Here is a 57,671-nt window from a genome sequence, read left to right as displayed (position 1 = left end):
TTGTGGGCAGCGGCGCTGTTGAACCAGACGTTGTCACCGTTGAAGTAGCCGCCGGTACCGGAGTCGAGAGCTAGGGGCACGTTTTTACCCCACAGGGAGAATCCTGACCGGTCATCGTGGTTATGTCCAAGGGGACGCGGCGTGTTGGACATGATGAGGTAGTTCTCATCGGCCGTGCCGACCTTGTCGCGCAGAATGTCGTAACCGACGCTGGCGACCGTGGACGAGGAGAGTTGAGGGTCCTTGGCGAGTAGCCCGGGATCAGTGTTCAGCAGCGGGGGCAGCGCCCACGGATTGGCTCCGGTATCGGCGACGGGTGAACCTGCCCTTTGCCACGTCCATTGCATCTGTGCGGAAAGCTCCGGGTCGGTTTCCTTGTAGAGGGAGGCGTTCCACCCAAGAATCCGGTAGGGCTTTTCGTTGTAGTCGGCGTCACCGATCGCTGGCATAAGCACCGTTCCGGGCGCTTTCGTATTGGTTGAGTCGACGGGGGTCTGGATGTTCACTAGGAATGAGAACATCTTCTTCAACTTTGGATCGTTGACCAGGTCGGTCCCGCCGGCCCGCTGGAGTGCCTGCGCGAACGGTACGAGCCGGACCAACGGTGCGGCGTGGTAGCGGATGGTTTCGGGGAACGCGCCGTCGTCACCAACGACGGTGTCCAGTGTCCACCTCACCTCGCCCTGGGCATGTGCCCGGTATGTGGCGGACGAGGTCAGGTTGGGCAGTGCCATGCTGACCATCCCGACGCCGATGGCCCGGTCGAGGTTCCAGTTCGAGATCCGTCCGGCTTCGGTGGACCTGTTGTAGTACGTCTGGTTCATCTGGGTGTCTTGCATCCAGCCCAGTCGGTCCGTGAGCCATGCCCGGTCAGCGGCGCTCATGGCCTTGGAGTCGAGCACCAGATCCAACGCCTGCGCGAATCCACCCATGGCACGGCCGAAGTGCACCGCGCCGTAGCCGTCCTCGCCATTGGGTTTGCCTCCGGAGGTGAGGGCGTAGTTCATTCCCCAGATGGATTCGCCGATGAGGTACTTCAGTCCGAGGATGGCTTTTTGTGCTGCGGTTTCGTCACCGGTGACCAGGTAGACGTTGGCACTTGCCTGGGTGGCTTCAAACAGCGGGGAGTCCCATCGGGTGTGGGTGTCCCAGTTGTAGGCAGGTGCCTTGTAGGCGGTACCTACTGGCACGCCGGAGTCGTTGGTGAAGGTTACTGTCCACGTCAGTCCGGCGCCGTCGATGAGTCCTCGCTGGCTGATGGTGGCACCCAGCGAGTAGCGCCCACCGGCCGTTGCGGGAAGGTCCGCATTCAAGGTCGCGGTGATCTTGTCGGCCGGGGCTGCCCCTGTGTATTTAAGAGAAGCGGTGCCAGCAACAGCCCAGTCTGTGGACTTGGTAAGTTGGGCGCCTGCCGTGGCTCCGCTGGCTGCCCAGGCACTCTCCGACGAGTCGAAAGTCTCGAAGCTGTTATCGGGGATGGACAGCGGCTGGCTGTTGGCCAGGGAGATGAGGCTGATTCCGTCCACCATACTGGAGCCTTTGCCGCTGAATTCGGCGGCAAGGCGCATCTTGGTCGCACCGGCGGGAACTGTGTAGATATTGCTTTGTCCCCGGTGTGGGTTGACCAGGTAGGCAGGGTCTGAAAGCTGCTCGGCGCTCCACTTCTCCGACAGAGCGACTTGTCGCCGGTATTCTTCACCGACAGCGCCATTCTTGACGCGTTCCCTGAGCGCGCTGACGTCGCCTTTGCCCAACAGCAAGGAGGGCCTCGCATTTTTGCTTGCATCTTTTGCCGGATCGATGACCGTGCTCCGGATCAGCGAAAGATCGTCAAACCAGGCCTGGCCTTTGCCTGCGACACGCACGAACGCCTTCGCCTCCGTGGCGGCGGCAGGGGGGAACCCTTGAAGGCCGGAGGCATGCCATTCGCTGGCACCTTCCACCGGTTCGACCACCTGCTCGCTGAGAGTGGTGCCGTTCGCGTCCAGGTATTTCAGACCGGCCGTTGCCCTACCGGATTGAAGAGCGGTTTTCACCGCCGCTGAGAAGTCGTATCCGGCGAGCCGCTCAACGGGGAACGGCGAAGACTCCAGCACGGACTGGTCGGCATCGGACTGGTTTTTGATCGTCAGAGAGTTTGAACCGGTTTTCGCTGTCCCTGCGTCCGGACCGGCCACATTACCTTCAGTCACGCCGGGAACGGTCACCTGACGGGAGATGGAAACATCGTCAAACCAGGCTGTTCCGGCGTTATACAGCCGGTAGTCTATCCGGACTGAAACAGCACCTGCCGGGGCCTCCAGCACCGACTCAACATAGGTCCAATCTCCGGTGGAAACGGAGTTCTGTACAACCTTGTCACCGCCAACGGTCTGACCATTGGCATTGCGGAAGATCACCAGGGGGCGAATATCGCCAGACGCGGCATTCTGTCCTTTAACCCAGAAGCCAAACCTATAGATTCCCGGCGTAACAGGCACGTAGTTGATCTGCTGCCAGTCACCGATCCCGCCAGGTACCCCGTCGATCCGCAAGGATTTCGAGCCGGAATGGGCAACCGCCGAGTCCCACACCATCGTTGCTTTGGGTGCCGCGTAGTTGTACGTCTTCCAGTTGGCCGGGGAGGTCGTTCCTTCTTCCGCAGAAGGATTAGGGACCGGGACCGGTTCCCACTGAGTGGACGCCGCGGACCACCCGTTCGCAGCTGATGGCGCCGGGGTCGCAAGGGCTTCGGCTCCTCCGTTGGGAACAAGCTCGCGCTGCTGACGTACGTCCGGTGACACGTCATCCACATCGATGGAACCTGAGCCCTGAACTTGCAGAATAACTTGAACATTCTTTGCATCAGCGGGTGTCACCGCTGTCAGACTTACTGCTGACCATGACCCGGACTTCAGGTCAGCGGCTGCGGACTGTTGGCCCACTTCCTTACCGCCGGCGTCTGTAAAGCGGACCCGCAGCTCAGCCTTTGGAGAGCCCTCCGCCAACCTGACCATCAGCCGGTAAAAAACAACCTCAGTGCTCTTCTTGAGCTTCACTTCCGGAGAGCTGAGAATCGTCGGGGCCTCGGAGGAGGAGGCCACCCGCACGCCCCTGGCCCCGGCGCGGGCTGAGGAAGTGCCAGTCGTTGCCGTTCCTGGGCCACTGGAGGTCCAGCCACCGGGAAGTCCCGGCGCTGATGCATCCTCAAATGAGCCTCCCGGTATATCGAACCCGGCCGCAATGTCATTAGCAGGAGCCTGGGGGAGTGCCGCCACGGCCCCCGTCGCCAAGGCGGTGCTGACAAGCAGGGAGAGCGTTAGAGCGCCGCCCAGCGGGCGGCAGAGAGTTTGGTGCTTCACAAGGTGAACCCCTTCGTTCCGGTGCAGGTGAGCGACATCAGACGTCCGTGCACGAGGCATAGGAGGCCGCATATGATGCGGATCACTGATATCGATATCACCCTAAGGGTCGAGGGTTGCGAATGGCAATAGCGGTCTCACGTCGGTCCCACCCTTGCAAGCGGTTGAACGTTATGATGAAATCGATATCACGCAGCGAAGAAGAGCAGCTGTACAGGGCGCTGAAGCGCAGATCTGACTACTCCACCGACAGGGAAAGTTGGAAGCAGCGGCATCCCGTGTCCTCGGCAAGCGAGTTCCTGATTGGGCCGATGGCCACAGCTACAACAATGAACGCCTGTGGCAGCAAACGCCGCGGCGAATTGATCCGCCGGATGAAGAAACGCGGGCGGCCGCCGCACTACGCCGCCGGCGACGATGCCGAACGCGCCAGGCAGCGTGGGTGTCTGCCCACCGTAAGCATGCCCAGCATGGCAGGCATCCCGAGCGGATCAAGGAGCTCGCCACCAAAGTCCCGGGATGGAGCCGTTTCGCTTTACCCAGGTAGAGAAAACAGAAACGGCGCAACACTACGAACTCTGTTTAGCGACATGGTCTGGGGAATTTCGAACATCTCCGCCACACCTCTTGAACGCCGATAATGGACGTTTCGTCGTCTTGGCCTAAGCCAGCTCATCCTGGTGTTGCCTTAGTGCAGTCACCCTTCGAGGCTGTCGTTGTCCGTGGCGAACCAGCGGCCCGGGGGAGGGCAAAAGGAGAGAACGCGCGGGACAAGTGCTGGATCAACGGTCTGGCCGGCTATATGGGGCAGGTAAGTGGGCAAAAGGGGTGTGCACATTGTGCACACTCTGGGCTTCGGACTCGGTCGTACTGGGGCTGGATCGGGCCGTACTCGGAATGTTTCCGCGGGAGCCCAGTGTTGGCAAGGGCTGGAATGCAGTTCGAGTCCCACCTCGGGCACGCATAACCCCTCGTCAGAGGGGTTTTTGCTTTAATGTGTGGACATTGACCCTCCACGGGTCCCTCTGACGTTGTCCGCGGGCTTGTGCCTGGCGCCGCGGTCGCCTATTCGGTTGTGTGGGTGGCGGGATCAAGGCCCCTGGCCTCTGGGCCCTCCGCCTGCTGGAATCTGGGGTATGTGCCGTCCTATCTGGCTGTTCCGGTGGCCAGTTGTTGGCCCTCACTCATTCATGGCCAAGAGTTGTGGTGACGACGTGACTAAGCGGAATTGTCTTCGAGGATCTTCCGCGGATAGCTGCTTGCTACGAGCCAGGCAGACGACGCTCATCGCGTGTTTGTCCGGCCAAAGGGGGGTGTGCACATTGTGCACACTTTTGTGCACGGGCGGCTTTTCGACCCGCATTTCGGTACCTTCCTCCTGATTCCTGCTGACACCACTTCATGCAGGCCTCTGTTCCAGGCGACATGACTTTGCGGCCCGGATCGTAGGTTTCGTTGGACGTTTCCAGGTTCAGCGGGAACGTCTCCGGGGTTATCTGTGGCTGGGGTACGATCCGTCCCCAGAGCGGAGGTGTGTGGGATCCGGACTCTTCTTCCGGGCAGCCCTGGTTTGGTTGATCCGCCTGACTTTGGCGCCCCGGACTGGCAACGCTGCTCACTTCCCCTGCGTGGAGCATGCGCAGGAGTGGAATTCCGACCCGGGCGGATGGGACAGAGCGGTGGAGAACTGGCTCGGAAACGTCCCGCCGTCGTCGTCCGCATCCCTATACCTGCGGGCCTATGAGGCTTCGAGGGCGAGTTGGAGGAATTGGTGGGCTTTGCTGCCTCGGCCTTCCCACCAGTTGACGAAGGCGATGGCGGTGAGGATGGGGGCGGAGTGTTTGGTGTTGCTGTGCGTGTAGGCGTGGAGCAGCAGCTGTTGTGCCCATTCGACCCGGGACCATTGGGGCCCGCCGTGGGTTTGGCCGAGGAGAACCCGGTCCATCGGTTCGTCGATTCCAGCGCCCTGCAGCGCTTCCCTGACCATCGAGGACTTCTCTGTGTGGGAGCTGTTGATCCGTTCCCTGGATGTGAGCGCCGGCGGGTTCTGCGCTGTGAACTGCCATTCGGGCTCGGCGTCGCCCAGCCAGACGTAGGCCTTGGCCAGCAGTTTTTTGATCCCGGAGGACGTGCAGCTGGTAGCGCGCTGGTTCACTGGCGCCGGGGGGAAGGGGGAGATCTCTGGCGGCGTAGGACGGGAGGCAGCCGACTTTCTCACCATCCACGAGCACAGCCACAGCCTGCGGATCTACCGGGTTCTCGGGTTCGCGCTGAAGCTGCGCCTGGCCCTCGTAATAGCCGCGCTCACCGAGGCCTTTGCGGTTCGCGAGGGAGGTAACGGCATCCTTGGCGAAAGTGGTGGTGCTCCAACCTCCAGACAGGCGTTGAGGTGCATGGAGATGCGAAGCGTGACGGGTGGCTGGTCTGGTTCTTGTTTGACCTGCGCCTTCGGTTCGGCCACCGAGACTGAACTACTGCAGATTACCTGCCGCAGCCAATTGCCGAGCCCCATGCTTCCCCCTGAACGTCAACGGCAAAGGTGCCACGGGGCTGACTCTACCAATCGGAAACCAGCTGGAGTTGCAGCAGGTTCCGTCACTGCACAAGATATGGCCGACGGCCGTCTTTACTCCAGGTCCCAGGGAAGGGTCCAGTCGAAGTCGCGCGGACGAAGGTCCTTGGTGTCGGGACCGAAAGGAAGGATCCTGAAGGTCCCCGCCTCGGGGTCCACAGTTCCGTCCGGCCTGAACGTCATGCCGGACCATACGCCCATCATGCAGAGCCCCGGATGCTGGCGGGCGTGGTCGACCTCGTTGCGCGTCACGATGACCGAGTCACCGTTGCTCCGTGTGCCTTTCGCTTCAAGATAGATCCGCTCGCCACCCCTATCCACTACAGCGTCATAGGGGCGATTCTGCCGGGTGTCTGTGACAGTCCAGCCATCGTCCCGGTAGTAGCCCATCAAACGATCCTGTGCAGCGTCCTCAATTGCTCTGCGGATCTCGGCGTCCATTTGCAGGGCCCTGCCCGTTTGCAGCGAGCTGATCCAATACCTCACGCAGGTCCGGGTCTGCCACGTCGGCAGTCTCAGGGTCCGGGCCATTCAGAATTGCGGTCCTGCTTCTGCCACAGCACCCCAAGCTACGGACGCGAATGGGCGCGGATGTACTGTCGAGTGCTCGATCCATGATTGAAGCCAAAACTTCGGCCTCGCCTTGGACTCAACAGCAGCAGGACCTGGTTTTGGAGGCGCGAAAATTCCGTTGCCCACTTGGGACTGCTTAGGAAGGACGGAGCAGACTTCATGGCAGCAGGAACCGTGTTTATCGAGGCACTGCTGCCTCATACGGAGCAATGCGACGTGGAATATTGGGCCCACGGGGCCCCGTAGAGCGGCGCGGCGAGGACGCTCACGCCACGCAGTTACTCGACTAAGTCAGTTGTTTTGGTGAGTGAGGAGCCGTGGCAAGCCTCGTTACCTTTTTCGCGGGCAGAGGAACGTTAGTCGTCCTGCTCGGGCTGGTAATCCTGACGCTGACTGAACTGGGCGGTCGACCTTCCATCGACATTCTTACCTCCGGCGGCCTTGCGCTTGGCCCACGCAGTCGACGTCTTGGCTACGTTTATCGGGTTGAGCTTCTCAGCCCTCTCCAGTTTTGCAGCGTCTCCTTTGGCCATGTAACGCACAACCAGCCAGACTTCGGTGAGAACGACGGCCGCCAGTACAGGAACGCTAATGATGCCCGGCCAGCCATTCACAATCTGCAGAGCGACACCGAACGGCACATACAGCAGGATGATGATGCCCAGCCATTTGAACATTTTCAGGTCATTGGTCGAAAATCCCTCGAACCGCCACGGCTCCCGGCGTTTAGGCTCAGGAGGACGAAGCTCTGGCGGCAGTGGAAGATCCGGGACCTGCTCGGGGCTCCACAGCCTTGGCGGGCGATTCTCCCGCTTTGCCTCCTGCTTTTCCATCTCGAACGCAGCCATCTTGTGCTTCTGATTGCGGTCGTTATACTGCTTGAGACGCGTCCGCTTCCATTCAACATCGCTCATACGAGCCTGGTGTTCGCGGTTCTGCTGCCCTTCCCGCGCGCGTGTGTCAGCAGCACGTTCGCCGCCGGTGGAGCTGAACCAGCCCATAATTTCCCCCAATATTTGATGAGTCGCTTCGCGCTGACCTATGAGTATTCGTCACGCTAACCATACGCCGTGCAAAAGTGACAAATGGGGCACCGATCAGGACGGCCAACTTTTGTGTCCTGCTCTCCAGCAGCTCATGAGCTGTACGCCTGGCGACGATGGGGAATTGCATATTCGTAGCGGAAACACCTCGAATATGTTGGGGAATCCAATAGGCCTTGAAGCGATCATTCGGGACTCACGGTTTACTGGGCCGATGACGGGGAGGCCGAGTAGAACCCAAAAAATCGATAGCGCTTTCATTGAGCCGGCGCCTGGGTGAGCGGCGAGTAACTCCGCGGCCCCAGGAAGCCATCATCAATCCTTCAGTAGCGGGCCAACCCGCGTGGGCCCACGACGACGTCCATGCCCTCTAAGGGCACTCGTTGAAAGTCGAAGACTGGGCGATGCTCGCTCACGGTCCGGCGCCGGTTGCGAAAGGGCCCCGGACCTGGTCGGAGCTACTTCCGACAGGTGACCGTCTGTCCCTGGTTGAGGGCCTTATGCCCGTCAACATACTGTGCGACCTTCATGGTCATGCTGTCGGGGCCAAACGTCAGTTCCGCCTTGGCGTCGGTGTCTGAGCTTTTCGCGGGATCATCGCCCAGGCCAAGGAACGCTCCTGTCGTCCCTGGAACCTGAATGATTTCAGGCATCTTGACGTATGACTGCCCAAGGAGTAGCGCGCCGTCCTTGTACTCCCACTCGTCTGTCCTGGACACGGATGCTTTCTTGCCGGGGCCGTCGTAAGAGGTCATGATGCCGCTGGACTCGAACTCCACGTCAGGGCTGATTGCTACGACCAGGTTGGTATCAACGCCGAAGAACTGGACGTCGCTATCCCACTCACTGCTGGAATCACCTTTGCAGTGCCATCTGCCGACGAGAAAGTCCGCGAGCAAGACTTCATTGGCCGCCGGACTGGAAATGGCTGTGGGCGTGTCTGCCTGGTTTGCTTGAGCCGGCGCGGTGGCTGCTGGAGCGCACCCTGTCAGAGCCATTGCCGTGAGCGCCGCAAAGGCACCAGCCAAAACGATCTTTTTCATGTGTCCCCCAAATTGATTGATTAATGCCGCGCCAACTCTAACCGAATTGGTCTCGGCAGTTGACGTGGTCGGAATTGAATAAGGCGGTCGACACCAAAGGCATAGGCGCATCCACCGAGGATCTCTCCACAATTCATATCCATTAGCCAGATCGCAGGGGCTTATGCGAAGGCAGTTGAACCATCTATCTGGGGAGTCAGACCATGCCAGCGTACCCGTCAACCGGATGACGAGATTCCAGAAGTGGAACGCGAAGGGCCGTCCACCGTAGGAGGCCTTCAAGTGGGGGAAGAAGAGCTGGCAAAAGTACCTCGGCAAAAGCAGCATTTTGGAAACACTTCCGAACCCCATTGACCGCGCTGGCGTTTCTGGAGACTTTCAAGCTCGTCCGTAATCCGAACTCGGCTCTCGACGCACCTAGGACGTCAATGTGGTCAACGCGGGCGGTGGCACGTCGACGCACCTGTCCTTGAATTCTGCGCTCGTCACGACACTATGCGGCCAGAAGACTGGATCCGTGGCCTGGTTCCTCCCGGGCGGCTGCAGGAAATGTTCAAAGGCAGCCAACAAACGGGGTATCGCGACCAACACCGACACGGATTCAACGCTCATCGACCTCGCCACCGTCCTGAACTCCGCGACAAGTACCTGACTTTATTGCCCTAGATCAATTTCAGACTTATACGTAGAGCATCTCGGCCGACGCTAAATCCGACGCTCTCGGTAGTCGAATATGGCGATCGGCTTAGCCGTCACGGATCTGACACAAACCGCCAAGCAATTGAGTCGTGAACTAGTTTGAGGTCAATGGATTGAATCCGTAAATGGTGCGGTGAGGAGGCGGTAAGTGGAATTCGACGTACAGAACGCCGTAGGGATACCGGTGCGGCACGAGGATCCTGGTGATCTGTCCGGAATTGTCACTAACCTGGCGCGGGTCACAGCCAAAGGCCGGCAGAAACTGGCCAACGATCCATTGACTAAGGCATTCCTGGCTTCTGCTCTGAAACTAACCGAAGAACTCTTCTTGGGAACCCCCAACGACGCTGAAGAGGTCCGCCCCACGATGTCGTACCTGTCGCGCCCCAAAGTTCTCGCGCAGACTCTCGCAGACTCCCCAGACCTGATACCGACCCCTGGTAAATTCCGGGACCGCTGGACTGCACATCAGCATTTTCTTGCGGATTTCATCTCCTACGCGCTGACCGCCCGCCATTGGAGCCTGCATATCGCACTGTCCCGGAGTGCCGAGGAGATGTTGAGCTCAGCCGAAGAGTTCTCAGATTCTGTGCATCGAATTGCATACGAAGACCTAAAACTTGTTCTTGAGCTCCCTGCCTACAGATTCCAACTCCTTGCCGTCGCATCCGCCGGCGCAGACTCGGTTGCATCTGAAGCATTGTCGAGAATGTATGCCACGCTTTCCGAGGCCTGGACGGCTCTCTACACGCAGATCTTCAAGGCACACGGTGTGCAATTCCGGCCCGGCATTTCCCTGGAAACCTTCAACATCATCCTGCAAGCCACCGCCGAAGGTCTCGGCATGCGCCTGCTCGCCGGCGTAGATGAACCCATCCTCGATCACGAAACAAGATCGACAATTCTGGGAACAGCAGCCCTGGGCCTTTACCTCGGTTTCGTCGACCCTGGAGACGGGCTCACGGTAGAGGAAGCGGCACAAAAACGCATTCTCGAATAGGCGCTTACAAACACCTCCCAAGTGGGAGGACCGCATGCAGCACTCCCAACAAAGTGCCCATGAACGGCATCTAGATAGTCGATCGGCGTCCTGATCAAATATCAGTACTCGCACCCCTTGCTCAGAAGGAGCCATTCGATGATACACAAGATAGCCTCTACAGCTTCGGCAGTCGCCGTCGCCATAACCCTAGCTTTGGCCGGTGTTGTATCCGCTGCACCGGCGAATGCGGCGGGGGCAACTATATCCGTGACCTTTGGAGACTGGCGATGCGCTGCCACAGGCGGAGGCTCTGTAGTAGCAGTCCAAATGGGGTCGCAGTATGGTTCTGCCCCTTATACCCGAGGACGCACGATCAATATCGGCGCAAGGCTTTACGCTGGGAACCATCTGACGGGAGTGATTTGGTGCAAGCGTCCGTGGTGGAGGCTTGGCGTTGTAACTCCCGTTTACAACATCTCTCAAGGTGTTTGGGTCTCCTACCGGGGTCAACATTTCAACGTCTGAGAAGCAGTAGGTCAGATCGCCCAAGCGCTAGTGACCCAAGCGCTAGTGAGGGGTGCAGGATTCCTTGGAGTCCTGCACCCCTCAGTGCTGGGTGGGTTGTAACGCAGCCCACTTCGGGCACAACGGAGGGAGGTTGGGCGCTGGAGTCGGCCAGGCGGAACTACAGGGCGAGGGCCCGGTGATGGCTATCCACGGGCCTCTTCGCGACGAAACAGCTATTACGTGGTGACCTTGAACCGCGGTATGTACGCACCAAGACCGGAGCGGATCCGGGCAAGAGCCGCTCACGAGCCTCGCCGGTGCCCGGTCCACGCCCCCGCGGATGCACTCGATTAGCCGTCACTCGACGTCTCAACACCGCGGCTCTTGATTTCGTCAGCACGGCGAGCCAGAACTTCGCTCCTGCCCCGCCGTCCCCGGCCACAGCCCCAGGATGTGCAGTTCGCCGTTGGAGTGACGTGCGGAACCTGCGCGTGAAACATGAGGATGGGCAACGTGGCGGTGTTCCTGGCCGCGGCGCTGCTCCGCGCCGGAGCTGCTGCGGGCACCTTCGCGTTGACCTCACCGCAGGTAGTTTGCCAGAGTCACACCACCGACGGGCAAGTGTAACCAGAGCTTGAGATCTCACCCGGGCTGTCGCATGGAGTTTGACGCGCAACTTCTTAGTTGCGGCATTCCTTCCGGGGTGCTGATCAGGTACAGGCGGAATCCCCAGAAGAAGCGTGAGTGCGAGGCGCAGTAGCCGTAGCCGGCGTGCGCGGCCAGATCGGACCGTTTGACGGTTTCCCGCGACATCCCGCAGGGCAGCGGGGTGGAATCGACCAGCCGGAGCACGTCATGCCAGGACGGTGTGTCCTTGGCCAGGGCCGTGATGGTCGCGGAGATCAGCGTCCCGGCGGCCCGGATCCGTTTGTTGTAGCCGGACTGCTGCGGAATTCCGGGGAACATCCCGGTCAGGTGCGTCCCGGCGTAACGGATCCACCTGGTTTCGGACGAGTATCCGAGCAGTTGCTGCGCCACCACCAGGCAGAGCCGCTCAGCATCGGACAGCCCGGGCGTGCGCCCGGGCCGCGCCACCTCCCGCGCTTCTATCGGGCTCACCGACACGTATCCCTGCTTGACCGCCCACGAGTACAGGCGGCCCAACGCCGCAAGGCCCCGGTTCCAGCGGGCACCGCCGACCCGCCGCGGGTTGCTCAGCGACCTGGTGCGCCAGTCCTCGAAATCCCACAGGTCATCGGGGCCTGCCTCATCCCAGTCCTCGTCTCGACGCCACAGGAAGTCGAAGAAGACGCAGTAGTCCGTCGCATAGTTCCGCTTCGTCTCCTGCTCCAGCCGAGCGAAGGACGAACGGACCAGGAAACGGCCCAATCGTCCATCGATCTGGCAGTCCGGCGGCAGCCGGCTCCCGCTGATTACCATCGGCTGGACGGTCTACGGGCTCTGCTACCTGGGCTTCGCTGTGGCCAACTCCGCGTGGCAGGTCTGGCCCCTGTTCGCCTTCTACGGCGTCTTCTACGCCGTCACCGAAGGTGTGTCCCGGGCGTTGATCGCCGACTTCGTCGGCCAGGACGGGCGGGGCAGGGCCTACGGCGTCTGCGACGCCGTTGTGGGCGTCGCTGCATTGCCTGCCGGCGCCCGGTGTGGAGCCGGCCGCGGACGTTCTCGCCCGTGCCCGCCCGGCCCTTGATGCACTCCTTGCCGACTCCCCGGGTGTATCCGTGATCGTTGTGACCCATGACGCGGTGATCCGGCCGTTGATCGCCTCGACAGACCCGACCAAAACGGTCCTTGCCGTGCCGACGGGGAGCTGGAACGGTCTCTGAGGCCGCGCAGTGTTTTATCTGTCTGCTCGGCGGACAGTAGTCTGATCATCGGTGGTATGACCAGATTTAGGATCATAGGGCGGCGTCGAGGGTGACGAAGCCGTAGCCTGCCGCCCGGAGCTGGGAGATCACCTGTGAGAGGGCCGCGGCGTCGAGCGTTGAGCCGTCGTCGGGGTTCGAGCCGAGGTGCATCAGGACGATCTCCCCGGGCTGCGCGGAAGCCATGACGCGCTGGACGATGAAGCTCGGACCGCGCGTTCCGTTCATGGTCCCTTGCCAGCCCAGGGTGTCAACGGTCCACCGGATCGCCGCGTAACCGGCGGCGTTGACGTCTGCGATCGTGCGGGAATCGCGGGCGCCGAAGGGGAAGCGGAAGAACGGGAGCGGGTCGCCTCCAGCGGCCCTGACGGTCCTCTGCGCGCTGCTGATCTCGGTCGCGATCTGGGCGTCGGCCAGGGTCGTGAAGTCTGGGTGGGTCATGGAGTGATTGCCGATCCGATTCCCCGCGTTGTAGATCAGCGCCGGGTCGGAGGGGAACTGGTTGACCCAGTCTCCAGTGAGGAAGAATGTGCCTGGGACGCCGTTGGCTGCGAGGGTGGCGAGGATCGATCGGAGGCCGGCGTCGTTGGCGCCGGCGTCGAACGTGAGCGCGACAACCTTCTGCGTGGTCGGAATGCGCTCGAGGTCCACGCCCAGGAGCGTCGACGGGACGCTGGTGTAGATGACCTCGGTCCTGCCGCTGGCCGCGTGCCACAGGATCGAACCGTGCTGGAAGTCGCTGCGGCGTCCGCCCGTGATGCCGTACTCGCCGCTGGTCGGGTAGCCGAGCCGGCTGCGCTCCCAACCGAGGGCCACCCACTGGGCCCGGATGGCTCCGTACACCTCGTGGGCTCCCGTGGCGGGCGACCAGTAGATCGACGAGCCGGCGTTCATGCCGCTGAGGTGGTTGTACCGGCCGACCCCGTCGGGGGTGGCGGTCTCGTCCGTGAGCGGGAAACGCAGTAAGCCGGCGGGCCCGCCGAACTCCAGATAGCGTCCGCGGATCGCCCCGTGCACCTCGTGCGCTCCGGTGCCGGGGCTCCAGTAGACCGACCCTCCGGCGAAGTCGTTGTACCGACCAGCGGCGCCCGGAGTGGCGGTCTCGTCCGTGAGCGGGAAACCCAGTAAGCCGGCCGGTCCGCCGAATGCGAGATAGCGTCCGCGGATCGCCCCGTGCACCTCGTGCGCTCCGGTGCCGGGGCTCCAGTAGACCGACCCTCCGGCGAAGTCGTTGTACCGACCAGCGGCGCCCGGAGTGGCGGTCTCGTCCGTGAGCGGGAAACCCAGTAAGCCGGCCGGTCCGCCGAATGCGAGATAGCGTCCGCGGATCGCCCCGTGCACCTCGTGCGCTCCGGTGCCGGGGCTCCAGTAGATCGTGCCGGCGGTGTAGTCCTGGGCGCGACCCCCAGCGATGTCGTAAGCACTGCCGACTGGCGTGCCGAGGAACGATGCGCTGCCGCCGAGCTGATCATAGTGCTGGACGATCGCGTCGTCGCCGGCCTGCTCGACCGCCATCGACGCCGGAACGCTCCACTGCGCAGCCACCGCTGATGCGGCGGCCGCGGGCGGCCCCAGAGCCGTGCCCCCGAGGCCGCCGCCGAGGGCGAGGGCCAAGGCCATTCCGAGGACGGCGGGTCGAGACCGGCGCATTGTGACCCCTTCGTGCTGATCGAGCCATGCGAGCTTTGGTCAAGACGCTACGCCCCAGGTGCGTGCCCGGGTAGGACCATAAGTCCCGAAGCGCAACCCGACCACCAGCGCCACCGTCCGCGGCGCTGCCGCAGTCGCCGCGTGTTGGGGTCCGCTCGAAGAGCAGCCGGGTGCCAAGGGTGCCGCCGAACGAGAACTTCCGCAGCGAGTATGTTGCCCGACGGATCTCAGTACTGCCACCGACAGTTTGTGGGGTCGCCCGGGCTTCGCACGATGCGATGGCAAATATCCATCAGAGACTGTTCGGGGCATTTGGTTCCAACAAACGAACCGGCGCCTCCTTTGCCGGAGACTTTCCCTCCGGAGGAACACGCCGGTACAGTGCCCATCTTTCATGCAGTGAACATATCCGGGCGGCTTGTCGACCAAGCCGACGGGCCCCATTTTCCGCAAACGACGCGCCGAACGTCAGGCTGCGAATGTTGTAACGGTGCACCCCGGGACAGTGGGGGAGGGGACTGGCAGAAGACACTCCTTAGGCTGTCAAAGCCGGCCGGGGACCGGCCGGGGATACGTTCCCTGGCATCCAAATAGGCCGTCAGCGCGCTCCCTGTTGCGTTCGGCGGCGGCGGTTCACGGTGTCGGAAACTGCTACGCCTATGAGGGGAAGGACGGCCCCCATAGCGGCAACGAAGGCCGGGAAGAGAAAGCTCAAATTTGCCAGCACCACCAAGGCTCCGATGCCGGCGAGATCAGATGGTTGGCGTTGGCCCAGTACCTGTCGAATAAAGAAGCCCCGGCCGGCAAGGAAGAGAGCCGGCCCACCAAAAAGAAGTAGAACGGTGGCCAGATCGGGGCGGGCGGCCGGATCGCTGATCACGAGCTGATCACCAACCGCCACTAGGATCAGGCCTGCCAGCAACATGACCAAGGTGTTGCCCGCCAAAATGCCGGGCCGGAACTGATCATCGACAGAAGCAAGCTTTTCCAGAATGTCCTGTTCGAGGCCATGGAAGTAGCACCACCAGATCGCGACGCTTCCGGCCAAACTTACGGTCCCGGTCAGAAATATCAAGGGGTCCTCCAGATTGCCTGAAATCGCCAGGCCGGTTGAAAGGATCGTCTCGCCGAGCGCGATCAGGTAGAACAGCCCGAACCGCTCAAAGATCCTCTCTCCCGGGAGCGGGACACGGCTGCCTTCGGTTTTCCGGCCCGGCAACCGGTGGGCCACCATATGGCCACTCAGATCGATCGCGGCAGCGACACTCCAGAACATCAAACGCGGCCCCGGAGCGAAGAAGACGCCGGCAATCCAAAAAGGCGCGCTCATGCACCCCCAGATCAGCGTGCGCACGAAGTGGTCGTGGGTGGTCCGGTCAAGTCCGGCAGTGAGCATCCACGCACCTCGGCCCAGCTGGACCAGGAGGTAGCTCGCAGCAAAGAGCCAGCCGAAGTCACCAAACGCTGAGCCGACTGAGGCGTTCATGAACAGTGTGACAAGCATGATGATCAGCAGCATCCACTGCACCTCAAGCCGCGAAGTGTCCAGCAACGTCACCGACCAGGTCGTATACACCCACACCTTATAGACCGCAAGAAGAAGCACAAATGTCTCACCGGCCCCCACCCATGAAGGATGCTCCAGCAAATGATGGGACAGTTGCGATAGCGCGAAGACAAATACAAGGTCGAAGAATAACTCAAGGCGCGTGACCCGGTCTCCGGAGGTTGCGTAACGCATTAGCGACCTGTCACGGAACATCAGTAGCCTCCATTGGGCCAGGAGCGGGCGGACACCCCCTCCTCTTGTCGAAAAGACTGACAACGGTCAGCGGAGAAGTCAAGGGCGCCAACTCGCGGCGATCCGCTGACTCGACGTGGACGTAGCCCCGCTTCCTGACCTGCCAGACGACTGTCTCCCGCCCCGGTACCGGTAGACGGCCGATGTTAGCGAACTAGGTTCAGCGCCGCGTTGACGATGGACGCTTCGTCGATGCCGTGGATCCGGTAGGCGTCCTGGAGATCAGAGGACTGGCCGAAGTCCTTTACTCCCAGGGAGACTGTGCGGTCGCCTCGGGCACCGGCCAAGAAGGACAAGGTAACGGGGTGTCCGTTCTGGACGGTGACGAGGGGCGCGGGGGCGTGTCGTGGAAGGAGTGCGTCGATGATGTCGGGCCCACTGCTGTCCGTGGCGGCGTTCAGTGAGTTGCGCCGCTGGAGGGATTCGAAGACCAGGTCCGGGCTGGTGAGGCAGACGACGCCGGCCATGATGCCAAGTGCCTTCAGCCGGGCGGCGGACGCTATGACTTTGGGCATCATTGCGCCGACACCGACCAGAGTGACCCTGTCCTCGACTGGGTCGTGGTCGGTCAGCCGGTAACCGCCGGCCACCGCGTGCCTGCGGCGCCGCTCCAGCAGCACCGCATCCGTCGGCATGGCCGCGTGAGCCTGGTCCAGTGGACGGGTCGTGAGCCGGAAGTAGGCCGAGCGTCCTCCGGGAATGCCTATGGGGCTCATGGTTTCGAGCATGCACCATTCCAGGTCCTGCGCGAAGGCTGGCTCCCAGGCCGTGCACTCGGGCTGTTCCAAGCCGATGGATGGAGTGGTAATGGACTGTTGCGCGCCGCCCTCCGGTGCCAGAGTCACCCCTGACGGCGTCCCAACCCGGATTGACTGGCCGCCGGCGTACATGCCGAAGGACCACGGTTCGAGGGCGCTGGCCACGAACGGGTCGTACATGGTGGCGATAGGAATCAGCGGCCGGCCCCACCGCTCCAGGTTGTTCCGAGTTCCGAGACCAGGCCCACGAGGTTGGTTTCGGGTATGCCGAGTTCGATATGCCGACCCTCCGAGTTTTCAATCCAGCGGAGGATCCGTTCGAGGTCTTCCGCGAACCAGTCCCGGCGTTCACCGACGGACCACACTCCGGTTTTGTTGATCCAGCCGCCAAGGTTGGTTGAGGACGCGACGTCGGGACTGCACGTGACAACACGGTGGGCCACCTCCGGCGCTGCCCGTTTCAGGTCGGACAGGAACCGTCCCAGGGCGGCTTGGGTGGAAATTCTGTCGCCGTAGCCCCATGGCAGGGAAGCCGGATCTGGACGGACGAGGCCAGTGCGGGTTGCCGGCGCTTGAGCCGGAGGGATGTCCGGGCGCAGGCCCGTTCTTCCACGGTGCCCGGTGGAATTTGCGCCAGGGATTACCAAGGTCCATTCCGGAGGTCTCCGCGAGTGTTTCCATCTGATCTTTGGTCAGGAGCGCTGAGTGGTTGTTGGGGTGTCCTTCGGTGGCAAGGCCGCGGCCCTTGATCGTGTAGGCAAAGATGACGGTAGGCCGGGTGGATCGACCTGGTTGTATGAGACAGCTGAGGCTCAGGGTGAGGAGACTCCTGCACGAAATGAGCGGTCCGGGATCGAAGAATGCACACTTTGGAACACTTATCCGCTTCCTTGCGCGACCATCAACCGTAGGATTTTGAAAGCGGCCGGGGCGCTTTCGACCGGGCAACTCTTGGTGGAAGGTTTCGGCCGTTTGTGACGCCATGGCGCGGCGCCGCGATTCCTAGAGACCATTCCCTGCCGCCACTTGGTGGTTCCTTCCAGGGATACCGGCCGTGAAATCGAACTGCCTATGAGCACTACTAGAACAGGAACGACCCCATGATCACCGCCATCATCACGCCTACTTATCACGTCACGGCCGACCAGCCCCAGTTGATCGCCGAACGCCTTGACGCCGCGGAGAAATCGGCTCAGGAACGGGCTCTGAGGGAGGGACGTCACGGAATTCTTGTGACGCGCTATGGGCCGACCTCGTTCGCAGTAACTCTGAGCACAGACGTTCCCTACGGCATCACTCTGGAACGCGATCTCTCGCCTAGGACCGATCCAGTGCCGGGAAAAACGATGTGCGGCCAGCCCGATCCCGGGCATTCCCTGCCGCGTTATGGCGTGCGGTAGGCGGACATCTAGCGATGCTTACCTAATTCCGAATCGAGCACGGAAGAAGACTCGCATGTCACCAGACGCGATACACCAACGCGGTGCCCCACGACTGTTGCGGCAGCATAACGCGCTCTTGGAATCATCACTTTCTCGGCGCCCGGAGTTCACATCTCCGGCGTGGACTGACAACGGCCAACCTTGGACAACCCCTGACGGTCGACGGTTGCTGGCCGTTCTATCCCTCGAGTTGGTATCGGTGTTGTCATTACTCCTTCCTTTGCTATCTGGTCTTGAGCCGTGGAACGGCCTCGAGGTCCCCACCAGAGTGTCGGCCCTCGCCTCGATCCTGCTCCTTCCGGCCGTCCTTCATGCCGCTTGGCGCCTTATTCGGCAACAGCGCCGCGACCGGTTGGAGGCGTCAATTACAGCCAGCCTTATGGAACCAGTACTGAGCACGACCCGTGAATGGCTGTGGGCCGTGGGAGCAGACGGTAGGTTCACCTTCTCAAGCCGGGCGAGTCGGGAACTACTTGGTTTTGAGCCCTCCGAGTTGGTGGGACGCCCGTGCAGTCTCGTCATCGACCTCGCTGACCTCAAGACCGCGCGGAAACCAGATGCACGCGCGGGCCGGGAAGGACTTTTGCTTGCGGCCCGCCACCGCGGTGGTCGGAGCCTGAGCATCGAGGTCTTCTGCCGGCGCCGATTCGACAGGGAGGGCCGAGGATCAGGATTTGAGGGAATCGCGCGACCGCTGGATGTCTCCATGGCAGAGAGCCCTGCAGATCTGGAAATCCAGGCGCGCCTCGATCGCCTGTTCGCCACTCGGACACTGATCACGGCGTTTCAGCCCATCTGTAATTTGGGAACCGGCGAGGTTGTCGGCGCCGAAGCGCTCACTCGCTTCGTCAGCTCTCCGTTCAGGTCGCCCGATCAGTGGTTCGTCGAAGCGGATTCAATCGGACGTGGCCGCGAACTCGAATTCCTTGCCCTGGAAACGGCGATGCAGGCCGCAGCGGATCTTCCCGGCCACATTTATGCCGCCGTCAATCTCTCCCCGTCGGCATGCCTTGACCCGAGGCTGAGCGACATCGTGAGGAATTCCGGTCTGAACCCCGGGCGGATCGTCGTAGAGTTGACCGAGCGCTCAGCCGTGGCTGACTATGCACGTCTCGCGGCAGCATTGGCCCCTCTCAGAAGCGCTGGCGTGCGCGTAGCTATCGACGACGTCGGAGCCGGGTTCTCATCCATGCGCCACATCCTTAGGCTCAGCCCGGAAGTGATCAAACTTGACCGGACTATCGTTGCGGGAATCGACAGCGACCCCAACCAGAGAGCCCTGTGCGTGGCGATGGTCAGCTTCGCGTCACAAATCGGGGCAAGCCTGGTCGCCGAGGGAATCCAAACCAATGCAGAACTAACCGCCGTTGCCGAGATGGGCGTGAACATCGGGCAAGGCTACCTCTTGGGTAGACCATCCGTGCTTCCGTCGGACTGGTCCCGTTGGAGGCAGCGGAACCGGTCGTCAGCGAAGGGAGATGCGGATAGCCTTGACACCTAAGGGCCAATCCGCCGGAGCCGGCCGGGCTCCCATCAATGGCAGCGGATACATCGTCCTTCGACGCGGCCCCGCCTCGTCGTCGTAGCGTCCGGCCTCGGACCACAAATAGCCCTCGAGGCTCCGCACGGATCCATGGAAGCTCTTTCGCTGGGTAGGAGAATCACCCGGGAGACCCTCCGGGTCAAAGAAAAGAAGGAGCGGACCCGCGTCGTACCCTCTTTGGGGCACATTTGGTCCCGGGTCCAGAAATCCATGACAGCGTCGGCACCTTCGAAGCGGACGAGTCGTGTGGGACCCATCAGATATCGAGGCAGGCGGGGAGTCCGGCGAAAGCGTGGAACGGACTATATGCCAGGCGGGATTCTGTCCGGCCGATTCACAGCCCGGTCAATTTTCTTAGTTCGGCGGCTCGAGTCCGCAGGAGTTCCGGTTTCTCCTGCGCGTCCACAAGCGAGAGCCCTGTTAGTTCCCTGACGGCACGCCGCATGGCTTGCAGGCTTGTGAACCCGCTGGCACCCGCTATGTCCGTCAGAGAGCGTTTCCACGAGGTTGCTTCGGCGAGGAGTTCAAGGGCTTCCAAGGTCCGCAGAGCGCGGATGTGTCCGCTGACCTGGAGCCCTTCGTCTTCGAAGAGGTAGTAGAGGGCACGGCGTGAAAGAAATGAGTAGGCCACGACCTCGTCAACTGTGAGGGCAGGGTTTCTGAAGTTCCTGCGCACGAATTTCTTGATCGCTGCGATGCGGGCCAGTTTTATTTCGCCGGGATCGGCCGTGGTTTCGAGCAAAGAGCTGACCAAGGCCGTCATCATCGACCGGACGACCGGTTGAAGACGCGGCATCTCCTGGGCTATGACCGACTGCTGCCAGCCGGACAAGGCTGGAAGAATCAGCCCACGCATAATGGGGTTTTCTCTGATGTCGGCCAATCCCTGCAGCCGTTTTACGGATCTGTCGTCCAAGCCGAGCAGCCTCCGGTCGAAATGGACCCGCACAGCGCTTAAGCCGGCGGGCGCATGGAAGTTTCCCGGCAAAGAAAGATCAAAGAACCTGACTGTTCCGGGAGAGACGGCCTCGGAGCGTCCTGAGAAGCTGAACTTGTCACATGAAGTCCTGAAATACACGAGCCAGTCGCTGGGATTCGTGTCCCCGTTCCAGTAGCAACTGGCGGGTTCATTCGTGACGTCAACAAGACTGAAGCCCGGGCTCTCGAGGCTCAGGGCGGTTGGATTGAAGCCGGATCGCACTAACTTGTCGGTTTTTTCCAACCGAACCGGAGCGTCAATCGCGCTGCCGTACCAGCTCCGCCAATGTTCGAATTTTTCGTCGGGGTTCAGCCCGGCCGGAACACTATAGCGTCTGATCTGATCGTGCGGTGACCTGTCCGGATCGCCGGCGACGTCGTCGTCGCGAAATACTTCATCCATGGGCTTGGGACCTTCCAGCTGAACCGAGATCCAATGAGCCCAGTGTGCAGCAGCAAGTGATCGTGTTGTATGGGTTGTCGATCGCCAGTAGATTCTACCCGCGGCCGGTCAGCTGGCGTGCCGATGACGGTCGGTCGACTTGGGCGGTGCTGGCCAAGAGATCCGCTGTTCGCTGAGGTTGGGTGGAGCTGACAGCAATTGGTCCACTGGATCCACCGCCAGTCCGGCGTCCAGGGCTCGAAGTGCAATCCCGGTGGCGGGAGACCCGGTCCTTGAACTCGCCAACACCAGCTTCTCCGTCACAGCGGGGGCGCCGCTTTCGTATACTGCCTCCCTAAGGCCGGCCAGCAAAAAGTCGGCGGCACCCGGCCACCGGGTTCTGACAGTGACGAACTCAGGTCGAAGGAGGTGGATGCTCCCTAACAGGGTTTCTCCTATGTACCGACCTGCCTGTTGCAGAGCACTGACTGCAGCCGCATCGCTCCGCCGGACAGCATCGCTGATCGCGTCCGGTTCGTCTCTAAAGTCTGACGAGAGGCCCGCAATTATTGCCTCTTCCCCTGCGATACCCTGCAGGCAATTCATGATGCCGCAAGCACAGGCCCGCATCGACGTGCCCTTCACCGGCGTGTGCCCGAACGCCCCCTTGGAAGTCCTAAGAACCCCCAGCGTCCTACCGTGAACCAGCACGGCACAGTCAATGGTCTTTCCCACGTCCAGGAAGAACATGTTCTGCAGACGAGGGGTTCGCGACAGGGCCTCCGCCGTTGCCATGGCCCCCAGCGCGGAGTCGACGACGACCGGGCGGCCAGCAAAATATTCAGGCCATTCCAGATCCGGCGCACCTTCATCCAGAACAACGCCCGTTGCTACGAGCTGGACAGGAAGGTGGCCCATGGAATTCAGGAGCGAATACGCCGAAGCCAGGCAGGAATCCAAGATAGCGGCAGACCCGCCACGTACGGTTGCCACCGGCTTCGTAGCAGATAACGGCTGTCCGGAAAGGTCGAATGCCTGTACCTTTGCCTCGCTGGCACCCAGCAGGACGCTCATAACCGCTCCGCCGTTCGGCATGAGTCGATACTGAGCGGATCGCCGGCCACCCGTCGAGGGCGCCTCGTTGGCGGGACCAATGAGTCCCCGCGACTCTAAGGTTCTCATCCTGTCTGTCGTTGCGGCCCGCGAAAGGCCAGTCAGTTCTGAAAGCCGGGCACGGGTCAACGGTGACGAGCCACGAAAATGCTGGAAGACCTCTCCCGCCGAAACGCGAGGGGGAACGGTCATAACTTCAGTCCTTGCTGCTGAAGGCGGCGTCGAAGCTGGTCTGGGAGGCGGGGAAGTCGAATTTCTTCAGGGCGGCGAGGGCTTCGGGGGCGCCGTGGAGGCGGTCCATGCCGGCGTCTTCCCATTCGACGGAGATGGGGCCGTTGTAGCCGATCGCGGTGAGGGCCCGGAAGGACGATTCCCAGGGCACGTCCCCGCGGCCTGCGGAGACGAAGTCCCAGCCGCGGCGCGGGTCGCCCCAGGGCAGGTGGGAGCCCATGACGGTGTTCCGGCCGGTGGGGCGGAGCTTGGTGTCCTTGCAGTCCACGTGGTAGATCCGGTCCTTGAAGTCCCAGATGAAGGAGACGGGATCGATGCCCTGCCACATGAAGTGGGACGGATCCCAGTTCAGCCCGAACGCGGGCCGGTGGCCGATCGCTTCGAGGGCGCGGACGGTGGTCCAGTAGTCGTAGGCGATCTCGGAGGGGTGGACTTCGTGGGCGAAGCGGACGCCGCATTCGTCGAAGACGTCCAGGATGGGGTTCCACCTGTCCGCGAAGTCCTGGTAGCCGGCCTCGATGACCTTTTCGGGGACCGGCGGGAACATCGCGACGTACTGCCAGATGGAGGAGCCGGTGAATCCGACGACCGTGTCCACACCGAGGGCTTTGGCGAGCCGGGCGGTGTGTTTCATTTCTTCGGCGGCGCGGGTGCGGACGCCTTCGGGGTCGCCGTCGCCCCAGACCTTGGATCCGACGATCGCTTCGTGGCGGAAGTCGATGGGGTCATCGCAAACGGCCTGGCCCTTGAGGTGGTTGGAGATGGCCCAGACCTTCAGGTTGTACTTCTCCAGGACGGCGAGCTTGGACTCGACGTAGCCGGGTTCGTCCCAGCGCCAGGCGTCGAGGTGGTCCCCGGAGACGGCGATTTCGAGGCCGTCGTAGCCCCAGCCGGAGGCCAGGCGGGCGACTTCCTCGAAGGGGAGGTCGGCCCACTGGCCGGTGAACAGGGTGTACGGGCGGGGCATGTCAGTCCTTTAGGTGAGTTGGAATGTTAGGTGAGAGGCGTTAGCGGAGTCACGGCGAAAGGAACAGCTAACAGCGGTTCCGCTCCTGTCAAGAATTCCTTTACATGGACTTCTTCGTTGTGAGCTTCGAGATCCTCGTTACGAGCCCAGCCTTCGAAGAGGATAAAGGTGCCGGGCCGCTGCCCGTCCGAGAATACGGTGTACTCCAGGCATCCTGGGTCGTTTCGGCTTAGCGTCTGGAGAGAGTGAAGGGCGTTTCGAAGGTCTACTTCGTGCCCCGCTTTGGCGACGAAAACCGGCATTAGCCAGACTCCTGCCGTCTCTTGGCGGGCCGGGAGGGAATTAAGCATCTGTCTTCCTTAGTGATGGTCGGTGAGTTTGGGAGGGACGGTTCTTGGCCGTCCCTCCCAAGAAGATCAATCGGTGATCAGTGGAACCGCGACCCATGACTCTTTTTGAGCGGATTCGACGATGGCGTCGTCGATGAGCGCGGTCTGGTAGCCGTCGGCGAAATTGGGGCTTACTGATCCGCCTTCTGCGATGGCCTTGAAGAAGTCGTACGCTTCGATGATCTTCGTTTCCCCATAGCCGATGCCTAGAGCTGGAATGGGCCAGAGGCCTTCTCCGTATGGGTGAGCCGGCCCCGTGTACACGGTCCGGAATCCCCGCCGGTCGGCCTGGTCCGAAGCGAAGCACACCTGCAGCTCGTCGCGTCGTTCGTAGTTGAAGACGATGCTGCCTTCCGTTCCATGGATTTCGAAGGTGATGTAGTTGTTCCTCCCATGCGCATTACGTGTCGCCTCGACGGATCCCACGGCTCCATTTGCGAAGCGGATCATCGTCATGACTTCGTCGTCGACGTCAACCTGGCCACGCGGGCCTTCACCGCCGCGAACGGTGCCAAGTGCATCGGCACCGCCTGTTTGGAGGGGGCGCTCCGGGATCCAGGTCGACAGGACGGCATTGACGGCGCTGAACTCTCCGACAAGATACCTGGCCATGTCAATGACGTGTGTTGCGATGTCGCCAAGGGCGCCGGAACCGGCGACCGACTTCTGGAAACGCCAGGACAAGGGGGAGTTGGGGTCGGCGCTCCAGTCCTGCAGGTAGGTTCCGCGGAAGCTGAGGATGCGGCCTATGGATCCTTCCTCAATGTATTTCTTCGCCAGCGCGACTGCGGGGGTCCGCCGGTAGTTGAATGCGACCATGTGGACGATATTGGCGTCTTTGACCGCATCGTACATAGCCTTGGCTTCTTCGCCTGTGCGTGCAAGCGGCTTTTCGCAGATGATGTGCTTGCCTGCTTCGGCGGCGGCTATGGCGATTTCGGCGTGGAGGTGGTTGGGCGTGGCGATGTCTACGACGTCGATGTCCGGATCGTCGATGATGCTGCGCCAGTCCGAAGTGGAGTTCTCGAAGCCGAAGCGGCGGGCCGCTTCAGCAGCCAGTTCCGTGTTGGCTTCAGCGATGACTTTGCGGACCGGGAGCGCCGGTGCTGGCCAAAAGAACATGGGCATGGCGGCGTAAGCGAGGGAGTGGGCCTTGCCCATGAAGCCGCCTCCGATGAGGCCGACGTTGAGGTTTTGCATCTGGATCTTGTTCCTTCCGGAAGAAAGCGGGAGGTGCCGATTGTGGCTTTCCCTTGCGGTCAAAGTGGTGGATGGTTAGAGGAGCTTCTCGAGGTACTTCATACTCAGTTCGGCAGCTTCCCGGGGGTCCCCGTCGTAGTTGTCGAGTTCGACCATGAGCCAGCTGTCGTATCCGCTCTCTCGGATTGCGGCGAGGATGTCCGGGAAGTCGAGTTCGCCCTGGCCCAGGGGGAGGAAAGTAAACGGGTCTTGCCGGAAGTCCTTGAGGTGGACATGTCGGATTCTGTCGGGGTACTTCCGGATGACCGCGGCCGGGTCCGCTCCGCCGGCCGCGAGATGGGCGGTGTCCGGGCAGAAGCCGATTCGGGTCAGCGGCATCAGCTTGTCCAGCTCGTCCGGGCTTTCGACGATCGTGGTCAGGTGCGGGTGGTAGCTTGCTGACAGCCCGAAACTTTCCGCGATGTCCGTCACACTGTCCAGCGCCCGGCCGAGGCGGTGGTAGTCCTCGTCTGTGGTACCTGCTGCGCGCCGTGCTCCACCTCCGACTACCAGTCGGTCAGCTCCGAAGTTCGCTGCTAGTTCGGCAGAGCGGTGGATTCTGTGCAGTTCATCGGGAAGGATGTCGGCATAGATGAAATTGGCGCCGGTATACACGCTAGTCAGGGAGACCCCGGAGCTGTTCAGGAGCTCTTTAAGCACCTCGGGCTTGTCTGCGTATTCCGCAAGGTTGCCGTCGAACATCTCGACGCCTTCGTATCCGACGGATGCGATGTCGTGGATGGCGTCCTTCATGGATCCGTGGGTTAGGTAGAAGAGGTCTTTGACGCTTGTCACGCCTCCGGGATGGCCGACAACGCCGCCCCAAGTGATGGAACAGTAACCAAGTTTCATTGCTTTTGCCTTTCAACTTCCGAAGGAAGGTTGGAAATATTAGAGGGGGATGTAGGTCCGGGGACGTTGACCCACACCTGCCGGGCGGCGGAGGTAACCAGTGCCTCAGTGAGGCGGGCTGCCCGGAGTCCGTCCCGAAAGGTGGGCAGCCCTTCGGGTTCTTGACCCTGGACGGCCGCGTATGCGTCCGCGACAAAGGCATTGAAGCTGTCCTGGTATCCCTGCGGATGACCCGGGGGGAGCCTGTTGTAGCGGCGTCCGCCAGAGGTGGTGAGGGTTTGCGGTCCGACGGCGATTTGGGCACTGGAGTCCGTGCGGCCGATGTGAAGTGTGTCCGGCCGCTCCTGGTTGAAGCTGAACGAAGCTTCGGTCCCGTCGAACGAGAACCACAGGCGGTTTTTTCGGCCCGGGCTCACCTGGCTGACTACCAGGGAGCCTGTGGCTCCGTGGTCGGTCTCGAATAGGAGCGCGGCCCCGTCCTCGGTAGCCACGGAGGACAACTGTCCTCCGGTTTCGCGTTGGTCGTAAGCCCGGCTGGTCTTGGCCACTAGTCTGGTGATTCTGTGCCCTGTGGTGAATTCCATCAGGTCGCACCAGTGCACGCCGATGTCACCGAATGCCCTGGAGGCTCCTCCGAGCGTCGAATCGACCCGCCAGTTTGTGGCGTCTGCGCCGGCCAGCCAATCCTGAAGGTACGAGCCGTGGAGCAGCCAAAGCTGGCCGGCGTCACCGCGGAGGATACGATCGCGTGCTTCGCGAACGGCCGGATAGAACCGGTAGACGAAGGGCACAGCCGTGACGACGCTTGCCCTGTCCGCGAGGTCGGTCAGTTCGAGGGCGTCCTCAACACTGGTCGCGAGGGGCTTCTCACAAACCACGGCTTTCCCGGCTGCGATGGCCTTGCGTGCGAGGTCGGCGTGAGTGGTGTTGGGGGTGCAGATGTGTACGACATCCACGTCGTCTCTTGCGATCAGCGCCTCGGGGGACTCTGCCGCGGTTCGGGCGCCGAGTCCGGCTGCGGCTGCCTCAGCGGCAGCCGGACTGCGCCCGGCGACTGCACTGACTTCGCCCCCCGCTGCGCGCACTGCGTGCGCGTGGACGGAGCCCATGAATCCTGTACCGATAATTCCGGCTCGTAGTTTTAAGGTCACGGGTGCTATTTCTTCCGGGCGAGGGCGACGGCCAGGATGATGATGGCGCCGCGGACCACCTGTTGCTGGCTGCTGTCGAGGCCGGCCAGGATCAGTCCGTTGTTGATCAAGCCAATCAGGAGGGCGCCGAAGAGCGTTCCCATGATGGAGCCAAATCCGCCGAACAGGCTTGTCCCGCCGAGGATGACGGCGGCGATGGCGGAGAGTTCATCGCCCGATCCCCACTGGAAGCGGCCGGACTGGAGGCGGCCGGCGTACAGCATGCCGGCAACGCTCGCGACCATGCCGGAGATGAGGAGCACCTGGAATTTGATTCGTTTGGTGTTGATGCCCGTGAATTCCGCGGCGTTGCGGTTACCGCCGGTAGCTAGGACCTGTCGGCCGAACTTGGTGCGGTTCAATACGACGGCGCCGATGGCAACGAAGATAGCGCTCCAGACAACCAGGCCCGGTACGGGGCCGAAGTCTCCGGATCCGAACAGCATGTTGAAGGTGTCATTCAGGATCGGCTGGGGGGCTGAGGCCGTGATCCACTGGGCGACTCCGACGGCGATACCCAGCATGCCGAGCGTCACCAGGAAGGAGGGGATGCCAAGGAGACTGACCAGTGCGCCATTTATTGACCCGACCACGAGGCCGACGGCAAGGCCGGCGAGGATTCCGGGGATCAGGCCCCACTGGGACAACGCCATGGCCGTGCAGACGCTGGACAACCCGGCCACCGATCCGACGCTTAGGTCGATTTCTGCACAAGAGATGACGTATGTCATACCTACGGCGATGACGGTGATTGTGGCAGTTTGCCGGAAAATGTTCAGCAGGTTGTTCGGCGACAGGAAGCCCTGATCGCGGAGCAGAATGGCGAAGAAGAGGAAGACGACGACAAAGCCGATGTAGATGACGTAACGTCGCCAGTCGAGTTCTTTCAGGATGGTGCCGAAATTGCGTGGTGCCGCGGTGTCCCGGGGCGCGATGGTGTTTGCCTTGCTCACTGTTCAGACTCCCTGGACTGCAAGTTGGAGATATTCCTCGTCAGCGATCTCGCTGCGGGGGATGTCGCGGATAATGGAGCCGTCCTTAAGGACGAGGACGCGGTCGCTGACCGCGAGTAGTTCGGGGTACTCGGAAGAGATGACGATGACGGCTTTGCCGGCGCTTGCCAACTCGCGGATCATGTCCAAAATTTCGCTTTTGGTGCCGATGTCAACGCCGGCCGTTGGCTCGTCCAGAATCAGGATGTCCGGATCAGTGCCCAGCCACTTGGCGATGACCACTTTCTGCTGGTTGCCGCCCGAGAGCAGCCGCACCGGTCGGTGGGGGTGAGCGACTTTTACTGCGAACCTCTTGATCAGCGAAGAGGACAACTCCTTGCCCCTGGCACCGTCAAGAAAGGGTCCTCGCTGGATCTGGCCAAGCAGCGGCAGCAGCAGGTTGTCTTGGACTGAGTGCTCCAAGACGAGACCTTGGGCCCTGCGGTCCTCCGGGATGAGGGCGACACCCGCAGTGATGGCCTGCTGCGGCGAGGTCAGATTGATTCGCTCCCCCCGGATGAAGATCTCACCGCTGTCCCGCCGGTCGATGCCGAAGAGTGCGCGGGCCAGTTCTGTGCGACCGCTACCCATAAGACCGGCCAGGCCCAGAATCTCACCGGGTCGAAGCGAGAAGGAGATGTCCCTTACCCGCGGCCCGGCGTTCAGCCCCCGGACCTCCAGCAGCGGGGCGCTGTCATGAGCCACCTGGTCCCGCTCGCGGTAGGCAAGTTGGCCCTCGATCTTCTTGCCGACGATGCCTTCCACGATCTGTTCGGGTGTCACGCCGGTCAGCGGCTCGGTGAGGAGTCGACGACCGTCGCGCAGGATGGTGATCCGGTCAGCCAGACGGTATACCTCGTCCATGCGGTGGGAGATGTAGATGATGGAGATGCCGCGCTGCTTGAGACGGTCTATCAGTTCGAAGAGCGCTTCGGACTCGTGCCGGGCAAGGCTGGCGGTGGGTTCGTCCATGATGAGCACCTGGGCGTTTTGCGAGAGTGCCTTGGCGATCTCGGTCAACTGCCAGTAGGCCGTGCCGAGCCGGGAGACTTCGGCACGGGGGTCGACCTTTACCTCCATCTCGGCGAAGATCTCCTTGGCCCGCCGCTCCGAGGCGCGGTCGTCGATGAGTCCGCCCGCCCCGAGCGGCTCAGCAGCAAGGAAGATGTTCTGAGCGACAGTCAGGCTCGGTACGAGGCTGAATTCCTGGAAAACCATCCCGATGCCGGCGGACTTCGCGTCCTGGATCGAGTTGATGGCGACCGGTTTGCCTCCAATGAGGATCTCGCCGGCGTCTGCTTGATAGACGCCTTGGAGGATTTTCATAAGGGTGGACTTCCCGGCCCCGTTGCCTCCTGCGAGGGCGTGGACCTCGCCCTTCCGGACGTCGAAGCTGACATCCTTCAGGACTGAAACCCCGTTGAAGCCCTTGGAAATCGAGCGCATCTCGACGACATTGTCTGCGGTGTTCATTGTTGCCCTTTCGGGACAGTGGGGGAGGGTGGGTGCCCCGCCCTCGGGTCTGGCTACTTTTTGTAGGACTCTTGAATGTCCTTGGGAGCGTCCTCGTGGTAAACCTGCTTCCAGGCTTCGAGGACGTTGGAATGGTCAACGGGGAGTGCACTCAGCGCCACATATGCCGGCGCTTTTTTCCCGATGAGCGCTCCTGCGGCCAGCCGGGCCTCCGTAACGCCTTGGTCGAACGGAACCTGGGCCCCGAGGCCGACGATGAGTTGGTCTTTGGCCAAGGCGATGGCGACGTTCTTGCCAAGGTCCTCAGTGGCGATCTTCAAATCCTGTCGGCCTGCAGCACGGGCTGCGGCCATGACACCTTCTGCGGGGACGTCCCAGACCGCCCAGATGCCCGACAGGTCGGCGTATTTGCTCAGCATGGCGTTCGCAGCGGCCTGGGCGTCTCCTGCGAAGTCCGGCCCGGCGATGCCCTTTTCCTCGACGATCTTGATGTCGGGGTACTCCTTGGTGATCGTTTCCTTGAATCCCTGATAGCGCTGCTTGGTCACGAAGAAGTCGGCTTGGTGGAAGACGAGTCCGATCTTTCCCTTGCCACCGATGGCCTTGGCCATTTGGTGGGCGGAAACGACGCCGTTGCCGTAATTGTCGGCGGAGACGACAGAGACGTAGTCCTTGCCGGCAGTCAGCCCCTGGGGAATGTTGTCCATGAAGACGAGCTTGGTTCCGGCGGCCGCGACTTTCTTGTAGGCGGAGGCCGTTGCCACGGGGTCCGTGGGGATGGAGACGATGACGTCCGGGTTCTGCGTCATGACAGTCTCGATGTCCGAAACCTGCTTGTCCGGCTTGAAGTTCGCATCGGTTGTGGCGATGACCTTGATACCGAGCTTTTCGAATTCGCTCTTAAGCCCGTTGGTTTGGGCGGTTGCCCAGTCGTTGCCGCCGTAGTGCATCACGATTGCGGCCTTGGCGTTGAGTGCCTTGACCTTCTCGATCTCGTCGGGCGTCAGATCCGCAACGGATGACGGGGAGGGCGTCTCGCCGTTGGGCCCCTTGCTCAGGACCTGTCCCTTGATCTTGTCAAGGGCCTGCTGGGCTTTCTCGGACACCCCTGCATCGGGAGCGTTTGAGGTGCCCGTTGTCGAACTGCTGCAGGAAGCGACGGAAAGGGACAGGGCTGCGGCCAAGGCCACAATGGGAAGCCTGCGGATCATCATTGTTCTCCAGTGCTTGTGAGTGTATGGATAGGTGGGATGGTGGTGTTGGGTCAGGCCAGGGCTATGGCGAGGGCCGGGGGAACCGGCGAGAGGACGAGCCCGCCGGCGGCGGCGGCCGTGCGGATAGCAGCGGCCTTGTCTGACGACGTCAGGACCGCCTCTGCCCGCACTTTGTCGACGAAGAGGCCCAGGGAACACGGTCCGTGATGGGCTTGAACCCACCGGACCGCTTCGCCTGCCGCTTTGGTCATTTCAGCGCCGGCTGTCTCGGTGACCGAGCCGTCAATGGTTGACAGTGACGTCGGCGCGCCTGATTGGTCGACGGAGACCACCAGGCTCGCCCAAAGGAGGTTGTCATCGAAGATGCCGACGACGCCCGAGGAGCCTGCGGAGACGAAGGTGCGGACAGCGGCTGCGAGATCATCACGTGCTGCGTCCGTCAGGAGCACTTCCAAATTGGCCCACTGGGCAGGGTCAATATTTCGTAGCCCAACGCTGGGATCGAGTAAAAGTGCATCGACGATGGTGTTGCTCATACCGTTCCCTCTTCGTTGAAGTCTGACTCCGTCAACGTTTACGCCGATACCGTAAACGTTTACGCTCCAAATCGTAAACGTTTACGGACGTGTGTGTCAACCATCACGCTCCGGGCCGGTTTGAGTTTCGGGAAGCCCGCGGCGACGTAAGATTAAGACGCACGCAACGACCGCGGACTCGGCCCGGCCAGTGCAGGACAGGAGAGCACGTGAGAGGAACAGCGATCCCCCGCGAGGCGAATGAGCGACTTCCGGACACTTCCTTGCGGCGGAAGCCGACTATCAACGATGTGGCACAAATCGCTGGCGTCTCATTCGGGACTGTTTCGCGAGTCCTCAACAACGCGCCGGACGTCAGTGCTTCAACTCGCGAACGAGTTCTGCAGATCGTTAAAGACATCGGGTACCGGCGGAATCGGGCCGCGACCGCGCTGGTCACCAGCCGGTCAACTTCCATCGGCATACTCTCGGACGGCTCGCCACGATTCGGCCCTGTCGGGACGCTCATGGCCCTTGAGAACATTGCGCGTAAGAAGGGCTACGCCACAACCGTTATCAGTGTCGAAAAACCCTATGAAGAGTCTGTGCAAGCCGCCCTCGACACCCTGGACGATACCGGCGTCGGGGGGATCATAGTCATCGCACCTCTCGTCGACATGGCAGCAGCTGTCTGGAACGCCTCATGCCGTGTACCAGTGGAGATGATTGCGGCCGGAGCATCATCAACTCCAAACGTCTTCACATACTCAGAAAACCAGGAGCTCGGAGCGAGGCTGGCCACCCAGCACCTCATAGACCTGGGCCACACCGACATCGCCCACTTCGCCGGCTCCATGGACTGGTTCGACGGACGCGTACGCAAGCGCGGCTGGGAGGCCGCGCTCCGTGATGCCGGACTTGCACCAGGACTGTGCATCGAGGGCGACTGGAGCCCCAAATGGGCCTACGAGACGGGCCTCCAGCTCGTCCGGGAGGGAAGGATCCCTCAGGCGATCTTCGCAGCCAGCGACCATACCGCCCTTGGGCTTATTCGCGCTCTCGCCGAAAACGGCATCCGCGTCCCGGACGACGTCAGTGTCGTCGGATTCGACGACATCGAAGGGTCAGACTATTTCCTGCCGCCCCTGACCACCGTGCGCCAGGACTTTACCGCGCTGGCACTTATGAGCACGGAGGTGCTCCTCGGCGCCATGGAGGGCCGGGACGTCGACCGTACGCCAATCACGCCGACGCTTGTAGTGCGCAGCAGCGCCACTCGTGCCACCCCCAAAGCACCTCACCAAAACACACCTGGAACGCCTCCAAACAAAACGTGAGCGGCAGCATGCATCCGGTTAGTCCCGTCTGACGACCGTTCGCGTTGTCGGAGTATGTGCTGCGTCCTTCGGTCGTATGGTTGATGAAATGCCTCGCACAGCAAGAGAACGCATTGATGGCGGCCGGAATTCTTCCACCGTATACGGTTCGCTTCTGGACAAGATATCTGCGCTGGCGGGGGTGTGAGCTGTAGGAGAACGTGTCGTCGTTCCACGCAGTCCACGGGCGTGCGTTTCTTGGTATCCATCCGCGTCGTGGTGCGATTCTGGTCAGCACTGTCCTGACTAGGGAACTCGAATAGGCACGGATTCACAGAGCCGAGCCTGCGTCGGCCTACTGGTGGCACAATGAATTCACCGTGAAGGACCCCTCACGGATCGACGCCTAACGGCTTGCCTGGATCCGCGAAAGATACGCCCACACCGCCTGAGGCGGCCACGTTCCCCATGTCGCTCGGGTTGCTGCCGGAGCGAGCCTCGCCTCCCGTATTTGGGCGCAACCCCTCCTTCCGGCAGCTCCCCTAGAGGGCTTGAATTAGCGGTAACTCAACAATGCTACGGCTAAATTGAGTACCAGACAATGAGTAAAATCCCTTTGCTTGCGCTTATCTTGATCCCTAGCCAGCGAGATTCGAAGTCCTTAACATATTTCTTGAAAGCTCTTGATAGTGCGCTAACTCACGGTGTAACTTAGCTCACGAAGCCCCAAACTGGGGCACTCACGAACACAAGGAAGTGTTGTTCATGCAAAGAACCAAAACTGGAACCCGTCGGAGCAGTAGGCTGGCCGCGGCGGCCCTTTGCGCTTCAATCCTGACTGTCGCAACGCTCGGACTCGCTGGCTGCAAGAGTGGGGCGGCTGCCGCCGCCGATGAGGAGGCGAAGGCAACAGGCAAGGGACTGGTCATCGGCTGGAGCCAGCGAGGCATCAGCGGCAGTGACTGGTGGAAGACCCTTGTCGAGGGCGGTCAGGCCGAGGCAAGCAAGGTCGGGGCGCGACTCGAGTTGCTTGATGCTAATGGTGACACCGTCCGGCAGAACGCTGACGTGCAGACCCTCATCACCAAGGGCGTGGACGTCGTCGTCATGAACCCGAACGACCCGATCGGCGTCGGCCCCTCAGTTCAAGCGCTTAAGGATGCAGGCATACCTGTCGTCACCGTCAACTCAAGTCTGGATAAGTCGCTGGTCCCAGACATGTTCTGCTACGTTGCGGAGGACCAGGAACATACCGGTTCACTCGCCGGGGAAGTCGCTGCCCAGAAGGCGCTCGAGAAGTACGGTGACAACGGCCAGATCAAGCTTGTCGGTATCGGAGGCTTCCCGGGTGACGTGCTGAGCGACCTGCGGTTTAACGGCTTTATGGCTGGCTGGAACCGCGTGATGGAAAAGCACCCGGGCGTCACCACGGTGAAGCTCGAAACGAAGTACGGGGAGTGGAAGCCGGACAAGGCGCTCGCCCCGATACGGGACGTTGCCACCGCCAACCCGGACCTCAAGGTCATTTACAGCATGAGCGACGTCATGCACGGCGGCATTGTCCAGGGGCTTCAGCAGGCCGGGCTCTGGGGCGACGGGATCATCATGGCCAGCTACGACGGCGGCATGGGAGCCATTAAGGAAATGGTGGACGACCCCAAGGGTCCGTTGCAGGCCGACGCGTCCAACCAGCCGTGGGACCAGGGAGTTGCCGCCGTACGGATGGCACTTGCCGCCTTCAATGGCGACCAGTCCCAGTGCCCGGACAAGACGAACTACATCGACACGACGGTGATCACGCCCGTCGAGGCGCCAGAGTACTACGTCCCCTCGGACACCTACGTCCGCGCAAAAAACTGAGCTCCCTGACCGGCGCCGCCCCGCGGCCGGCCGATCCATCCAGAGCCCTATATAAGGAGCATGATGCTCGCCCATAACCCGGTCTCGCCTTCCACCGCAGCGGCGGAGACGGCACGAGACACCCACGACGGCGCTTCGGAGCTGCGGCTCGATGGCGTCACCAAGTCCTATCCTGGCGTCCAGGCGCTGAAGGGAGTCAGCTTCAGCGTCGCCCGTGGATCCATTCATGCACTTGCCGGGCAGAACGGCGCAGGCAAGTCGACACTCGTCAAGATTCTCTCCGGAGCGGAGTCCCCGGACAGCGGAAGCATACGCCTTGGCGGCGAGTTTCAGCGCTTCCGTGATCCGATGGACGCCCAGCGCGCCGGGATCCACACCATTTACCAGGAACTCTCGCTCGTGCCGTCCCTTTCGGTGGCGGAGAATATCTTCCTTGGCCAGCTGCCTCGACGGGCGGGGGCCTCCGTCGACTGGCAGCGCATGCAGGCCGAAGCCCGGACCGCGCTGGACCGCGTAGGTTTCCATCTCGATGTCCGCCGCCCCGTGGGAAGTTACTCCACAGCGGAACAACAGGCCGTGGAGTTGGCCAAGGCCCTGCACAAGGACGCCCGGGTCCTGCTCCTGGATGAACCCACCTCCACCTTGCCCTTGCCCGATGTCGAGCGGCTGTTCACCGTCCTCCGCTCCCTTTCGGAACAAGGCGTGACGCTGCTATACATTTCGCACCGCATGGATGAGCTGTTTTCGCTCTGTGACGCCGTCACCGTGCTGCGCGATGGCGTGAACGCCGCCGACCTGATAACGGCAAGTTCCAAGCCCGCCGACGTCGTCACGGCAATGGTCGGCAAGAGCCTTGAAGGCTCCATTGCCGATGCGGCCCTCCGCGGGGAACGCTCGCCCAGCCTGGGGGCCGGTCCCCGGGAGAATGTCATTCTCTCTGCCCGCGACCTCTCCGAGCAGGGGCATGTGGACAGGGTGTCGTTCGAGCTGCGTGAAGGCGAAGTGCTCGGCATCTCCGGGCTCATCGGCAGCGGCCAGTCAGAACTGGCCGGCCTCATCGCCGGTGCGAGAAGGCGGACCTCCGGCGAGATCCGCGTCGATGGGAAAGCGGTGGACTTCCGTGCCCCCCGCGACGCGATCCGCCGGGGGATCGGACTGCTGCCGCAGGACCGCAAGGCAGCGGGCTTCATCCCGGACATGGGTGTTGCAGGCAACATCACGCTCGCCAGCCTGCCGCAATTCAGCAGGCTGAGCGTGATCCAGTCCCGGCGGGAGCGCAGTGTGGCCGGGGAGATGGTGGCCCGGCTCGGCATGAAGGTGTCCGGGGTGCACCAACCGCTCAAAACGCTGAGCGGGGGAACGCAGCAGAAGGCCATCCTGGCCCGCTGGCTTGTCCGCCAGTCGCGCATCCTCGTGTGCGACGAACCAACCCGCGGCGTGGACGTCGGGGCGAAGGAGGACATGTACGAGCTCATCCGCGAGTTCGCCCAGGCGGGAGGAACCGTCGTGGTGGCGAGCTCGGAGATTACGGAGGCGATGATGTGCGATCGCGTCCTCGTGATGGCGCGCGGCAAAGTCGTCGCCGAACTCGATCACGACGACATCGACCCCTCCGGCAACGCCATTCTCGAGCGCTTCGCCTGACGGCCCCCCTCAATCAGTTTCTATTCAGGAGTACAACCATGTCCCGGACCTTGTCGTCCCTGCCGCCAAAGAGCGGCGCGCCCTCCCCATCGCCCTCAGCAAGTATCAGCTCCCGACTGCGGGGCAGCGCCCTCCGCGCCCTGCCAAAGAGCTACCTTATCCTCGTGCTTCTCGCGATCATCGCGGTGGGCTACTACGTCTCCGACGACTTCTTGACGTTCCGCAATGCCGAGAACGTGATCACGGCCGCCTCGATCGTCGTCGTGCTGGCGATCGGCCAATATTTTGTCATCCTGACGGGCGGAATTGACCTCTCCGTAGGCTCGATCCTCGCCATGTCCACGGTAATCACGGCACTGACCTTGCAGGCCGGGATGCCCGCCGGCGCGTCCGTTGTGTTCGTGCTTGCCTGCTGCGCTGCAGCCGGACTGATCAACGGCATCCTCGTCGTTTGGTTGAACATCCCCCCGTTCATCGCCACGCTCGCCATGATGAGCGCCGTCAAGGGCTTCAGCTACATCATCCAGTCAACAAGCCTGATCGAGATCCGCGACCAGTGGATCATTGAGACCTTCTCCCGCGGCAGCTTCCTCGGGATCCGCCACCCCGTCCTGATCTTCATTATCGTGGCCGTGGCCGCGGCGCTCGTGGCCAAATACACTACGTTCGGCCGCTCGCTCTACGCTATTGGCGGCAACCCTGAAGCCTCGCGGCTTTCGGGCCTGCCGGTCGCACGGAACCTGATCATCACCTACACCATCTCCGGGGTGCTCGCCGGCCTGGCAGGCCTCATCGCCGCCTCCCAGCTGAGGCAGGGAAGCTCGCTCATCGGTGTAGGTTACGAGCTCGACGCCATCGCAGCCGTCGTCGTGGGCGGCGCCTCCCTCATGGGCGGAAAGGGTGATCCCCTGAACGCGGTGATCGGGGTGTTCATCCTGACCACCATCATCAACATCATGAACCTCGTCGGGATCTCCTCCGAGCCGCAGCTGGTCATCAAGGGCGCAGTCATCATCCTCGCCGTCTTCCTCTCCAGCGCAGGCGGCGTCCAGAGGATCTCCGGATTCTTCTCGAAACATTTCCCGCGCACCCGCGCCGTCTGACCGCCTACCCCCGTCTTCCCATTCAGCTCCAGAAAGCAGGAACCATGTCCATTCGCCCCTTTGGCCGCACCAGCCTGACCGTCTCCGATATATGTGTCGGTACCAGTGCGCTCGGCAGCTTTCCCGCCCAATACGGTTACGAGGTCGATGAAGACACCGCCGTCGCTACTATTCAGCGTGTCTTCGACGGGCCCTTTACCTTCATTGATACGTCGAATGAGTACGGCGGGGGTGCAAGTGAAGAGCGGATTGGCCGGGCCATCGCCGAGCGCGGCGGCATCCCCGAGGGTTACGTCGTCGCCACGAAAGTCGACCCGCTTCCCGGCAGCGCCGACTTCTCCGGGGACCGTGTCCGCCGTTCAATCGAGGAGAGCCTCGAGCGCCTCGGCCTCGATAGACTCCAGCTCGTCTACCTGCACGACCCCGAGAAGATCTCCTTCGAGGAGGGGGTGGCCAAGGGCGGACCGCTGGAAGCCCTCATCGATCTCCGGGACCAGGGTGTTATCCAGTACCTGGGCGTAGCCGGGGGCCCGATCGACCTGGAGCTGCAGTACCTGGCCACGGACGCATTCGACGCCGTCATCAGTCACAACCGCTACACCCTCGTTGAACAGACCGCCGAGCCGCTCCTGGAAGACGCGGCCCGCCGCGGAGTCGCCTTCGTCAACGCCGCCCCGTTCGGCGGCGGGATGCTCGTCAAGGGACCGAGGGCCGTCCCGCGGTACTGCTACGCGCCCGTGGACCAGGCGACGATCGACAGGGTCCTGCGCATGGAAGAACTGTGCGGGCAGCACGGCGTCCCGCTGGCAGCAGCTGCCCTGCAATTCTCGGTCCGTGATGAGCGCGTGGCGTCGACCATCGTCGGAATGTCCCAGCCGGGCCGGGTCGAGGAGACCCTCGGCCTGCTCAACCACGACATCCCCCAGGAACTCTGGGACCAGCTCCTGCCCCTTGCACGCGAGGGACGCAACGGCATCGAAGCCGTGACGGTCTAACTACCGGGGCGGGTAGCAGGAATTTACGAAAGGAAACGAAGCAATGACCAGGAAGAAGCAGCCTGAGCCGGTAGATGTCGTCATCGTCGGTGCGGGCGCCGGCGGGGCAACCGCGGCAAAGGTGCTGTCGGAGGCCGGCCTGAAGGTGGTAGGCCTCGAGCGTGGGCCCTGGCTAAAGCCCGAGCACGCCTCGGGGGACGAACTCAAGTTCCTCAACCGGAATTTCATCTGGCAGGACCCGAAGATCAAACCGCGGACCTACCGCCCAAACGACAAGGTAGAGGCGGAAATCACCAACTTTTCCGCCACGCCGCAGGTCGTCGGCGGCGGCACCACCCACTGGGGTGGCATGGTTCCGCGTATGGCGGAGAGCGATTTCAAGCTGCGCAGCCTGCACGGCGATGTTCCGGGCGCAAGCCTGGTTGACTGGCCCATCTCCTATGACGAACTGGAGCCGTACTACACACGCGTTGAGTGGGAGTTCGGCACGTCGGGCCTTGCCGGAGCGAACAAGTGGGAAGCGTGGCGCAGCCGCGGCTACCCCACCAAGCCATCACCGCTGAGCCAGATTGGACGGACCTTCGCCACCGCGATGTCAAAGCTCGGGCATGGCACGTTCCCCATGCCGCAGGGCATGGTCACCGAACCCTATCGGGGACGTCAGCCATTCAGTGAGAACGGCTTCTGGCAGCAGTACCCGGACCCGGGAACAGGCAAGTCATCCACGCTGATCAGCTTCATTCCGGACGCGGTTGCGACCGGGCGCTACGACCTCCGCTCCGATTCCTACGTGAGCGAGATACTCGTAGGCAAGGACGGCCGCGCCACCGGTGTCCGTTACCAGGACGAGGACGGCGACGAGTTCGTCCAGCACGCGAAAGCCGTGATCGTCTGTGGCGGCGGCATCGAAACCCCACGCCTGCTGCTCATGTCGAAGTCAGGGCTCTTCCCGGACGGACTCGGCAACGGCAGCGGCATGGTCGGTAAGAACGCCACCTTCCATCAGTACTCATTCTCGGTCGGCTTGTTCGACCGCGAGGTCAGCGACCCGCTTTACGGGTGGGCGGGCCACTACATGAGCCTGTGTTCGTTCGACTTCTACGAGACGGACGAGAGCCGGGGCCACATCCTGGGATCACTGATTTTCCCGTCAATGATCGGCCACCCGGTGAACTGGAGCTTCCCCGGCCGGCCTACGTGGGGCCAGGCGGCCAAGGACGCCGACCGCGATTTTTTCAACCACAGCATGAAAATCGGTGTCCTCCTGCACGACCTGCCGGTGGAGGACAACCGTGTCGACCTTGACCCGAACGTCAAAGACGCATGGGGTCTTCCGGTGGCCCGTATTACCCACACGCCCCACTCCAACGACTTTGCCCAGGAACGCTGGCAGGTTGCCAAGAACGGGGAAATCCTCGAGGCTGCCGGGGCGAAGAAGGTCATTCCGGTCAATATGGAACGGATCACGGGCAACACCTCGCATGAACTGGGCACCGCCCGGATGGGCAATGATCCGGCGACGTCCGTCGTGGACCGCTGGTGCCGCTCGCATGAAGTACCAAACCTCTACGTTTTCGACGCGAGTTTCTTCCCGACGGCGACCGGCATCAACCCGGCCCTGACGATCATGGCCAACGCCTGGAGGTGCTCTGACCATATCCTCCAGGTGGACCGCCACGGCTGGTCCGACAACTGATTCGCACTTCATACAGGACACGAAAGGACAGATGCCATATGGGACAGGCGGAATGGGCTACGGTACCCATCTCAACACGGGACGTGGACGGGCCGGTCTTCTTTACCGAGCACGAGTGGAACACGATCGAAGCGGCGTCGGCCCGGATTATCCCCGCCGACCACCACCCGGGTGCGCGCGAGGCCAGGGTGGTCCGCTTCATTGACCGGATGCTCGCCGGAACGCAGTTCATCTTTCCGGCAGCGGACGGCAACGGGTTCCTCCGGATGGAGGGCCTCGAGGAGGCCGCATGGCAGGAGCGAATCAAGCAGCGCCGGGAGTTTTACCGCGAGGGCGTTGTGGAGTTGGACCGGCTGGCGAAAGAGCGTGCAGACGCCGAGTTCATCGAACTGACGGAAGCGGACCAGGACGCGGTGCTCGAGACGCTGTCGGGCTTGGCCAAGCCCAACGCTTTTTCACTGGAGCATACCGAGGTTGGCCTTGGGGGCGCGCCGGCAGGAAACCAACCGGTCAACGAGGACTTTCTGGAGTTCTTCCCGCTTCTGGTGCTTAACACCCGTCAGGGGTTTTACGGCGACCCGGTGTACGGAGGGAACGAGAACCGCGTCGGTTGGGGTGTCATCGGCTTCGATGGACCTCCGTCGCTGGCCTCAACCATGGACGGCACCTACACCACCCGCAAGTACATGGTGGAGGGAGCCGAGTGGCCATACGACCAGCATCCTGAGGTCCTGCGGTACCGGCGCCCGTGACAGTTGGCGCGCCGACCGGAGCCACGTTCCGTGGCTGCCCGGGGGTATCCGGGGATAATGTAGATGTGTCCACGACCCCCGCTCCCTCAAACGCCCGAAACTCCAATGGGCGCGGGGAGCGGCTGGCCTCCAGGTCAAAGGCTCCCCGGATGTCCGACGTTGCCCGGCTCGCCGGGGTGTCCCAGCAGACGGTGTCGCGGGTTGTCAGGGGAGCGACCAATGTCGATCCGGACATCCGTGAACGCGTCGAACACGCAATCGCCCAACTGCGGTACCGTCGAAATCCCGCGGCCGCGGCTCTCGCCAGCAACCGGACCATGACGATCGGTGTTGTCAGCTTCGAACTGTCTGTCCTGGGACCTACGGTAGCCCTGTACGGTATCTCCGAGGAAGCCCGGAAACATGGCTACGCGACGCGTTTAGTCACTCTGGCCAGTCTCGAACGCCGTGATATCCGGGCTGCCTTCGAATCCATCAATTCGGACACGGTTGACGGCGTGATCGTGCTCGCGCCCCTGCTGGATGCGATCACTGTGCTCGAGGACCTCGACATCGGTGTCCCCGTGGTGACGTTCCAGCAAGGATCGCACCCGAGCCCGACAAGCGTTTCCGTTGACGAAGTACGTGGTGCCCGGATGGTGGTGCGCCACTTGCTGGACCTCGGGCACGAAACAGTGTGGCACGTCCAAGGCCCGCCCGGATGGATGGCAACATCCGCCCGGGTCCAGGGATGGGCAGCGGAACTGGGGGCGTCTGGACGTTTCGTTCCGACGCCGATCGCAACGACCGACTGGTCAGCCGCCGAGGGATATCGCGTCGGCCGTGAGCTCGCCGCAAGGGAGGACGTCACAGCAGTCTTCGCCGCCAATGATCCCTTCGCGCTGGGAGTGATCAAGGCACTGGACGAGGCCGGGCGCGACGTCCCGGGAGATGTCAGCGTCGTGGGATTTGACGACGTCAAAGAAGCGCCCTTCTTTCGTCCGGCACTAACGACCGTAAGGCTTGATTTCGAAGCCATCGGCCACATTGCTGTGGGTCGCATTTTGGCCATGATAAAAGACGAGGCTGAGGGAGATATCCCTCTTTTGGAACCGCGTTTGGTACTCCGCGACACCACAGCGCCACCCCCAAGTCAGCGCTAAACCACTCCGCTGACTACCTACAGTCCTACTCGGGGCTGAACTCCTTGGCTGGGAACTGAAGAGGGCCCTAGCCGCTTCTTGAAAAGCTATGAACCCAAAGGTCTTGCAATTTCCCACCTAACCGGAATATCGTGAGTTAGCGCTAACTCAGGTACTCAAAGAAGAGAAAAGAGAGAAAACAATGGTCGATCCATTTGTCGTCGTTGCGGTTTCGCCGCGGACAATCAATGTGAAGAATCCCGGCGACGGCGTCGCCAACGTCAAGCGCATCAACGAATTCATCGACACGGCGGTCATGGTCGGCGCCTGGGAAGGCTCTCCGGTCAAGCTGGTAGTCCTGCCCGAGATGGCGATCCAGGGCATGATGGCCAACACGCCTGGGAACCGTAAGAAGGAGGCCCACTTTGCCGTGACGATCCCTGGTCCGGAGACGGACGAGCTGGCGAAGAAGGCCGTGGAGCTCAATACCTACATCGCTGCCGAGCTGTACATGGTCAAGGACGAGGACTTCCCGGACCGCCACTTCAATGTCGCCTTCATCATCGATCCGCAGGGCGAGATCATCTACAAGCGCTACAAGGCCACCAGTGATGCCTACGAAGGCGGCATGCTCGGCAACATGAACCCGCACGACGTGTGGGACGAGTGGATTGAAAAGAAGGGAAACGGCAACGCAATGGACGCCATCTTCCCTGTGGCTAAGACTGAGATCGGCAACATTGGGTACGCCATCTGCCACGAGGGTGTCTACCCCGAGGTGCCGCGTGGGCTCGCGATGAACGGCGCCGAGATCATTATTCGGGGCACCCTGATCGAGCCGGCCGTCCAAAACGGCATGTGGGAACTGCAGAACCGGGCACACGCCATGTTCAACTCGGCGTACGTCGTCGCTCCGAACCTGGGGCCCGAAGTCCGCGACGACGGGAGCATGCAGGACCTGTTCGGCGGCCAGTCCATGATCGTCGGTCCACGCGGGCAGATCCTCACGAAGCAGCAGGGCTGGACCTCGGGCGACTCGTTCGTCTGCACCACAATCGACATCGAAGCGCTCCGTCGGGCCCGGGTCGCCAACGGCCTGTACAACCAGTTCAAGGACCTGCGCACCGAGCAGTACCGGGTCATCTACGACAACCCGATTTACCCGAAGAACCAGTACCTCGACGCGCCGCCGAGCGAGGGATGGCTCGCCCGGGAAGACTCAACCCGGGCCGCCAATATCGAGAAACTCATCGAGCGCGGCGTGCTCACACCGCCCTCGGGCTACAGGGCATAAGTAGGGAAGTTGGCCGGGGAGCGCGTTTCGCGCACCCCGGCCAACTCTTGTGGCTCGGCTGTTTCTGAGCTGAACGATTCACAATATGATAAGCAGACTTAGTTACCGGTCGGTTGTGGTCGTTGTCGGCCGCGGCCGCCTGGCGAGACAAGAAGAAGACAATGGATTATTCCCAGCTGGCCTACCCGCTCCTCGGCGCTATCAATACCGAAGCCCTCAGTGCGTTGCCCGGGGCCCCCGTAATCGAACCCGGAGGCGCCATGAGAAACCGTAGACGAGTCAGCCGCCTCCGTGGCCGACTCTCGAATGTGTTACATCGGGCGGCCTGGGCCTTGGAACCGGACGTGGAACGGGGGGATCCCTGCCCGGGCGCCGGGTAATAGAAAAGAAAAGACCTATACCTTCGGGATTGCCCGGCCCCCATATTGGGCCGGTCCCGTGGTTGTGGAGTCCACTGGTCAATGGCACGGACTTGGCAGCTGATCGTGACCAATGCCTCGGAAGGAAGGCAGATCGGTGGCCCCTCGGGAGAGATCTGGCGCGCCGACCCTTTCAGGCTGCGGGATAGGGGCGTGGATCAGGCAGCCATGACGGCTGGACCGCCGGGGGAGTATCCGAGCCTGGAATGGCCTGTGCAATAGTGTGAGCGAAGCGGTAGGAGCCGGTACGGTTTTCGATGTTGGTGCCCTTACGGGTCAACCGGTCAACCGGTCAATGGTCGCGGCGCACGGGCGGGTGGCTGTGACAGGTTTGGATGGCCCCGGTAGGACGGCTATTTCTGGCCCCACTTAGTGACTCTTCGGGACGAATCGAGCGTAGCTGCCTCCGGGCATCCGGGCGACGATTTTGCCCCGCACGTGCCTCCGGCAAGGCCGGATTAATCGCCTGCGTCCATCGACTGGCGGCGATGACGTTCCCGTTGGCCGTAGGCCGCCCGTAGAATGTCGTCCTTTGACTCGAATCCCGAGCCCAACGCACCACCGATGAGCGCCGCCGATGTCGTCATCCATGCGACTTCCGCAAAGTCCCAAAAAGTCACGGGATGTTTCAGGGTCAGCGCCAATAAGACATCGTCGATTGTGAACGCCGCGGCCAGCAGCACAGCCACGAACAGCAGGACGTAGCTGATCACGACGCCGATCACCAACGACCACACTGTAGAGATGTTATATAGGGAGGCCTTGTATCGTTCGAGGGAATCGTCGCGCCGGGGGCTTTCCCACAGATCGTGTTGGGTGATGATCCAGAACACCATCGAACCAATCGAAAGGACCATCAGCAACGTTAACCTCGGTGCCCCCAGCAGGTCTGCGAGCTGCCAGATTGTGTCCGTGACAAGCGCGAAGGCGCCCGTGGCGATTGCGGCAGCCATTGCGCTTCTCAATCCGAAGACCAGCCGCCAAGGACGGTTCGCCCGCAGCATGCCCGCCAGCAACCGCCCGCGGCCGAGGCGGGTCGCTGAGACATAGCGGAATCCAATCGGCCCGTCGTCAAGAACAGCGGTCTCGATATGCCGCGATTGGTGCAGGGAGGGCGGACCGAATTCCCCGGCGTCATCCTCGGGATCGAAATGGCGGTGCATCGCCCAGCCGAGGTCGGCGACGGCAGTGCGGACCCGGCGGTCGATGTTGACGGCGCCGAGCGCGGGCAACGACACCAGGGAGATCGGCTCCCCAAGCGCAACTTCCGCGACCACCGTCCGGCCCTCGAAACGTATCGGAAGATCGGTCAGGCACACCATGACATCCCATGCACGGAGGATCCGGTGCTTCGCCATGGACTCCAGCATCGGCGCCAACCCATTGCCAGCCGTAAAATCCTGGTACTCGATCACCACAGACCAGTCGTGGCGCTCATCGGCAAGGTTGAGAAGAAGGCCCACTTCGCGGCCGTTACGCTCGGCAAACTCCGCGGTGACCTCCGGCTCGGCGAGAACGCCCAGCGTACGGGCAATGGTGGGGTTCACGTCGCCCGAACTTTCCGGCACACCCTGACTCCTATGATTCAGTGTCCATGACCAGCGACTTGGAGGTCGCCGTCGCAGTGGACACGGGTTTCCGATGTCTCATTCCGTGGGGTCTGTTCGGGGCCGCCGCGGTCCGTGGCCCTACAGGCTTCCCCCGCTCACTCGGTCGGGGGCTGACGGCCGCGGCCTCACCCAGGAGTTCCTCTGGCGCCATGGAAGTGGCATTGCCCCGCCCGTCCAGAACTGCCGATATTCGAATCCGGCAGGTCAGCCGGCACCGCCTTCACCGCGGCTGTTCGGCCTGTTGATGCCTGCTATGGGACGTGAAACGGGGCGCCGTGCGGACGAAGGCGCCATGCACGCGTTGCGACGTGCAGGTTTAGTCGGGTCTCGGGATCGGCAAGATCGAAGCCGCTGATCTGCCGGATCGACTTCAGGCGGTAACGCAGAGTGCTTCGATGGATGCTCAGGCTCTCGGCCGTACTGTCATAGTTGCCGCCGTGGTCCAGGTACTGGGCCAGGGTTTGCACCAGGTCAGACCCCCGGCTGGCGTCAGCGCGTTGAAGGTTACCGAGCCACTCGTCGACATAGCCTGCCAGATCCGGTTCGCCTCCAGCTGTCTCCAAAATGCGGTAGATCCCCAGTTGATCAAAGCGGGTGACACCGTAGCGATCGATTGAACCGGCCCGAATGTGCAGCGCTTGCAGGGCTTCCGAGAAGGAGCGCGGAATCTGGGCGACATCCAGGCTTGGACCGCCGATGCCCATGGCCCCGGTGGCAGTTCGTAGGGTCCTGGCGACAACGGAAAAGACCTCGGCACCCAACGGATCTCCACGAACCACGGCAACAGCCATGTCCGCGCGCCGTGAAACGAGCGCGGATGAACGAAGTTCCAACAACGTCCTGCGCAGTGCGACCACGACAGTATCGTCGGTTCTTGGCGGCTGCCACTCCGCCACGATGACGTGCTGCGGACCACTAATGTCATATCCCAATGCCTCGGTACGAACGCGTGCGGTCGCGCCATCCATTCCGGACACGAGTTCGTCCACCAGGTCGCGCCCCAGCCTCAGTTCCAGCCGGGCCAGGCTGCGGCGGTGCGACAACTCGACCTCCAAGAGCCGTGTTGCGTACTTCAAAGCGAAGACGTTGGCGGCTGTTACCGGCCTGTCGGTTTCCAGCATACAAATAGCTCCCAACACCTCGCCGTGTGAAACGGCAAGCGCAACGAGCCTTCGCGGTTCGCGGACTGGTGCGGGCGGTTTCCCGCCATCGTCCCTTATGGGCCGCGCGTGTCCCCGTTCCAGACGCTCAAGTCCCTCCGCGAGGACGTCAATCCCGGCGGTGCCCTGCTGATCGAGGACGGCAAGGTCGCCCAGACGATCGTTGGCGGCATTTCTTGGCTGCACTGCGATCGTCAGTGGCGCTAATTGGACTGGAGCGAAGAGGACAGCGAGGCAGGCAGAGGGGAGTCGACGAGGTTTGGTACGCCCCCGAAGGAGGCCAGGGTCCGGGCCGTCTCCACGAACTCGCGCGCCAGCCCGTCATTGACGTCAGTGCGCCATGCAATCGACAGCGGAGAGGGCGGGACGTCTCTGACCGGGATGAAAGACAGCCCGGGACGGTCATAGAAGCGTTGGGTCGAGGCCTGAGTGAACGCAATGCCCCGCTCACCCATGATGGCTTCGAAACATTCGTCGACGGTGGCTACCTGAGTGCCCATACGGACCGGCTGCCCGCCGCGGGCCTGGGTTGCGAGCCAGAAATCCCTCCACTTATCCGGAGCCTTGCGGGCGACGAAGGACTCATCAACGACCTGTTCGACCGAGACTTCAGACAGCCCGGCAAAGCGGGAACTGCTGGCAACTACGAGGACCCGCGGCTCAATGAACAGTGTCTCCATGGCGAGCCAGTCAGCCGCCGGCAGGGGCGGCCGCACAAATGCCACGTCAGCGCTTCCATCGGCCAACCCCGCTGTGGGGTCAGCGAAATCGAAGGACCTCATCTGCACGTGGATTTCCGGGTGGTTGTTCTTGAACGCTGCGAGGATTCGCGGGGTCAGTTCAGCAGCCGCGTTGGCCTGGAAGCCGACTATCAAGGTGCCCCGCACGCCGCTCGCGACCTCACGCGTCAACGAAACGGCGCGCTCCGCGGCGGATAAAAGGCGCTTAGCTTCACCCAGCAGGACGTCCCCTGCGCTGGTCAGGGAGACGCTGCGGCTGGTCCGGATCAGCAGGGGAGTGCCGAGCGAGTGTTCAAGCTTCCGTATTTGGACGCTGAGGGATGGCTGCGCGATATGAAGTCGGGCAGCGGCTCGACCAAAATGCAGCTCTTCTGCGACGGCGACGAAGTACTGCAGAACGCGCAGGTCTAGCTGTGGCTGCTGCATCGTTCAACTGTAAGCTCCGCCGCAATCGGGGTCCAATAGTTTCAGGCTATCGGTGGATAGTGGACAGGTATTGGACCGTTCGGGGTCACGGCGACTGCAATGGAAACAGCGAAGGGTTGCCAACGGAGATAGTCGCAAAGGCGCTCCAGAAACCCCGCTTTCGAGGCTCGGACAGAGAAGTCCGACCCTCCGCGAGTTCAACGAGAGGAACAACGAAATGACGGTCGCAACACGTGCCCCTTCTGTAGAATCCTGGGTTCAGAGCTTCACCGAGGCCAACAACCAGGACCCGGAAATTCAGGCCCACGGAAAGTACTTCACCTGCTCCTACCTGCTGGACATGGAGGCGCACACCTTTGTTGTCCGGGTGGTGTCCGGCACCATCGCCCAGATTTCCGTGGACCCGGGACCCATCGAGGTGCCCTACCAGTTCGCCATCCGGGCCAGCGCCCACACCTGGGGTGAATTCGGCAAGCCCGTCCCGGCTCCCATGTACCACGGCATCTGGGCCGCCACGTTCCAGCGCGACATGAAGCTGGAGGGCGACGTCCTGGTCCTGATGCAGAACCTGCGCTGCCTCACCCGCCAGATCGAACTGCTGCGCTCAACCGGCGCACCCGTCTAGACCATAGGAGTTCCTGACATGAGCAAAATTTCCCCCGTCACCGGCCACTACGTCACCGTCGACGTGGACGGCCTCGAATACAAGGTTTTCTACCTCGAAAACGGCCAGGGGCAGCCCTTGGTCTGCCAGCACACCGCCGGAGCCCACAACCACCAGTGGCGCGGCCTGCTGGAGGACCCGGAGATCACCGCCAACTACCGCGTCATCGCCTACGACCTCCCCCGCCATGGCAAATCAGACCCCCCTGAAAACACCCAGTGGTGGACCGAGGAGTACCAGCTCAGCGCGGACCACTTCGCCAACTTCATTGTCGCCCTCGTCGATGCACTGGAACTGGTCGACCCCATCTTCATGGGATCCTCCTTCGGTGGCAACGTAGCGCTGCAGCTCGCCCACCGCTTCCCGGAGAGGTTCGACGCCGTCATCCCCGTAGAGGGGGCGGACTACTCGCCGGGGTTCTACCTCGACTGGTGGCAGCACCCACACGCCAACGCCGCGCAGGTGTGCGGCAGCGGCACCTGGGACCTCATGGCACCGCAATCGCCGGAGGCGGACCGCTGGAAAACGTGGTTCTACTACACGCAGGGTTCCGAGGCGTTCAAGGGTGACCTGTACTTCTACTCGGTGGATCACGATCTGCGCGGCAAACTGGGCGAAATCCAGACGAATAAATGTGCGGTGGTCCTGATGACCGGCGAGTACGACTACCTCACCACCCCTGAAGACGGAGCCCGCACCGCCGGCCAGATCCCGGGTGCCGAGTTCATCGAGATGAAGGCTATCGGGCACTTCCCGATGAGCGAGAACTACCCGGTCTTCAAGGGATACCTCGTTCAGGCTCTGGACCTGATCCGCACCAAGACGAGCGTCCGAGCCTAGCCGGCTCACACCAAGGCGTCGGTGCCGACCCCAGAGGGCCGGCACCGACCCTGCCACCTTAATGGTGAAAGACACACAGAAGATTTAGCTTCCTCATGCCCTGCCTCTGGCAGCGGACCGCCCCAAACTGCTGAAGGTCGGGCTGCACGCCGCTACGACTTCCTTCAAACCCCTTGGAGATAGAACGATGTCAACAAACGCCCAGCGTGAAGCCGCGCTGCTGGCCTCCGTGCCGACTGGCCTGCTGATCAACGGCGAATGGCGCCCGGCGGCGTCCGGGAAGACGTTCGACGTCGAGGATCCCGCCACGGGCAAGGTGCTGCTCAGCATCGCTGACGCCGGCCCCGAGGACGGCGCAGCCGCTTTGGACGCGGCCGCTGCCGCCCAGGATTCCTGGGCCAAGGTTCCGGCCCGTGAGCGCGGGGAAATCCTGCGCCGCGCCTTCGAGATGGTCACGGCCCGGGCGGAAGACTTCGCGCTGCTGATGACCCTGGAGATGGGCAAGCCCCTGGCCGAGGCCCGCGGCGAGGTCACCTACGGTGCCGAATTCCTGCGCTGGTTCTCCGAGGAAGCCGTCCGCGCGTTCGGCCGCTACTCCGTCTCCCCGGACGGCAAGTCCCGCCTGCTGGTCACCAAGAAGCCCGTGGGCCCGTGCCTGCTGATCACCCCGTGGAACTTCCCGCTCGCGATGGCCACCCGCAAGATCGCCCCCGCCGTCGCTGCCGGCTGCACCATGGTGCTGAAGTCCGCCAACCTGACGCCGCTGACCTCCCAGCTGTTCGCGGCCGTGATGCAGGAAGCCGGCCTGCCCGCCGGGGTCCTGAACGTCATCCCGACCTCCACAGCCGGTGCCACCACGGGGCCGCTGATCAAGGACACCCGGCTGCGGAAGCTCTCCTTCACCGGCTCCACCGAAGTGGGCCGCCGCCTGCTCTCGGACGCCTCCGAAACGGTCCTGCGGACCTCGATGGAACTCGGCGGCAACGCCCCGTTCGTGGTGTTCGAGGACGTCGACGCCGCCGTGGCCGGGGCCATGCTGGCGAAGCTGCGGAACATGGGCGAGGCCTGCACGGCCGCGAACCGGTTCATCGTGCACGAGTCCGTCGCGGACGAGTTCGCGGAGAAGTTCGCCGCGAAAATGGGCGAGATGACCACGGCGCGCGGCACCGAGCCGGAGTCCAAGGTGGGCCCGCTGATCGATGCGAAGAGCCGGGACAAGGTCCACGAGCTCGTCACCGACGCCGTGAACTCCGGTGCGGTGGCTGTCGCCGGCGGCGGCCCGGTGGACGGGCCGGGCTACTTCTACCAGCCCACCATCCTCAAAGGCGTCACCGAGGGCACCCGCATCCTGTCCGAGGAAATCTTCGGACCGGTGGCCCCGATCATCACCTTCGACAGCGAGGACGAGGCAGTCCGCCTCGCCAACAACACCGAGTACGGACTGGTGGCCTACGTCTTCACGCGCGACCTGAACCGCGGCATCCGGATGGGCGAACGCCTCGAGACCGGCATGCTCGGCCTGAACGCCGGCGTCGTGTCCAACGCAGCAGCACCGTTCGGCGGCGTCAAGCAGTCCGGCCTGGGACGTGAGGGCGGCCTCGAAGGCATCGAGGAATACCTCTACACCCAGTACATCGGCATCGCCGACCCCTACGCCAGCTAACCACGGCTGCCAAAGTACACCCAACGGGGGGTCTTCCACCCTCGCAACATGGGAAGCCCTCTGTTGCGTGCACGGTTCTGGACATCGAGTACAGGCACAAATAGCCGTCAAGCAGTAGAAGGTCGCGCATTAATCAGAGTCTTCGACTCAACGAGCCGCGCGCCCACCACCTTCTATGGATATGCGTTTGGCCGATCCTGAGTGCGTCCGGAGCGGCGTACAGCAAGCAGGTCCGTAACTTCCACGATGAAGCCCGATCAGCCTCAACGACTGATCTCGGAGCACCGATAACCTATCTTTCGTCGTTCTGGCCTCAGCTGGCACACCCTGGCTTTGCCTTTGCGTGTTAGCCATTCTGGGATGTCGTCGTCGTAGCCGACCAGCCGGTAAGGGGAGGGCGAGACGAGAACGCGGGGGACTGGTCCTGGATCAACCGAGTTAGCGGACTCCGGCGCCTCTGCGGGCGCGCGAGCCGGTTGGATCGGGCATCGAAGTTTGGAAAAGAGCGTGTGCACATTGTGCACACTTTGGGCCCCGGACTGGGTCGTACTGGTGGAGGACTGGGCCGGATTACGGAGGTTTTCGGGGGAGTGGCGGGAATTCAAGGGGTGGAATGCAGTTCGAGTCCCACCTCGGGCACAGCACGACCCCTCGTCAGAGGGGTTTTTGCTTTAATGTGTGGACATTGACCCTCCGCGGAATTCGGATGCCGTCCCCGTCGCGTGCCCTCATTGGCATAATCCCGACCGGCTCGGCTGCCAGTGGCATGCTGGCGAACAACTCATCTAACAGCGGTCTCTGCCACCAATGTTCAATTTGAGGTATTCGATACGCTGTGAGACTTCAATCAGCCGCAAACTTCTGCTCACCGGCATCGGGCCGCGGCCCTTGAGAGTCGAACCTTGGGGGAGAGGAGCAGTCCACCGTCGAAGCATGATGCTGTTCCCGGAACATACAGCTGCTCAGCGGCTGATATCGAGCCGGTCGGACCATGCGGCAGCAAGCCGGCGGCGAGTAGCGAGCCGATGTGGAGACGCTGCCGGCGTGCTGCGTGCAAGCATCCGAGCGTGGCAGGCAATGGCAGGCCCTGGGACGCAATGTCATTGCCGGCGCGGCAGCCGGCTGTCCCGCGCTCTGGGCATCTGCGCGTACCGGTCAGACCGCTTTGGCGGGCCGTCGGCCCGCTTATGAGGCGGCAGGAGCAACCGGTCTTCATGCGCAACGGAGCCGCAGGCCCGGCGCCCGCGAACAACTCCATGGTGCGGTGAGATTCGGCCGTCGGATCCACGCAGTGGTCGGGTCTCAGAAACCGCGTCTCGGAACTCGCACTCGCAGCAGCGTAAACAGACGGGTATTCGGACAACCGCTCCGTGGTCATGCGCACAGCACGGTCACGGACTTCGGGCGGGAACTGCTCGGGCATAATCACTATCTTTCGCACAGAAGATAGCGGCATCAAACCCGGGACGGTTCAACAAGTCCCATGCTGATCGAGTGCAAATTGGGGTCAGGCGGTGGTGATACGGCCCGCTAGACTCTCTTCATGCGCAAAACGTCGGCACGAGGCCCCGGCGCCGCTGGGAGGGAGCGCGTGCTTATCTTGTCGGCAGGGGTAGGAGCGGGGCACAACAGCGCCGCGGCGGCGGTGCAGCAGGCGTGTGCCGCGCGCGCCGACATCGACGAGGTGCAGGTGCTGGACGTGCTGCAGGTGAGCAGCGTGCTCTACCGCACGCTGCTGGGCAAGGGTTACTTCGTCCTGGTTGAGGACTTGCCCTGGCTGGTCGAGTGGGGCTACAACATCAACGACCGTCCGTTCCGGCGCCGGGGCCCAGTAGACCCCTGGACACGGGTGAACGCTCTTCCGGTGATCGATGCGATCAAGCAATTCCGGCCGAGCGCAATCGTGTGCACGCACTTCCTGCCAGCCCAACTGCTGGCGTCGCTGCTCCTTCGCGGCGTGATTGACGCGAGGACCGCCGTCGTCACGACGGACTACGACTTCCAGGGCCTATGGCTAACGGGCGCGTTCCACGCCCTCTTCCTGGCCAGGGAGGAGGGGAGGGTGGAACTGATGGCGCTGGGTTTGCCCCCCGACCGCGTCGCGGCCACGGGCGTCCCGATCGCCACCCCGCTGAACCCGGCGCCTGCGCGCGATGCAAACGGGCCCCCGATGCTGCTGATCTCGGCGGGAGCGACCGGCGGCGACTATGCCGCCTCGATCGTGCGGCAGACGCTGCACATGCGTTCGTCATTTACGGCCACGGTCCTGTGTGGACGAAACGACGCGCTTCGGCAGCGCATCGAGCAGCTGGTGGCGCCCGCTGGCGACCGCTACCGGGTGCTCGGCCTCACGGCGGAGATGCCGCAGTTGCTGCGCCGCGCCGACCTGTTTGTGGGCAAGCCGGGCGGGTTGTCTGCGTCGGAGTGCATGGCTGCAGGGCTGCCCATGGTGCTGGTGAACCCCATCCCTGGGCAGGAGGTCCGCAATGGCGACTACCTGATGGAGCAGGGGGCGGCGGTCCGCTGCAACACTCCCGCCACGATCGGCTGGAAGATCGACGAGGTACTGCGCGATCCAGGCCGCCTGCAGCGGATGCAGGCGGCCGCGCGCAGAACGGGCCGCCCTGACGCTGCGGCGGACGTGCTGACCGGACTGCTGGACGGGCCGTCCCGTCCCCTGGTCGTGACACGCGCGGCCCAGAAGACAATCCTCGCCGAGAGCGAGCAGCGCGTCGTTGCGACCGATCTGACGGGACCCTCCTCGCTGGTCCGCCTGGTCGACCTGGCTGCGGGCAGCACGGTCGCGCTGCTGCAGGCCGAGGAGCTGGGAGATCTGCAGAAGCGGTACGCCACCCCGGACGGGGGCCTGGTACTGCGGGGCGGCCACGCGCACGTGTCGCTTAGGTGGGAGGAGCGGCGGCTGCTCCGCGCCATTCTTCGGGGGGACGACGAGCTGCCCGTCCGCGTCGAGATGCCCCCGCCGACCCCTCGCATCCTTCCCGCGGGACCGGCCGGACACGACCTTAAGGACTGAATTGCTGCAGTCACCGGAGGAGTTATGAAGGACAGGACGCCCGTCAGGCCGTGCAGGCAGCTATCTGCCAGGTGGCCCCCGACGTCGAGCTTGAAAACCTCGCCGGCCGCGTCCGGCCGCGACAGGACCTAGAGCTCGACTCACTCGACTTTCTCCACCTCGTGGAAACCATCGCAAAGACCATGGGCGTGGACATTCCGGAACGCGACTATCCGGCCGTGGCAATGGTTGACGGCATGGTCAACTACCTGGCCAGCCACGGCTGAAGGCAACTTGGCCGACCAAGGTGGTATCCCTCTGCCGCTGTCATCGCAATCGGGTGCCATACCTGCTGTGCTCGACAGTGTCATTGGGTGCCCGCTGTTGTGTGCTTACCAGGTCTCCGGCAGCACATTTGCGTGGTGACCACTGCTGAGGCCGTTCTAATTCAGCTTTCAAAGAGCCGTTCGGTGTCATGGACGCGAAGGCGCTTTGGGCCCGGTTCCGCGTGAACAGCATGTCATCCGCGGCGAGCCGGACCTGGCAGTGTGAATCCCGGGGACAGGAGCTGGCCAGCTGCCTTGGCACAGCACGGCGGTGATGGTGGGGGCCGCCGGCTGCGCTGCTTGGTCCGAAAGGTGGGCAGGGACTTCCAATACCCCGTCGGAGTGGGTGGCTTTGATATCTCCTTCCTTAACATCGTCGGGAAGCGGGACGCTGCGGCTGAAGGGTCCGTGCCGGAATTCGGGCCGGAAGCGCTGAGAGTCAAACAGTCTGTCCAGGGAGTGCATCAGCCCAGACGGGGTGCATAAGCGTGTTGAATAGCAGGGTCCAACGGGTCGTCGCGAAAGGACACCATTTCAGCAGATCAGACATGACAGCTTCCCCATACCCTGGGCAAGGAAGGGCCTTCAGCGGACCGGTGTTCCTCCAATAGATACTGCGGGCGAAACAGGCAACAAGGACGAAAGGCCCCCGGGCCCGCCGACGTTCGGCATTTCTGGTCTTCCGGCTAGCATTATTGGATGACCACTGCGGTCCACCATTCCGAAAGTGCCTTCTCGCTGGCGCGCCGGGCGCGAGGAGTGGTGCGCCGCGTCCCGGTCTGGACATGGCGGCTCCTCATGCGCTCGGTGAGCTCACGTGAGCGGACGAGGTTTAACAGCGAACCCATCACGGAAGTGGACTACGTCCACGACATAAATTACCTGGGCGACAATGTGCGGGCGCACCACCTGGACGTGCTCACCCCTGCTGCTCCGGCTGTGGACAGCCCTGAGGGGAGAGCCGGGAACCAAAAGTCCTTTCCTGTCTACGTCTATTTCCACGGCGGAGGCTGGACGTCCGGGGACAAGTCAGCGCTGACCAAGTACTGCGCGAACCAGGCGCTCGGCGGGATGGTTGTGGTCAACGTCAACTACCGCCAGCCTCCCCGTTTCCACATGGGCCATGTTCTGAGGGATGCAAATGCAGCCTTGGCGTGGGTAAGTGCCAACATAGGCCAATACGGCGGGGATCCGGAATGCGTGATCTTAGGGGGTGACTCCGCCGGCGGTCAGATCGCGGCTTTGCTCACCGCTACCATCTTCAGGCCTGAGCTCGCCGCGCACTACTCCTTGAAGCCAGCTGTCCCCGGGAAGCACCTGAAGGGACTGGTTCAGCACTGCAGCGTGGTTGATTTCTCTGTGTTTTTCAAGAGCGGCTTTGTCCTCAGCCTGAACTTCGTCCGAATGTTGCTGCCATCGGCCGGCAAGGCTAGGGGCTGGATGCACAGTGCCTTCTCCACTGGCCCGGGCATGGAACGGCTAAGGGCCGCGACCGGCTTCGTGTCTCCCATTGAGTGGCTCGACGGCCGGTTCCCACCGGTGTTCGTCACTACGTCCGAGCGCGACTTCTTTTACGAGGCGAACGTGAACTTCATTAAACGGCTTCAACAGAATGCCGTGCCAGTAGACATGTTGATCTACTCCTGGGCGAATGCCAACACTGAACACACATGGCAGCAGGACTACCGCTATCCGGAATCCCAGGAGGTATACCGGCGCCTGCGCGCTTTCGTCCGGAATGTCTCACAGCAGGCTGTTTGACCATGACCCCGCACCATAGGCAGCCGTCCGGGGTCGATGCAGAGGGGAATGGCTCCGCGAGGGTTGATACGTCTGCCCTGCGGGTCGAGGACAAACCGGCTGCCCAGCTCTCCAACATCCAACAGCTGACCCACGCGACGGATTGCTTCGTCCCCAATCACCCTGGAGACTTCGACGCGCCGATCCATCGCCTGCACCAGAGCCTGGACGATCATCAATTCTTGCCTCGTCTGCCGCTCATCCTCATCCATGCCGCGATTCTTGCACGGCCGGCAGTCTGTGGGGCATTTCCGTCCAGTTTGGGGATCCCTCACCGGGACGCCGCATGTGGCTTCGCGGCATCAGGCGGCGGTCTTGGCCTCCACCTGTGTTTTGAGCTCGGCGAGCATCGCCTCCACGTAGGGCTCGTGTTCCTTCACCATCATTTTCTCGATGGGCTTGCCTACGACCGGGACCTTCACGTCCCACTCGGCCTCTGCGGTCACCTTGGTGCCGCCGTCGGCGGGTTCGAACGTGAATCTCCAGGTCGGCTTCTCCGCAAAGAAGTGGACCTGCGCGACGATCCGCTGACGGGGGACGACTTCGGTGTACTCGACACCGCCCACCAGGCGGAAGCCCAGGAGATGCGTGTTCAGGCGGGCCGAAGTGCCGACACCTTCAGGCTTGACGTCGACATCCGTCAACTCGACGTCCTTCATCTTCCACAATTGGCTGATGTCCAACGCGAAGTTGAAGACTGTGTCGACCGGGGCGTCGATTGTGATGCTGCGTGTCAGAGTGGCCACTGTACTTATCTCCCTCAATATGGACGGTCTCCCGTCTTCGTACTCCGACGCTAGGCAGGTGGGATGGCAGGCTCTAGGGGAGAAGGTCCCGGCTGGCCCGGGCATCGCAGGGGACCACATCGCGGACATCCCGGCCCGGCTGCCTGTCCGTGACTCACCGCAGCGGAGCCGCTGAAGCGAACACTCGCGACTCCCACGCCCAAACCCGTGCCACACGCTCATCGGCAGATCCGGTAAAACGTCCCTCCCGGCGCCAAGCCGCAAATGGCCACCCCCTGCAAGGCAAGTGGAGCCGGCCGTCGCGCCGAGCGGTTCCTCCCGCACAGCGGCGCGCCCTCGGCAACGAGAAACGCACTCTGTTCGCCTGCGGGGAGGACTTTGAGCCCTAGCCTCGGCCTGTCGATCAGGCGATCCTCTTATAGACACGCAATGTCCTTCAGAACGAGTGTCATGGCCGCCGCGCAATGATCTGGGTTCAGCAGCCCTCGACTGCCCTCGACTGTGCCTTGCGAAGTTATTCCCATCCCGAGGTTCACGCTCCGCGGGTGAACCTCCAGAACCCAGGCGGAACCTCAGATGGCAATTCCGATCCAATCCACAATTACCAGCCGGCGCGTTCTGCCGGTTGTCTGGCTTACCCGGACGGCTGTGGTGCTGTTCATCGCCGCCCTAACCGTGGCGTCAATACCGTTTGGGCCTCCACCAGTAGGGCAGGTTATTTGGGCAACTGTCGTCGTCGGCAGTTTTGTTCTCAGCGCCGCCACAGCGATCGCAGCCCAAGTGCGGAAACACCGCGTAATCCGCACGAGGCTCGGCTACTGGGCACTCGCGTTCCTCATCCTTTCGGCCGCGATCATGGCTGCTGCCTCGGCAGTCTTCTCGCCGGGAACGCAGCTGCCCGTCACGCCCGACGTCTTCATCTCTGCCGGGACCATCGCGCTCATCGTGGCAGCCGTGCTGGGCATCCTCGCGGCGTTCCGGGCTGACGGAGCAGCCATCCGTTTCCTGCCCAACACTCCTGCAGGGTGGTGGGCAGTAGTCTTCCTGGCAGCCTTCCTCGTCCTCGGCTTCAGCCCATGGGCTGTCCTGACGCCGTCGACGACGATGGCCG

At 62.5% G+C, this 57,671-nt stretch carries 47 protein-coding genes and 3 pseudogenes (2 of these 50 running past the window's edge); 23 read left to right on the top strand and 27 right to left on the bottom strand.

What is annotated here, in order from left to right:
• The 5 genes from JOE31_RS21840 to JOE31_RS13625 all read right to left on the bottom strand — a co-directional run.
• A protein-coding gene (locus tag JOE31_RS21840; protein ID WP_209745470.1) for a heparinase II/III family protein crosses the window boundary here: on the bottom strand, window positions 1–2,792 show its 5' portion. Its footprint begins 688 nt before the window's first position; only the first 2,792 of its 3,480 coding nucleotides appear in the window; its start codon is at window positions 2,790–2,792; the stop codon falls past the left edge of the window.
• A gap of 2,287 nt (window positions 2,793–5,079) precedes the next feature.
• On the bottom strand, window positions 5,080–5,496 hold the full coding sequence (locus JOE31_RS13640) for a hypothetical protein (protein WP_209745467.1): 417 nt from the start codon (window positions 5,494–5,496) through the stop codon (window positions 5,080–5,082).
• A 471-nt stretch (window positions 5,497–5,967) separates the two neighbouring features.
• Window positions 5,968–6,303, bottom strand: coding sequence for a DUF3883 domain-containing protein (locus tag JOE31_RS13635; RefSeq protein WP_209745464.1), 336 nt, complete (start codon window positions 6,301–6,303; stop codon window positions 5,968–5,970).
• A gap of 539 nt (window positions 6,304–6,842) precedes the next feature.
• Window positions 6,843–7,487: a hypothetical protein gene (locus JOE31_RS13630; protein ID WP_209745461.1), complete on the bottom strand. Its 645-nt coding sequence runs from the start codon at window positions 7,485–7,487 to the stop codon at window positions 6,843–6,845.
• 500 nt (window positions 7,488–7,987) lie between these two features.
• A complete protein-coding gene (locus JOE31_RS13625) occupies window positions 7,988–8,572 on the bottom strand; it encodes a hypothetical protein (protein WP_209745458.1) in 585 nt (194 codons plus the stop codon).
• An 847-nt stretch (window positions 8,573–9,419) separates the two neighbouring features.
• On the opposite strand from JOE31_RS13625, the gene JOE31_RS13620 reads away from it, so the two are divergent.
• Complete coding sequence (locus tag JOE31_RS13620) at window positions 9,420–10,271, top strand: hypothetical protein (protein ID WP_209745456.1); 852 nt, start codon at window positions 9,420–9,422, stop codon at window positions 10,269–10,271.
• A gap of 1,155 nt (window positions 10,272–11,426) precedes the next feature.
• Here JOE31_RS13620 and JOE31_RS21555 read toward each other — a convergent pair.
• Together JOE31_RS21555 and JOE31_RS21550 are read right to left on the bottom strand one after the other, a co-directional pair.
• Window positions 11,427–11,849 (bottom strand): annotated as a pseudogene (locus JOE31_RS21555) (IS982 family transposase); the annotation flags it as partial.
• Window positions 11,850–11,900: 51 nt separating this feature from the next.
• A pseudogene (locus JOE31_RS21550) lies at window positions 11,901–12,200 on the bottom strand (site-specific integrase); the annotation flags it as partial.
• A gap of 40 nt (window positions 12,201–12,240) precedes the next feature.
• On the opposite strand from JOE31_RS21550, the gene JOE31_RS13610 reads away from it, so the two are divergent.
• Together JOE31_RS13610 and JOE31_RS21940 are read left to right on the top strand one after the other, a co-directional pair.
• A complete protein-coding gene (locus tag JOE31_RS13610) occupies window positions 12,241–12,468 on the top strand; it encodes a hypothetical protein (RefSeq protein ID WP_209748706.1) in 228 nt (75 codons plus the stop codon).
• Window positions 12,422–12,604, top strand: coding sequence for a histidine phosphatase family protein (locus JOE31_RS21940; protein ID WP_209745450.1), 183 nt, complete (start codon window positions 12,422–12,424; stop codon window positions 12,602–12,604). Before JOE31_RS13610 ends, JOE31_RS21940 begins: the two co-directional genes overlap by 47 nt.
• Before the next feature lie 72 nt (window positions 12,605–12,676).
• On the opposite strand, the gene JOE31_RS13600 is transcribed toward JOE31_RS21940, so the two are convergent.
• The 4 genes from JOE31_RS13600 to JOE31_RS21545 form a co-directional block, all read right to left on the bottom strand.
• The gene (locus JOE31_RS13600) at window positions 12,677–14,293 is read right to left on the bottom strand and encodes a polysaccharide deacetylase family protein (RefSeq protein ID WP_209745447.1); all 1,617 of its coding nucleotides are present in this window, start codon (window positions 14,291–14,293) and stop codon (window positions 12,677–12,679) included.
• 598 nt (window positions 14,294–14,891) lie between these two features.
• The gene (locus tag JOE31_RS13595; protein ID WP_245199185.1) at window positions 14,892–16,034 is read right to left on the bottom strand and encodes a low temperature requirement protein A; all 1,143 of its coding nucleotides are present in this window, start codon (window positions 16,032–16,034) and stop codon (window positions 14,892–14,894) included.
• A gap of 206 nt (window positions 16,035–16,240) precedes the next feature.
• Window positions 16,241–17,032, bottom strand: a complete 792-nt coding sequence (locus JOE31_RS13590) for an alpha-ketoacid dehydrogenase subunit beta (RefSeq protein ID WP_245199184.1) — start codon at window positions 17,030–17,032, stop codon at window positions 16,241–16,243.
• A gap of 14 nt (window positions 17,033–17,046) precedes the next feature.
• Window positions 17,047–17,295: a hypothetical protein gene (locus JOE31_RS21545; RefSeq protein ID WP_245199183.1), complete on the bottom strand. Its 249-nt coding sequence runs from the start codon at window positions 17,293–17,295 to the stop codon at window positions 17,047–17,049.
• A gap of 657 nt (window positions 17,296–17,952) precedes the next feature.
• Between JOE31_RS21545 and JOE31_RS13585 the strand changes: the two genes are divergently transcribed.
• The 3 genes and pseudogenes from JOE31_RS13585 (at window position 17,953) to JOE31_RS13580 (ending at window position 19,795) form a co-directional block, all read left to right on the top strand.
• Window positions 17,953–18,252: a hypothetical protein gene (locus JOE31_RS13585; protein ID WP_209745441.1), complete on the top strand. Its 300-nt coding sequence runs from the start codon at window positions 17,953–17,955 to the stop codon at window positions 18,250–18,252.
• A pseudogene (locus JOE31_RS21835) lies at window positions 18,239–18,976 on the top strand (PAS domain-containing protein); the annotation flags it as partial. The gene JOE31_RS13585 and the pseudogene JOE31_RS21835, both read left to right, overlap by 14 nt.
• Before the next feature lie 24 nt (window positions 18,977–19,000).
• On the top strand, window positions 19,001–19,795 hold the full coding sequence (locus JOE31_RS13580) for an EAL domain-containing protein (RefSeq protein ID WP_245199182.1): 795 nt from the start codon (window positions 19,001–19,003) through the stop codon (window positions 19,793–19,795).
• Between the two features lie 376 nt (window positions 19,796–20,171).
• Here JOE31_RS13580 and JOE31_RS13575 read toward each other — a convergent pair whose 3' ends face one another.
• The 11 genes from JOE31_RS13575 to JOE31_RS13525 all read right to left on the bottom strand — a co-directional run bounded on the left by JOE31_RS13575 (window position 20,172) and on the right by JOE31_RS13525 (window position 31,393).
• Complete coding sequence (locus JOE31_RS13575; protein ID WP_209745435.1) at window positions 20,172–21,218, bottom strand: helix-turn-helix domain-containing protein; 1,047 nt, start codon at window positions 21,216–21,218, stop codon at window positions 20,172–20,174.
• 108 nt (window positions 21,219–21,326) lie between these two features.
• A complete protein-coding gene (locus JOE31_RS13570) occupies window positions 21,327–22,271 on the bottom strand; it encodes an ROK family protein (RefSeq protein ID WP_209745433.1) in 945 nt (314 codons plus the stop codon).
• A gap of 235 nt (window positions 22,272–22,506) precedes the next feature.
• A complete protein-coding gene (locus JOE31_RS13565) occupies window positions 22,507–23,508 on the bottom strand; it encodes a sugar phosphate isomerase/epimerase (RefSeq protein WP_209745430.1) in 1,002 nt (333 codons plus the stop codon).
• Between the two features lie 26 nt (window positions 23,509–23,534).
• Window positions 23,535–23,810 (bottom strand): putative quinol monooxygenase, encoded by a 276-nt coding sequence (locus JOE31_RS13560; RefSeq protein WP_245199688.1) that lies wholly within the window; start codon window positions 23,808–23,810, stop codon window positions 23,535–23,537.
• Between the two features lie 114 nt (window positions 23,811–23,924).
• Complete coding sequence (locus JOE31_RS13555; RefSeq protein WP_209745424.1) at window positions 23,925–25,097, bottom strand: Gfo/Idh/MocA family protein; 1,173 nt, start codon at window positions 25,095–25,097, stop codon at window positions 23,925–23,927.
• Between the two features lie 75 nt (window positions 25,098–25,172).
• Window positions 25,173–25,988, bottom strand: coding sequence for a sugar phosphate isomerase/epimerase (locus JOE31_RS13550; RefSeq protein ID WP_011691760.1), 816 nt, complete (start codon window positions 25,986–25,988; stop codon window positions 25,173–25,175).
• Window positions 25,985–27,139, bottom strand: coding sequence for a Gfo/Idh/MocA family protein (locus JOE31_RS13545; protein WP_209745421.1), 1,155 nt, complete (start codon window positions 27,137–27,139; stop codon window positions 25,985–25,987). The genes JOE31_RS13550 and JOE31_RS13545 overlap by 4 nt, the downstream gene beginning before the upstream one ends.
• Window positions 27,140–27,144: 5 nt before the next feature.
• The gene (locus JOE31_RS13540) at window positions 27,145–28,131 is read right to left on the bottom strand and encodes an ABC transporter permease (RefSeq protein WP_011691762.1); all 987 of its coding nucleotides are present in this window, start codon (window positions 28,129–28,131) and stop codon (window positions 27,145–27,147) included.
• A gap of 3 nt (window positions 28,132–28,134) precedes the next feature.
• Entirely contained in the window at window positions 28,135–29,643 is a 1,509-nt protein-coding gene (locus tag JOE31_RS13535; protein ID WP_011691763.1) for a sugar ABC transporter ATP-binding protein, read from the bottom strand.
• A gap of 53 nt (window positions 29,644–29,696) precedes the next feature.
• On the bottom strand, window positions 29,697–30,857 hold the full coding sequence (locus tag JOE31_RS13530) for a substrate-binding domain-containing protein (protein WP_209745418.1): 1,161 nt from the start codon (window positions 30,855–30,857) through the stop codon (window positions 29,697–29,699).
• Window positions 30,858–30,907: 50 nt separating this feature from the next.
• Window positions 30,908–31,393, bottom strand: coding sequence for a hypothetical protein (locus tag JOE31_RS13525; protein ID WP_209745415.1), 486 nt, complete (start codon window positions 31,391–31,393; stop codon window positions 30,908–30,910).
• Between the two features lie 209 nt (window positions 31,394–31,602).
• Here JOE31_RS13525 and JOE31_RS13520 point away from each other — a divergent pair, with 209 nt between their 5' ends.
• The 9 genes from JOE31_RS13520 (at window position 31,603) to JOE31_RS13480 (ending at window position 43,153) form a co-directional block, all read left to right on the top strand.
• Window positions 31,603–32,709, top strand: coding sequence for a LacI family DNA-binding transcriptional regulator (locus tag JOE31_RS13520; RefSeq protein ID WP_209745412.1), 1,107 nt, complete (start codon window positions 31,603–31,605; stop codon window positions 32,707–32,709).
• Between the two features lie 744 nt (window positions 32,710–33,453).
• The gene (locus tag JOE31_RS13515) at window positions 33,454–34,548 is read left to right on the top strand and encodes a substrate-binding domain-containing protein (protein WP_209745408.1); all 1,095 of its coding nucleotides are present in this window, start codon (window positions 33,454–33,456) and stop codon (window positions 34,546–34,548) included.
• Between the two features lie 60 nt (window positions 34,549–34,608).
• Complete coding sequence (locus JOE31_RS13510) at window positions 34,609–36,192, top strand: sugar ABC transporter ATP-binding protein (protein WP_245199180.1); 1,584 nt, start codon at window positions 34,609–34,611, stop codon at window positions 36,190–36,192.
• Between the two features lie 38 nt (window positions 36,193–36,230).
• Window positions 36,231–37,295 carry an ABC transporter permease gene (locus JOE31_RS13505; RefSeq protein ID WP_209745405.1) on the top strand — a complete coding sequence of 355 codons (1,065 nt, stop codon included), beginning with the start codon at window positions 36,231–36,233 and terminating at the stop codon, window positions 37,293–37,295.
• Window positions 37,296–37,339: 44 nt separating this feature from the next.
• A complete protein-coding gene (locus JOE31_RS13500) occupies window positions 37,340–38,290 on the top strand; it encodes an aldo/keto reductase (protein ID WP_209745402.1) in 951 nt (316 codons plus the stop codon).
• A 43-nt stretch (window positions 38,291–38,333) separates the two neighbouring features.
• A complete protein-coding gene (locus JOE31_RS13495) occupies window positions 38,334–39,986 on the top strand; it encodes a GMC family oxidoreductase (protein ID WP_209745400.1) in 1,653 nt (550 codons plus the stop codon).
• 38 nt (window positions 39,987–40,024) lie between these two features.
• Window positions 40,025–40,738, top strand: coding sequence for a gluconate 2-dehydrogenase subunit 3 family protein (locus tag JOE31_RS13490; protein ID WP_209745397.1), 714 nt, complete (start codon window positions 40,025–40,027; stop codon window positions 40,736–40,738).
• 149 nt (window positions 40,739–40,887) lie between these two features.
• Window positions 40,888–41,880 (top strand): LacI family DNA-binding transcriptional regulator, encoded by a 993-nt coding sequence (locus JOE31_RS13485; RefSeq protein WP_209745394.1) that lies wholly within the window; start codon window positions 40,888–40,890, stop codon window positions 41,878–41,880.
• Window positions 41,881–42,061: 181 nt separating this feature from the next.
• On the top strand, window positions 42,062–43,153 hold the full coding sequence (locus JOE31_RS13480; protein WP_209745391.1) for a nitrilase-related carbon-nitrogen hydrolase: 1,092 nt from the start codon (window positions 42,062–42,064) through the stop codon (window positions 43,151–43,153).
• An 877-nt stretch (window positions 43,154–44,030) separates the two neighbouring features.
• Here JOE31_RS13480 and JOE31_RS13475 read toward each other — a convergent pair.
• Together JOE31_RS13475 and JOE31_RS13470 are read right to left on the bottom strand one after the other, a co-directional pair.
• Window positions 44,031–45,140, bottom strand: a complete 1,110-nt coding sequence (locus tag JOE31_RS13475) for a hypothetical protein (protein WP_209745388.1) — start codon at window positions 45,138–45,140, stop codon at window positions 44,031–44,033.
• A 293-nt stretch (window positions 45,141–45,433) separates the two neighbouring features.
• Complete coding sequence (locus JOE31_RS13470; RefSeq protein ID WP_245199179.1) at window positions 45,434–46,303, bottom strand: CdaR family transcriptional regulator; 870 nt, start codon at window positions 46,301–46,303, stop codon at window positions 45,434–45,436.
• Window positions 46,304–46,411: 108 nt separating this feature from the next.
• On the opposite strand from JOE31_RS13470, the gene JOE31_RS13465 reads away from it, so the two are divergent.
• Window positions 46,412–46,549, top strand: a complete 138-nt coding sequence (locus JOE31_RS13465) for a hypothetical protein (RefSeq protein ID WP_209748704.1) — start codon at window positions 46,412–46,414, stop codon at window positions 46,547–46,549.
• Here the strand turns inward: JOE31_RS13465 and JOE31_RS13460 are convergent.
• The gene (locus tag JOE31_RS13460) at window positions 46,546–47,508 is read right to left on the bottom strand and encodes a LysR family transcriptional regulator (RefSeq protein ID WP_209745385.1); all 963 of its coding nucleotides are present in this window, start codon (window positions 47,506–47,508) and stop codon (window positions 46,546–46,548) included. The two genes, JOE31_RS13465 and JOE31_RS13460, sit on opposite strands and share 4 nt — an antisense overlap.
• A gap of 217 nt (window positions 47,509–47,725) precedes the next feature.
• Here JOE31_RS13460 and JOE31_RS13455 point away from each other — a divergent pair, with 217 nt between their 5' ends.
• From JOE31_RS13455 to JOE31_RS13435, 5 genes are all read left to right on the top strand, one after another.
• A complete protein-coding gene (locus JOE31_RS13455; protein WP_026536895.1) occupies window positions 47,726–48,133 on the top strand; it encodes a hypothetical protein in 408 nt (135 codons plus the stop codon).
• Window positions 48,134–48,151: 18 nt separating this feature from the next.
• The gene (locus JOE31_RS13450) at window positions 48,152–49,012 is read left to right on the top strand and encodes an alpha/beta fold hydrolase (RefSeq protein WP_209745382.1); all 861 of its coding nucleotides are present in this window, start codon (window positions 48,152–48,154) and stop codon (window positions 49,010–49,012) included.
• Window positions 49,013–49,199: 187 nt separating this feature from the next.
• Complete coding sequence (locus JOE31_RS13445) at window positions 49,200–50,675, top strand: NAD-dependent succinate-semialdehyde dehydrogenase (protein WP_209745379.1); 1,476 nt, start codon at window positions 49,200–49,202, stop codon at window positions 50,673–50,675.
• 1,543 nt (window positions 50,676–52,218) lie between these two features.
• On the top strand, window positions 52,219–53,709 hold the full coding sequence (locus JOE31_RS13440; protein ID WP_209745376.1) for a glycosyltransferase: 1,491 nt from the start codon (window positions 52,219–52,221) through the stop codon (window positions 53,707–53,709).
• Between the two features lie 50 nt (window positions 53,710–53,759).
• Window positions 53,760–53,975: a phosphopantetheine-binding protein gene (locus tag JOE31_RS13435; protein WP_307864418.1), complete on the top strand. Its 216-nt coding sequence runs from the start codon at window positions 53,760–53,762 to the stop codon at window positions 53,973–53,975.
• Window positions 53,976–54,161: 186 nt separating this feature from the next.
• On the opposite strand, the gene JOE31_RS13430 is transcribed toward JOE31_RS13435, so the two are convergent.
• Entirely contained in the window at window positions 54,162–54,479 is a 318-nt protein-coding gene (locus tag JOE31_RS13430) for an Hsp20/alpha crystallin family protein (protein ID WP_209745373.1), read from the bottom strand.
• A 333-nt stretch (window positions 54,480–54,812) separates the two neighbouring features.
• Here JOE31_RS13430 and JOE31_RS13425 point away from each other — a divergent pair, with 333 nt between their 5' ends.
• Window positions 54,813–55,775 (top strand): alpha/beta hydrolase, encoded by a 963-nt coding sequence (locus JOE31_RS13425; RefSeq protein WP_209745370.1) that lies wholly within the window; start codon window positions 54,813–54,815, stop codon window positions 55,773–55,775.
• Window positions 55,776–56,116: 341 nt separating this feature from the next.
• Here JOE31_RS13425 and JOE31_RS13420 read toward each other — a convergent pair whose 3' ends face one another.
• Window positions 56,117–56,560, bottom strand: coding sequence for an SRPBCC family protein (locus JOE31_RS13420; protein ID WP_209745368.1), 444 nt, complete (start codon window positions 56,558–56,560; stop codon window positions 56,117–56,119).
• A gap of 576 nt (window positions 56,561–57,136) precedes the next feature.
• On the opposite strand from JOE31_RS13420, the gene JOE31_RS13415 reads away from it, so the two are divergent.
• A protein-coding gene (locus JOE31_RS13415; RefSeq protein WP_209745364.1) for a hypothetical protein crosses the window boundary here: on the top strand, window positions 57,137–57,671 show its 5' portion. 140 nt of this gene lie beyond the right edge of the window; 535 of the gene's 675 nt are visible here — the first part of the coding sequence; its start codon is at window positions 57,137–57,139; its stop codon lies off the right edge, out of view.

It is taken from the genome of Arthrobacter sp. PvP023 (genome assembly GCF_017832975.1).
Lineage (GTDB): Bacteria > Actinomycetota > Actinomycetes > Actinomycetales > Micrococcaceae > Arthrobacter.
Note: the sequence above shows the minus strand (reverse complement) of the source record. Positions and strands in the feature narration are given on the sequence as shown.

Excerpts from the sequence above, each read along its gene's own strand:
- JOE31_RS13430 (WP_209745373.1), bottom strand. The coding sequence starts at position 54,479 with ATGCACTCCCTGGACAGACTGTTTGACTCTCAGCGCTTCCGGCCCGAA.
- JOE31_RS13440 (WP_209745376.1), top strand. The coding sequence starts at position 52,219 with ATGCGCAAAACGTCGGCACGAGGCCCCGGCGCCGCTGGGAGGGAGCGC.
- JOE31_RS13580 (WP_245199182.1), top strand. The coding sequence starts at position 19,001 with ATGGCAGAGAGCCCTGCAGATCTGGAAATCCAGGCGCGCCTCGATCGC.
- JOE31_RS13635 (WP_209745464.1), bottom strand. The coding sequence starts at position 6,303 with ATGGGCTACTACCGGGACGATGGCTGGACTGTCACAGACACCCGGCAG.
- JOE31_RS13600 (WP_209745447.1), bottom strand. The coding sequence starts at position 14,293 with ATGCGCCGGTCTCGACCCGCCGTCCTCGGAATGGCCTTGGCCCTCGCC.
- JOE31_RS13590 (WP_245199184.1), bottom strand. The coding sequence starts at position 17,032 with ATGTACGACCCGTTCGTGGCCAGCGCCCTCGAACCGTGGTCCTTCGGC.
- JOE31_RS13480 (WP_209745391.1), top strand. The coding sequence starts at position 42,062 with ATGGTCGATCCATTTGTCGTCGTTGCGGTTTCGCCGCGGACAATCAAT.
- JOE31_RS13550 (WP_011691760.1), bottom strand. The coding sequence starts at position 25,988 with ATGAAACTTGGTTACTGTTCCATCACTTGGGGCGGCGTTGTCGGCCAT.
- JOE31_RS13460 (WP_209745385.1), bottom strand. The coding sequence starts at position 47,508 with ATGCAGCAGCCACAGCTAGACCTGCGCGTTCTGCAGTACTTCGTCGCC.
- JOE31_RS13530 (WP_209745418.1), bottom strand. The coding sequence starts at position 30,857 with ATGATGATCCGCAGGCTTCCCATTGTGGCCTTGGCCGCAGCCCTGTCC.
- JOE31_RS13485 (WP_209745394.1), top strand. The coding sequence starts at position 40,888 with ATGTCCGACGTTGCCCGGCTCGCCGGGGTGTCCCAGCAGACGGTGTCG.
- JOE31_RS13565 (WP_209745430.1), bottom strand. The coding sequence starts at position 23,508 with ATGCCCCGCCCGTACACCCTGTTCACCGGCCAGTGGGCCGACCTCCCC.
- JOE31_RS13535 (WP_011691763.1), bottom strand. The coding sequence starts at position 29,643 with ATGAACACCGCAGACAATGTCGTCGAGATGCGCTCGATTTCCAAGGGC.
- JOE31_RS13560 (WP_245199688.1), bottom strand. The coding sequence starts at position 23,810 with ATGCCGGTTTTCGTCGCCAAAGCGGGGCACGAAGTAGACCTTCGAAAC.
- JOE31_RS13425 (WP_209745370.1), top strand. The coding sequence starts at position 54,813 with ATGCGCTCGGTGAGCTCACGTGAGCGGACGAGGTTTAACAGCGAACCC.
- JOE31_RS13630 (WP_209745461.1), bottom strand. The coding sequence starts at position 7,487 with ATGGGCTGGTTCAGCTCCACCGGCGGCGAACGTGCTGCTGACACACGC.
- JOE31_RS13525 (WP_209745415.1), bottom strand. The coding sequence starts at position 31,393 with ATGAGCAACACCATCGTCGATGCACTTTTACTCGATCCCAGCGTTGGG.
- JOE31_RS13575 (WP_209745435.1), bottom strand. The coding sequence starts at position 21,218 with ATGGATGAAGTATTTCGCGACGACGACGTCGCCGGCGATCCGGACAGG.
- JOE31_RS13450 (WP_209745382.1), top strand. The coding sequence starts at position 48,152 with ATGAGCAAAATTTCCCCCGTCACCGGCCACTACGTCACCGTCGACGTG.
- JOE31_RS13585 (WP_209745441.1), top strand. The coding sequence starts at position 17,953 with ATGATCACCGCCATCATCACGCCTACTTATCACGTCACGGCCGACCAG.
- JOE31_RS13595 (WP_245199185.1), bottom strand. The coding sequence starts at position 16,034 with ATGCGTTACGCAACCTCCGGAGACCGGGTCACGCGCCTTGAGTTATTC.
- JOE31_RS13505 (WP_209745405.1), top strand. The coding sequence starts at position 36,231 with ATGTCCCGGACCTTGTCGTCCCTGCCGCCAAAGAGCGGCGCGCCCTCC.
- JOE31_RS13510 (WP_245199180.1), top strand. The coding sequence starts at position 34,609 with ATGATGCTCGCCCATAACCCGGTCTCGCCTTCCACCGCAGCGGCGGAG.
- JOE31_RS13495 (WP_209745400.1), top strand. The coding sequence starts at position 38,334 with ATGACCAGGAAGAAGCAGCCTGAGCCGGTAGATGTCGTCATCGTCGGT.
- JOE31_RS13570 (WP_209745433.1), bottom strand. The coding sequence starts at position 22,271 with ATGAGCGTCCTGCTGGGTGCCAGCGAGGCAAAGGTACAGGCATTCGAC.
- JOE31_RS13470 (WP_245199179.1), bottom strand. The coding sequence starts at position 46,303 with ATGCTGGAAACCGACAGGCCGGTAACAGCCGCCAACGTCTTCGCTTTG.
- JOE31_RS13455 (WP_026536895.1), top strand. The coding sequence starts at position 47,726 with ATGACGGTCGCAACACGTGCCCCTTCTGTAGAATCCTGGGTTCAGAGC.
- JOE31_RS13625 (WP_209745458.1), bottom strand. The coding sequence starts at position 8,572 with ATGAAAAAGATCGTTTTGGCTGGTGCCTTTGCGGCGCTCACGGCAATG.
- JOE31_RS13500 (WP_209745402.1), top strand. The coding sequence starts at position 37,340 with ATGTCCATTCGCCCCTTTGGCCGCACCAGCCTGACCGTCTCCGATATA.
- JOE31_RS13445 (WP_209745379.1), top strand. The coding sequence starts at position 49,200 with ATGTCAACAAACGCCCAGCGTGAAGCCGCGCTGCTGGCCTCCGTGCCG.
- JOE31_RS13515 (WP_209745408.1), top strand. The coding sequence starts at position 33,454 with ATGCAAAGAACCAAAACTGGAACCCGTCGGAGCAGTAGGCTGGCCGCG.
- JOE31_RS13555 (WP_209745424.1), bottom strand. The coding sequence starts at position 25,097 with ATGCAAAACCTCAACGTCGGCCTCATCGGAGGCGGCTTCATGGGCAAG.
- JOE31_RS13490 (WP_209745397.1), top strand. The coding sequence starts at position 40,025 with ATGGGACAGGCGGAATGGGCTACGGTACCCATCTCAACACGGGACGTG.